The sequence below is a fragment of the Hansschlegelia sp. KR7-227 genome (assembly GCF_049446035.1).
In the GTDB taxonomy this organism is placed as follows: Bacteria; Pseudomonadota; Alphaproteobacteria; order Rhizobiales; family Methylopilaceae; genus Methylopila.
In genome coordinates this window covers 562,861-617,733 of record NZ_JBMSEA010000001.1, presented here as the reverse complement: position 1 = coordinate 617,733, position 54,873 = coordinate 562,861, and the positions used below count along the sequence as shown (strand labels likewise).

General features: G+C 66.6%; 54 protein-coding genes and 3 pseudogenes (1 of these 57 only partly in view). 20 read left to right on the top strand and 37 right to left on the bottom strand.

Going from position 1 to position 54,873, the window contains the following annotated elements; all coding sequences use genetic code 11:
- A protein-coding gene (locus ACO2RJ_RS02880; RefSeq protein ID WP_423266501.1) for a hypothetical protein crosses the window boundary here: on the top strand, positions 1–23 show its final stretch. Its footprint begins 136 nt before the window's first position; the window shows 23 of its 159 coding nt (coding positions 137–159); its start codon lies beyond the left edge, outside the window; its stop codon occupies positions 21–23.
- Between the two features lie 80 nt (positions 24–103).
- Here the strand turns inward: ACO2RJ_RS02880 and ACO2RJ_RS02875 are convergent, their stop codons facing one another.
- On the bottom strand, positions 104–994 hold the full coding sequence (locus ACO2RJ_RS02875; protein WP_423266500.1) for a LysR substrate-binding domain-containing protein: 891 nt from the start codon (positions 992–994) through the stop codon (positions 104–106).
- A 199-nt stretch (positions 995–1,193) separates the two neighbouring features.
- Here ACO2RJ_RS02875 and ACO2RJ_RS02870 point away from each other — a divergent pair, with 199 nt between their 5' ends.
- The 8 genes from ACO2RJ_RS02870 (at position 1,194) to ACO2RJ_RS02835 (ending at position 8,218) form a co-directional block, all read left to right on the top strand.
- Positions 1,194–1,970: an ABC transporter ATP-binding protein gene (locus ACO2RJ_RS02870; RefSeq protein ID WP_423266499.1), complete on the top strand. Its 777-nt coding sequence runs from the start codon at positions 1,194–1,196 to the stop codon at positions 1,968–1,970.
- Entirely contained in the window at positions 1,967–2,704 is a 738-nt protein-coding gene (locus ACO2RJ_RS02865; protein WP_423266498.1) for an ABC transporter ATP-binding protein, read from the top strand. Before ACO2RJ_RS02870 ends, ACO2RJ_RS02865 begins: the two co-directional genes overlap by 4 nt.
- 1 nt (position 2,705) lies before the next feature.
- On the top strand, positions 2,706–3,569 hold the full coding sequence (locus tag ACO2RJ_RS02860) for a branched-chain amino acid ABC transporter permease (RefSeq protein WP_423266497.1): 864 nt from the start codon (positions 2,706–2,708) through the stop codon (positions 3,567–3,569).
- Complete coding sequence (locus tag ACO2RJ_RS02855; protein ID WP_423266496.1) at positions 3,566–4,486, top strand: branched-chain amino acid ABC transporter permease; 921 nt, start codon at positions 3,566–3,568, stop codon at positions 4,484–4,486. Before ACO2RJ_RS02860 ends, ACO2RJ_RS02855 begins: the two co-directional genes overlap by 4 nt.
- Positions 4,486–5,055, top strand: a complete 570-nt coding sequence (locus ACO2RJ_RS02850) for a carboxymuconolactone decarboxylase family protein (RefSeq protein WP_423266495.1) — start codon at positions 4,486–4,488, stop codon at positions 5,053–5,055. The genes ACO2RJ_RS02855 and ACO2RJ_RS02850 overlap by 1 nt, the downstream gene beginning before the upstream one ends.
- Positions 5,048–6,277 (top strand): ABC transporter substrate-binding protein, encoded by a 1,230-nt coding sequence (locus tag ACO2RJ_RS02845; RefSeq protein WP_423266494.1) that lies wholly within the window; start codon positions 5,048–5,050, stop codon positions 6,275–6,277. Before ACO2RJ_RS02850 ends, ACO2RJ_RS02845 begins: the two co-directional genes overlap by 8 nt.
- A 103-nt stretch (positions 6,278–6,380) precedes the next feature.
- Positions 6,381–7,709 carry an LLM class flavin-dependent oxidoreductase gene (locus tag ACO2RJ_RS02840; RefSeq protein ID WP_423266493.1) on the top strand — a complete coding sequence of 443 codons (1,329 nt, stop codon included), beginning with the start codon at positions 6,381–6,383 and terminating at the stop codon, positions 7,707–7,709.
- Positions 7,706–8,218, top strand: coding sequence for a flavin reductase family protein (locus ACO2RJ_RS02835; RefSeq protein ID WP_423266492.1), 513 nt, complete (start codon positions 7,706–7,708; stop codon positions 8,216–8,218). Before ACO2RJ_RS02840 ends, ACO2RJ_RS02835 begins: the two co-directional genes overlap by 4 nt.
- Positions 8,219–8,234: 16 nt before the next feature.
- Here ACO2RJ_RS02835 and ACO2RJ_RS02830 read toward each other — a convergent pair whose 3' ends face one another.
- The 10 genes from ACO2RJ_RS02830 to ACO2RJ_RS02785 form a co-directional block, all read right to left on the bottom strand.
- Positions 8,235–9,665 (bottom strand): class I adenylate-forming enzyme family protein, encoded by a 1,431-nt coding sequence (locus ACO2RJ_RS02830; protein ID WP_423266491.1) that lies wholly within the window; start codon positions 9,663–9,665, stop codon positions 8,235–8,237.
- Complete coding sequence (locus ACO2RJ_RS02825) at positions 9,662–10,513, bottom strand: enoyl-CoA hydratase/isomerase family protein (RefSeq protein ID WP_423266490.1); 852 nt, start codon at positions 10,511–10,513, stop codon at positions 9,662–9,664. Before ACO2RJ_RS02825 ends, ACO2RJ_RS02830 begins: the two co-directional genes overlap by 4 nt.
- 96 nt (positions 10,514–10,609) lie before the next feature.
- Positions 10,610–11,578, bottom strand: a complete 969-nt coding sequence (locus ACO2RJ_RS02820) for a TRAP transporter substrate-binding protein (protein WP_423266489.1) — start codon at positions 11,576–11,578, stop codon at positions 10,610–10,612.
- A 94-nt stretch (positions 11,579–11,672) separates the two neighbouring features.
- On the bottom strand, positions 11,673–12,821 hold the full coding sequence (locus tag ACO2RJ_RS02815; protein WP_423266488.1) for a mandelate racemase/muconate lactonizing enzyme family protein: 1,149 nt from the start codon (positions 12,819–12,821) through the stop codon (positions 11,673–11,675).
- Positions 12,822–12,849: 28 nt separating this feature from the next.
- The gene (locus tag ACO2RJ_RS02810; RefSeq protein WP_423266487.1) at positions 12,850–14,136 is read right to left on the bottom strand and encodes a TRAP transporter large permease; all 1,287 of its coding nucleotides are present in this window, start codon (positions 14,134–14,136) and stop codon (positions 12,850–12,852) included.
- On the bottom strand, positions 14,133–14,693 hold the full coding sequence (locus tag ACO2RJ_RS02805; protein ID WP_423266486.1) for a TRAP transporter small permease: 561 nt from the start codon (positions 14,691–14,693) through the stop codon (positions 14,133–14,135). The genes ACO2RJ_RS02810 and ACO2RJ_RS02805 overlap by 4 nt, the downstream gene beginning before the upstream one ends.
- Positions 14,690–15,520, bottom strand: a complete 831-nt coding sequence (locus tag ACO2RJ_RS02800) for an alpha/beta fold hydrolase (protein ID WP_423266485.1) — start codon at positions 15,518–15,520, stop codon at positions 14,690–14,692. The genes ACO2RJ_RS02805 and ACO2RJ_RS02800 overlap by 4 nt, the downstream gene beginning before the upstream one ends.
- Entirely contained in the window at positions 15,517–16,587 is a 1,071-nt protein-coding gene (locus ACO2RJ_RS02795; RefSeq protein WP_423266484.1) for an ABC transporter substrate-binding protein, read from the bottom strand. The genes ACO2RJ_RS02800 and ACO2RJ_RS02795 overlap by 4 nt, the downstream gene beginning before the upstream one ends.
- A gap of 18 nt (positions 16,588–16,605) precedes the next feature.
- On the bottom strand, positions 16,606–17,427 hold the full coding sequence (locus ACO2RJ_RS02790; protein ID WP_423266483.1) for an ABC transporter permease: 822 nt from the start codon (positions 17,425–17,427) through the stop codon (positions 16,606–16,608).
- A 20-nt stretch (positions 17,428–17,447) separates the two neighbouring features.
- On the bottom strand, positions 17,448–18,230 hold the full coding sequence (locus ACO2RJ_RS02785; RefSeq protein WP_423266482.1) for an ABC transporter ATP-binding protein: 783 nt from the start codon (positions 18,228–18,230) through the stop codon (positions 17,448–17,450).
- Between the two features lie 283 nt (positions 18,231–18,513).
- Between ACO2RJ_RS02785 and ACO2RJ_RS02780 the strand changes: the two genes are divergently transcribed.
- A complete protein-coding gene (locus ACO2RJ_RS02780; RefSeq protein ID WP_423266481.1) occupies positions 18,514–19,230 on the top strand; it encodes a GntR family transcriptional regulator in 717 nt (238 codons plus the stop codon).
- A gap of 58 nt (positions 19,231–19,288) precedes the next feature.
- Here ACO2RJ_RS02780 and ACO2RJ_RS02775 read toward each other — a convergent pair whose 3' ends face one another.
- Positions 19,289–21,046 (bottom strand): response regulator, encoded by a 1,758-nt coding sequence (locus ACO2RJ_RS02775; protein ID WP_423266480.1) that lies wholly within the window; start codon positions 21,044–21,046, stop codon positions 19,289–19,291.
- Positions 21,033–22,538, bottom strand: coding sequence for an ATPase domain-containing protein (locus ACO2RJ_RS02770; protein ID WP_423266479.1), 1,506 nt, complete (start codon positions 22,536–22,538; stop codon positions 21,033–21,035). The genes ACO2RJ_RS02775 and ACO2RJ_RS02770 overlap by 14 nt, the downstream gene beginning before the upstream one ends.
- A gap of 574 nt (positions 22,539–23,112) precedes the next feature.
- On the opposite strand from ACO2RJ_RS02770, the gene ACO2RJ_RS02765 reads away from it, so the two are divergent.
- Positions 23,113–24,384, top strand: coding sequence for a glycerophosphodiester phosphodiesterase family protein (locus ACO2RJ_RS02765; RefSeq protein ID WP_423266478.1), 1,272 nt, complete (start codon positions 23,113–23,115; stop codon positions 24,382–24,384).
- A 371-nt stretch (positions 24,385–24,755) separates the two neighbouring features.
- Here ACO2RJ_RS02765 and ACO2RJ_RS02760 read toward each other — a convergent pair whose 3' ends face one another.
- The 7 genes from ACO2RJ_RS02760 to ACO2RJ_RS02730 form a co-directional block, all read right to left on the bottom strand.
- Positions 24,756–25,787, bottom strand: a complete 1,032-nt coding sequence (locus ACO2RJ_RS02760) for a tyrosine-type recombinase/integrase (RefSeq protein WP_423266477.1) — start codon at positions 25,785–25,787, stop codon at positions 24,756–24,758.
- A 62-nt stretch (positions 25,788–25,849) separates the two neighbouring features.
- Complete coding sequence (locus ACO2RJ_RS02755) at positions 25,850–26,212, bottom strand: hypothetical protein (RefSeq protein WP_423266476.1); 363 nt, start codon at positions 26,210–26,212, stop codon at positions 25,850–25,852.
- A gap of 434 nt (positions 26,213–26,646) precedes the next feature.
- Positions 26,647–26,943, bottom strand: coding sequence for a hypothetical protein (locus ACO2RJ_RS02750; protein ID WP_423266475.1), 297 nt, complete (start codon positions 26,941–26,943; stop codon positions 26,647–26,649).
- A gap of 55 nt (positions 26,944–26,998) precedes the next feature.
- Complete coding sequence (locus tag ACO2RJ_RS02745; protein ID WP_423266474.1) at positions 26,999–27,304, bottom strand: hypothetical protein; 306 nt, start codon at positions 27,302–27,304, stop codon at positions 26,999–27,001.
- Positions 27,304–27,480 carry a hypothetical protein gene (locus ACO2RJ_RS02740; protein WP_423266473.1) on the bottom strand — a complete coding sequence of 59 codons (177 nt, stop codon included), beginning with the start codon at positions 27,478–27,480 and terminating at the stop codon, positions 27,304–27,306. The genes ACO2RJ_RS02745 and ACO2RJ_RS02740 overlap by 1 nt, the downstream gene beginning before the upstream one ends.
- A gap of 722 nt (positions 27,481–28,202) precedes the next feature.
- Complete coding sequence (locus ACO2RJ_RS02735) at positions 28,203–28,580, bottom strand: hypothetical protein (protein ID WP_423266472.1); 378 nt, start codon at positions 28,578–28,580, stop codon at positions 28,203–28,205.
- Positions 28,580–29,086: a hypothetical protein gene (locus tag ACO2RJ_RS02730; RefSeq protein WP_423266471.1), complete on the bottom strand. Its 507-nt coding sequence runs from the start codon at positions 29,084–29,086 to the stop codon at positions 28,580–28,582. The genes ACO2RJ_RS02735 and ACO2RJ_RS02730 overlap by 1 nt, the downstream gene beginning before the upstream one ends.
- A gap of 368 nt (positions 29,087–29,454) precedes the next feature.
- Between ACO2RJ_RS02730 and ACO2RJ_RS02725 the strand changes: the two genes are divergently transcribed.
- On the top strand, positions 29,455–30,003 hold the full coding sequence (locus ACO2RJ_RS02725; protein WP_423266470.1) for a hypothetical protein: 549 nt from the start codon (positions 29,455–29,457) through the stop codon (positions 30,001–30,003).
- 2 nt (positions 30,004–30,005) lie between these two features.
- Here ACO2RJ_RS02725 and ACO2RJ_RS02720 read toward each other — a convergent pair whose 3' ends face one another.
- Positions 30,006–30,224 (bottom strand): hypothetical protein, encoded by a 219-nt coding sequence (locus ACO2RJ_RS02720; protein WP_423266469.1) that lies wholly within the window; start codon positions 30,222–30,224, stop codon positions 30,006–30,008.
- Positions 30,225–30,322: 98 nt separating this feature from the next.
- Positions 30,323–31,330, bottom strand: coding sequence for a hypothetical protein (locus ACO2RJ_RS02715; protein ID WP_423266468.1), 1,008 nt, complete (start codon positions 31,328–31,330; stop codon positions 30,323–30,325).
- A gap of 753 nt (positions 31,331–32,083) precedes the next feature.
- Between ACO2RJ_RS02715 and ACO2RJ_RS02710 the strand changes: the two genes are divergently transcribed.
- On the top strand, positions 32,084–32,497 hold the full coding sequence (locus ACO2RJ_RS02710; RefSeq protein WP_423266467.1) for a hypothetical protein: 414 nt from the start codon (positions 32,084–32,086) through the stop codon (positions 32,495–32,497).
- Between the two features lie 608 nt (positions 32,498–33,105).
- Here ACO2RJ_RS02710 and ACO2RJ_RS02705 read toward each other — a convergent pair.
- From ACO2RJ_RS02705 to ACO2RJ_RS02695, 3 genes and pseudogenes are all read right to left on the bottom strand, one after another.
- Positions 33,106–33,728 (bottom strand): annotated as a pseudogene (locus ACO2RJ_RS02705) (transposase); the annotation flags it as partial.
- A 350-nt stretch (positions 33,729–34,078) separates the two neighbouring features.
- Positions 34,079–35,215 carry an alpha/beta hydrolase gene (locus tag ACO2RJ_RS02700; protein WP_423266466.1) on the bottom strand — a complete coding sequence of 379 codons (1,137 nt, stop codon included), beginning with the start codon at positions 35,213–35,215 and terminating at the stop codon, positions 34,079–34,081.
- 5 nt (positions 35,216–35,220) lie between these two features.
- Positions 35,221–35,865 (bottom strand): TetR/AcrR family transcriptional regulator, encoded by a 645-nt coding sequence (locus ACO2RJ_RS02695; RefSeq protein WP_423266465.1) that lies wholly within the window; start codon positions 35,863–35,865, stop codon positions 35,221–35,223.
- A 92-nt stretch (positions 35,866–35,957) separates the two neighbouring features.
- Between ACO2RJ_RS02695 and ACO2RJ_RS02690 the strand changes: the two genes are divergently transcribed.
- The 3 genes from ACO2RJ_RS02690 to ACO2RJ_RS02680 are packed head-to-tail and all read left to right on the top strand — an operon-like array spanning position 35,958 to position 41,238.
- Entirely contained in the window at positions 35,958–37,082 is a 1,125-nt protein-coding gene (locus ACO2RJ_RS02690; protein WP_423266463.1) for an efflux RND transporter periplasmic adaptor subunit, read from the top strand.
- Entirely contained in the window at positions 37,082–38,164 is a 1,083-nt protein-coding gene (locus tag ACO2RJ_RS02685) for an efflux RND transporter periplasmic adaptor subunit (protein WP_423266462.1), read from the top strand. The genes ACO2RJ_RS02690 and ACO2RJ_RS02685 overlap by 1 nt, the downstream gene beginning before the upstream one ends.
- Positions 38,161–41,238, top strand: a complete 3,078-nt coding sequence (locus ACO2RJ_RS02680) for an efflux RND transporter permease subunit (RefSeq protein ID WP_423266461.1) — start codon at positions 38,161–38,163, stop codon at positions 41,236–41,238. The genes ACO2RJ_RS02685 and ACO2RJ_RS02680 overlap by 4 nt, the downstream gene beginning before the upstream one ends.
- A gap of 322 nt (positions 41,239–41,560) precedes the next feature.
- Here the strand turns inward: ACO2RJ_RS02680 and ACO2RJ_RS02675 are convergent.
- From ACO2RJ_RS02675 to ACO2RJ_RS02660, 4 genes and pseudogenes are all read right to left on the bottom strand, one after another.
- Positions 41,561–41,758, bottom strand: a pseudogene (locus ACO2RJ_RS02675) (hypothetical protein); the annotation flags it as partial.
- 231 nt (positions 41,759–41,989) lie between these two features.
- Positions 41,990–42,880: a dihydrodipicolinate synthase family protein gene (locus tag ACO2RJ_RS02670; RefSeq protein WP_423266460.1), complete on the bottom strand. Its 891-nt coding sequence runs from the start codon at positions 42,878–42,880 to the stop codon at positions 41,990–41,992.
- Between the two features lie 21 nt (positions 42,881–42,901).
- Positions 42,902–43,516, bottom strand: a complete 615-nt coding sequence (locus ACO2RJ_RS02665) for a LysE family translocator (protein WP_423268893.1) — start codon at positions 43,514–43,516, stop codon at positions 42,902–42,904.
- Positions 43,501–44,154, bottom strand: coding sequence for a LysE/ArgO family amino acid transporter (locus ACO2RJ_RS02660; RefSeq protein ID WP_423266459.1), 654 nt, complete (start codon positions 44,152–44,154; stop codon positions 43,501–43,503). Before ACO2RJ_RS02660 ends, ACO2RJ_RS02665 begins: the two co-directional genes overlap by 16 nt.
- A gap of 92 nt (positions 44,155–44,246) precedes the next feature.
- On the opposite strand from ACO2RJ_RS02660, the gene ACO2RJ_RS02655 reads away from it, so the two are divergent.
- Positions 44,247–44,603, top strand: coding sequence for a LysR family transcriptional regulator (locus ACO2RJ_RS02655; RefSeq protein WP_423266458.1), 357 nt, complete (start codon positions 44,247–44,249; stop codon positions 44,601–44,603).
- Complete coding sequence (locus ACO2RJ_RS02650) at positions 44,603–45,121, top strand: LysR substrate-binding domain-containing protein (protein ID WP_423266457.1); 519 nt, start codon at positions 44,603–44,605, stop codon at positions 45,119–45,121. The genes ACO2RJ_RS02655 and ACO2RJ_RS02650 overlap by 1 nt, the downstream gene beginning before the upstream one ends.
- A 201-nt stretch (positions 45,122–45,322) precedes the next feature.
- On the opposite strand, the gene ACO2RJ_RS02645 is transcribed toward ACO2RJ_RS02650, so the two are convergent.
- The gene (locus ACO2RJ_RS02645; protein WP_423266456.1) at positions 45,323–46,300 is read right to left on the bottom strand and encodes a quinone oxidoreductase family protein; all 978 of its coding nucleotides are present in this window, start codon (positions 46,298–46,300) and stop codon (positions 45,323–45,325) included.
- An 86-nt stretch (positions 46,301–46,386) separates the two neighbouring features.
- Between ACO2RJ_RS02645 and ACO2RJ_RS02640 the strand changes: the two genes are divergently transcribed.
- Complete coding sequence (locus ACO2RJ_RS02640) at positions 46,387–46,737, top strand: ArsR/SmtB family transcription factor (RefSeq protein WP_423266455.1); 351 nt, start codon at positions 46,387–46,389, stop codon at positions 46,735–46,737.
- A gap of 167 nt (positions 46,738–46,904) precedes the next feature.
- Here the strand turns inward: ACO2RJ_RS02640 and ACO2RJ_RS02635 are convergent, their stop codons facing one another.
- From ACO2RJ_RS02635 to ACO2RJ_RS02610, 6 genes and pseudogenes are all read right to left on the bottom strand, one after another.
- A complete protein-coding gene (locus tag ACO2RJ_RS02635) occupies positions 46,905–48,287 on the bottom strand; it encodes an IS1182 family transposase (RefSeq protein ID WP_423266454.1) in 1,383 nt (460 codons plus the stop codon).
- 323 nt (positions 48,288–48,610) lie between these two features.
- On the bottom strand, positions 48,611–49,498 hold the full coding sequence (locus ACO2RJ_RS02630; RefSeq protein ID WP_423266453.1) for an IS1 family transposase: 888 nt from the start codon (positions 49,496–49,498) through the stop codon (positions 48,611–48,613).
- A 236-nt stretch (positions 49,499–49,734) separates the two neighbouring features.
- Positions 49,735–51,009, bottom strand: coding sequence for a hypothetical protein (locus tag ACO2RJ_RS02625; RefSeq protein ID WP_423266452.1), 1,275 nt, complete (start codon positions 51,007–51,009; stop codon positions 49,735–49,737).
- A 547-nt stretch (positions 51,010–51,556) separates the two neighbouring features.
- Positions 51,557–52,227: pseudogene (locus ACO2RJ_RS02620) on the bottom strand (SOS response-associated peptidase).
- A 3-nt stretch (positions 52,228–52,230) separates the two neighbouring features.
- Positions 52,231–52,476, bottom strand: coding sequence for a hypothetical protein (locus tag ACO2RJ_RS02615; protein WP_423266451.1), 246 nt, complete (start codon positions 52,474–52,476; stop codon positions 52,231–52,233).
- Positions 52,476–52,694, bottom strand: coding sequence for a hypothetical protein (locus ACO2RJ_RS02610; RefSeq protein WP_423266450.1), 219 nt, complete (start codon positions 52,692–52,694; stop codon positions 52,476–52,478). The genes ACO2RJ_RS02615 and ACO2RJ_RS02610 overlap by 1 nt, the downstream gene beginning before the upstream one ends.
- Between ACO2RJ_RS02610 and ACO2RJ_RS02605 the strand changes: the two genes are divergently transcribed.
- Positions 52,693–53,013, top strand: coding sequence for a hypothetical protein (locus ACO2RJ_RS02605; protein WP_423266449.1), 321 nt, complete (start codon positions 52,693–52,695; stop codon positions 53,011–53,013). The two genes, ACO2RJ_RS02610 and ACO2RJ_RS02605, sit on opposite strands and share 2 nt — an antisense overlap.
- 367 nt (positions 53,014–53,380) lie before the next feature.
- On the opposite strand, the gene ACO2RJ_RS02600 is transcribed toward ACO2RJ_RS02605, so the two are convergent.
- A complete protein-coding gene (locus ACO2RJ_RS02600; protein ID WP_423266448.1) occupies positions 53,381–54,814 on the bottom strand; it encodes a sensor histidine kinase in 1,434 nt (477 codons plus the stop codon).
- Positions 54,815–54,873: the final 59 nt, after the last annotated feature.

Below are 54,873 nucleotides of genomic sequence, written 5' to 3'. Positions count from 1 at the left end.
TCCAGTTGCCGCCGCGGATGTGAGCCGGCCGCTTCAGCCGCTTCGACAAAGGCGCCGATCGCGGCGATAGGGTCCGCCGGCGCGCCCGACCGCGGCTGAGGCGTCAGGCCGCCTCTTTCGTCGCTGCGTTCCGGCCGACATGCTGCTCGATATGGCGGGCGAAATGCTCCGCCGCCTGCGACAGCCCCTGGATGCGCCGCCAGAGCATGATGTCGACGTCGGCGAGCGGCGGCAGTCCGGTCTCCGGCGCGAGCCGGACGAGACCCTTGGCGTCGACCGAGGCTGACAGCACGATGACGGCGGCGTCGGCGAGCGCCATCGCCTGAAGCCCGGCGATGCTCTCCGACACGCAGGCGATCCGCCATCCGCGGCCGGCCTCGTTCAGCGCCATCAAGGCGAGGTCCCGGTAGAGATTGCCTTCGGGCAGCATGGCGAGCGGCACCTGCGGCCGGCGATGGGCGTCGCCGCCCTCCGCGCCGAGCCACACCAGCTTCTCCGCCCGCAGCCGGCTCGCGTCGCCCGTCCGGGGCTGGACGCCCGGCATGCGGGTGGCGATGGCGACGTCGACGAGGCCTTCGTCCATGTCGGTCGCGATCTGCCGGGACAGGGCGCAGCGTACCGAGACTTCGACGCGGGGATAGGCCTGCCGGAAGCTCGCCAGGGTCTCCGGCAGCAGGAAGGCCGCGTAGAGGTCCGGGCAGCCGAGGGTGACGCGGCCTTCGATCTCTTCCGACGACAGCTTGAGCTGGGCCTCGTCATGCATGCGCAGCATGGCGCGGGCGTAAGGCAGCAGCGTCTCGCCGTGCGGCGTCAGGCGCAGCCGCCTGAGATCGGTCTCGAACAACGCCTGCCCCGCCGCCTCCTCCAGTCGCCGGATCTGCAGGCTGACTGCCGGCTGCGTGCGGTGAAGCTTCTGGGCGACGCGCGTGACGCTGCGCTGCTCGACAAGCATCACGAAGGTGCGCAGCAGCATGATCTCTAACGGTCGCGCCATGGAAGCTAAATATTATTTGGCTTTTCGCAAAGCAATATAAATTTGCGTCGCGCCGATGCTGATCTTTAGGATAGCGCCTGTTCCGAAATACTGGCGAGCGATCAGGCTGAATGCACGCACATAAAGCAGTCACAGCCTACGTATTGGGCAATTTTGGCCACCGTACAGCGCCGGAGGCGGGTCCGGCCGCGCGCGCCTCGTGACCGCCCACGGCGCTCCCCTCCTCGAAGTCCGCGACGTCGCCAAGCGCTATGGCGGGCTCGCCGCGCTCGACGGATGCAGCCTCACTTTGGAGCCCGGGCGCATCACCGGATTGATCGGCCCGAACGGCGCCGGCAAGACCACGCTTCTCAACGTCATGACCGGCATGGTCCGACCCGACGTGGGCGCCGTTCTCCTCTCGGGCCAGGACGTCACGCCGCTTGCGGCGCATCGCTTCGCGGCGCTCGGCGTGGCGCGCACCTTTCAGGTCGTTCGCGAACTCGGCAGCCTCACCGTGTTCGAGAACCTGCTGCTGGCGCCCCGCGGCCAGAGCGGCGAAGGCGTCGTCGCGAGCCTGTTCGGACGCCGAAAATGGTGGGCGCAGGAGAGCGCGAACGCGCTCAAGGCGAAGGCGCTTCTGGAGCGCGTCGGCCTGTTCAGGCTCGCCGACCAGCCGTCCGGCGGCCTGTCCGGCGGCCAGAAGAAGCTCCTCGATCTCGCGCGCGCCCTGCTGCTGGAGCCGAAGCTCATCCTTCTCGACGAACCCGGCGCCGGGGTCGCGCCGCCGCTCAAGTCCGAGATGATCCGGCTGGTGCGGGAGCTGAAGGCCGAGGGCGTCTCCTTCGGACTCGTCGAGCACGACATGCATCTGATCGGCGAGCTCTGCGACCATGTCCACGTGATGGCCGAGGGCAAGCGGCTGGTGTCCGGGTCCTTCGACGAGGTGGTGAAGGACCGCCGCGTCGTCGAAGCCTATCTCGGGGTCGCGGCGTGAGCGCGGCGGATGCGATCCCGGCTCTGTCGGTCCGGGACCTCCGGGCGGGCTACGGCCGCGGCGGCGACATCGTCCGCGGAATCGATCTCGACCAGGCGCCGGAGACGATCCTCGCCGTGATCGGCCCGAACGGATCGGGCAAGTCGAGCTTCGTGAAGACGCTCGCCGGGCTGCTCGACGTCCGCTCCGGCCATGTGAAGGTCACAGGACACGACGTCACGGCGGAGACGCCCGCCAAGCGCGTCGCCGCGGGCCTCGCTTACGTGCCGCAGGAAGCGAACGTCTTTCCGAGCCTCACCATCGGCGAGAACCTGAAGCTCGCCACCGAGTTCCTGCGCGGACGCGCCGGGGTCGGGGCCGAGCAGCGGGCGCGGGTGCTGGAGCTCTTCCCGGAGATCGCGGCGCGGCTCAGGGCGCGCGCCGGCGATCTGTCCGGCGGCCAGCGCCAGATGCTCGCTTTCGCAAGCGCGCTGCTCGCGAACCCCGAGGTGCTGCTGCTCGACGAACCGTCGGCCGGCCTTAGCCCGAAGATCGTCGGCCAGACCATGGAGGCGATCGTCCGCGTCCGCGAGGCCGGCGTCACCGTGCTGCTGGTCGAGCAGAATGTCGGGGCCGCGCTCGGGATCGCCGATGAGGCGGTGGTGCTGGTGGCGGGCCAGGTGAGCCTTCGGGCGTCGGCGAAGGAGGTCGGCGCCGCCGATCTCGGCGAGCTGTTCTTCGCGAAGGTCGCCTGAGATGGCGGCGCAGCTGTTCCTCAACGGCCTCGTCACCGGCCTCCTCCTCGCCTTGCCGGCGCTCGCGCTGACGCTGATCTTCGGCGTGCTGAAATTCGCCAATTTCGCGGTCGGCGCGATGCTCACCCTCGGCGCCTACGCCGCCTGGGTCGCGAACGTCCAGCTCGGCCTGCCGCTGACCGCCTCCGCCGCGATCGCGGCCGTCACCGTCGCGCTCGCCGGGCTGCTCGCCGACCAGCTCGCCTTCGAACGGCTGCGCCCGCGCGGCTCGATCGGGCTGCTGGTCGCCTCGATGGGCGTGTCGCTGGTCATCGAGAACGTGTGCCGCTTCGTCTTCGGCAACGCCAGCCGGGGCTTCGACGCTCCCCCATCGCGGCCGATGCGGTGGGAGGGCCTGCGCATCAACCAGGAGCAGATCACGACGGCGGTCACCGTGATCGTCTGTCTGCTGCTGGTCGACGCGCTTCTGCGCTTCTCGCCGCTCGGCCGCGCGATGCGGGCGGTCGCCGACAACGCGTCGCTCGCGGCGGTCCGCGGCGTCGAGCGCCGCACCATCGCGCGGCTGACCTGGGTGCTGGTCGGCGCGCTGCTCGGCCTCGCCGGGGTGCTCGCCGGCCTCGACCGCGCAATCGATCCGCTGATCGGCTGGAACTACCAGATCCCGATCTTCGCGGCCGCGATCCTCGGCGGCCTGGGCTCGCCGCTCGGCGCGGTCGCCGGCGCGCTGGTGATCGGCGTCGCCGAGGAGATGTCGGCGCTGGTGATCCCGACCAACTACCGGCAGGTGGTGAGCTTCGCGGTGATCCTCGCGCTGCTGCTGTTCCGGTCCAACGGCCTGTTCGGGGCGAAGGCGGCGCGCAAATGATCGCTTATCTCATCACCATCGCCATCCTGGTCTGCATCGCGGGGCTGGTGGGGCTCGCGCTGAATCTGCAATGGGGCCTCGCAGGCCTCGTGAACTTCGGCGTCGTCGGCTTCGTCGCGATCGGCGCCTATGTCACGGCGCTGCTCGCCCCGCATGTCGGCTGGCTGCCGGCCATGATCGCGGCCGCCGCGCTGTCGGCTTTGCTCAGCGGCGGGCTCGCGCTGCTCGCGATCCGGCTCGAGGAGAACTACCTCGCGATCGTCACCATCGGCTTCGGCGAGGTCGTGCGGCTCGTCATTCTGAACGAGGACTGGCTGACGCGCGGCGCGCTCGGCATCGCCGACATCCCGCGGCCCTTCGCCAATCTCGGCGAGACGTTCGGCGGCGACGCCGTGTTCATCGTCTTCGCGGTCGCCCTGGTCGCGCTCGTCTTCCTCATTCTGGAGGGCATGGCGCGTTCGCCCTTCGGCCGGGCGCTGCGCGCGATCCGCGACGACGCGACGGTGACGGCGGCGCTCGGCAAGAACGTGTTCGCCCTGCGGGTCCGGGCCTTCGCGGTCGGGGGCGCGGTGATGGGGATCGCGGGCGCGCTCCACGCCTTCTACCTCACCTATATCGACCCCGGGCAGTTCACGCCGATCGTGACGGCCTACGCTTTCATGGCGGTGATCGCGGGCGGCCGCGGCTCGAATGTCGGGCTGCTGGTCGGCGCGGGCTCGATCATGGCGCTGCTCGAAGGCACGCGCTTCCTCAAGGATTTCATCACGGTGATCGACGGCGTGCAGCTTTCGGCGCTCCGCCTCGGGCTGATCGGCGCCGGCATCGTGCTGCTGCTGATCCTGCGACCGCAGGGCCTGGTGCCCGAACCCCGCCGGCGCGCCGCGGACGCGCTGCCCCGCGAAACCGGAGCCTCGTGATGCCGCGCGTCGCGCCCCTGCCCTCCTCCGTCCTGCCGCCGCATCAGCGCGAGCTCTACGAGCTGTTCGCGAACGGCTACGCCGACTTCCGCGGACAGGCGGCCGCGCTCGCGCATGTCCCGGTCGCGCTCGAAAGCCTCTACGGCATGCTGCTCGAGCTCAGGCGCGCCGCGAACCTGCCGCTGCGCTATGTCGAGCTCGCGGTGGTCACGGTGTCGAAGCTCAACGCCTGCCCCTATTGCGTGGCGCATCATGAGCCCCTGCTCGCGATCGAAGGCGTCCCGGCGGACGCGATCGCGGCGCTGCCGGCGTCCGACCATCCCGCCTTCGACGAGACCGACCGGCTCGTGATCGAATATGCGCGCCTCGTCACCGAACGGTCGTGGGGCCTGCGCGACAGCCTGTTCGATCGCCTCCGCGCCCGCTTCACAGAGAGCCAGATCGTGGAGCTGACGCTTCGCGTCGCGCTCGCCGGCTTCTTCAACCGCTTCAACGACGCCCTGCAGGTCGACGACGGCCTGGCGGCGGCCGCCCTCGATCCTCAAGAGAAGGACCACCCGCATGACTGACAGCAGCTTCGTGGTGAACCGCCGGGCCGTCGTCGCCGGACTCGGCGCCTTGCCGCTTTCGGCCGCGCTCGGCCGGCCGGCGTTGGCGCAGTCCGGCGACGTGCCGCTCGGCATGGTGCTGCCCTTCTCGGGCGCGACCGGCGCCTATGGGCCGGCGATGAAGCAGGCCGCGGAGCTCGCGGTCTCCAAGGTCAACGCCGCCGGCGGCATTCTCGGCGGCCGGCAGGTGAAGCTGTTCATCGAGGACAGCGAGACCAGCGCGACCGCAAGCGTCGCGGCGAGCAAGAAGCTGCTCGAGGTCAACAAGGTGGAGCTCGTCGGCGGCTTCTGGGGCAGCCCGGAGGCTCTGGCGGCGAAGCCGATCATCCTCGCCGCCAACAAGGTGCAGATGCTGTCCTGCGCCGCGAACGCCGTGACGGAGGGCGAGACCAAGGGGCTGATCTACCGCCTTCAGGCGAAGAGCAGCCAGTGGGGGCCGGCCGGCGCCAAGGTGATGCAGAAGATCGGGGCCAAGAAGGTCACCGTGCTCGCCCAGCAGAACCCGTTCATCGTCGCGATGGTCGAGCCCTTCAAGGCCGAAATGGCCAAGATCGGCGGCCAGGTGATGGACGTCATCATGTACAATCCCGACCAGGCCTCCTACCGCGCCGAGGTCGAGAAGGCGTTCGGGCCGGAGCCGGACGCGGTGTTCGTGCTGCCGCTACTCACCGACATGGTGTCGATCTCGAAGGAGATCTTCCGCGGCGGCTTCACCTCGAAGGTGGTGTCGCTCGGCACCGGCGCGGACGCGGAAGGCAAGTTCATCCAGGCGGTCGGCCCCGAGGTCTCCGAGGGCATCTATCACCTGCAGCCGTCGCCGCCGATCGACAGCCCGTCCTACGCCAGATTCGTCGAGGAGATGGGCGCGCCGAAGGGCACCGTCTTCCTGTTCGCCGGCAACGCCTGGGACCAGGTCTGCATCACCATGCTGGCCATGGAGCACGCCAAGACCCAGGAGGCGGCCGTGTGGACGAAGTCCGTCCGCGAGGTCTGCAACCCTCCCGGCGAGAATGTCGACGACCTCGTCGAGGCGTTGAAGATGATCCGGGACGGGAAGAAGATCAATTTCAACGGCGCCGGCTGCACCTGCGACTTCGACGACAAGGGCGACTCGATCAACCGCTCCTTCTACGTCCAGCTGATCAAGGACGGGAAGAACACCCCGGTCGGCGTCGTCGCCTGACCGGAACCAACGACTGAAGCAGCGAAAAGAAACCTATAGCGCGCGGCGACTCCGCCGCGCGCCCAGGGAGGCGCGCGCCGAAAGCGGCCCGCGAAGGACAGACATGACCCAGCCGAAACAGATTCACTTCTGCGGCTTCCTCGTCGCCGGGCCGGTGGCGCACAGCCATGCGATCTGGCGCAACCCGGCGCATGAGACGCCGTTTCTCAGCCTCGCGCACTACGCCGGCATCGCGCGGACGCTCGAGCGCGGACTGTTCGACTTCGTGTTCTTCGCCGACCGGCTCGCGATCGCCGACCGCTACGGCGACAGCCACGAGATGGGCATCCGGCTCGGCGACCAGGACGCCACCCGCATGGATCCGCTGCCGATCCTCGGCGCCATGGCGGCCGTCACCACCCGGCTGGGCCTGGGCGCGACCCGCTCCACGACCTATGACGCGCCGTTCAACATCGCCCGCGAGTTCGCGACGCTCGACCACCTCTCCGCCGGCCGCGCGGCCTGGAACGTCGTCACCTCCATGAACGACGGCGAGGCGCTCAATTTCGGCGACGTGCCCCATCTCAGCCATGACGAGCGCTACGACCGGGCCGACGAGTTCATGGAGGTCGCCTTCAAGCTCTGGGACAGCTGGGACGAGGACGCGCTGGTGCTCGACCGGGCGGGCGGCGTCTACGCCGACCCGAGCAAGGTGCGTTACGCCAACCATCGGGGAAAGTGGTTCCAGGCGCGCGGCCCCTTGAACATTCCGCGCAGCCCCCAGGGCCGTCCCGTCATCATCCAGGCCGGCTCCTCCGGCCGCGGCAAGGCCTTCGCGGCCCGCTGGTCGGAGGTGATCTTCGCGCTGCAGCCGAACATGACGCGGATGCAGGCCTTCGCGAAGGACGTCCGCTCGGCGCTCGAGGCCGCCGGCCGCGCGCCCGACGCCGCGAAGGTGCTGATGGCGGTCATGCCCTTCATCGGCGAGACGCGGGCCGAGGCCGAAGCCAAGCGCGACCTGCACGACAGCCTGATCGACCCGCGCGTCGGCCTCTCGACGCTCGCAGCTCACGCCAACGCCGATTTCGGCGCGCTGCCGCTCGACGCCACGATCGACGAGATCGCCGACACCGGCAGCCAGGGCAACATGGCGGCGCTGCGCTCGATCGCCGGCGACGGCTCCATGACCATCGCGGAGGCCGGCAAGATCTACGGCCGCGGCGTGATGTGCCCGCGTCTGGTCGGAACCGCCGAGGACGTCGCCGACGAGCTGATCGCGATCGTCGACAGCGGCGCGGCCGACGGCTTCGTCGTGTCCCCGGCCTTCCTGCCAGACACGTTCGAGGACTTCGTCGACAAGGTCATGCCGATCCTTCAGGCGCGCGGACGGGCGCGGACAGCCTATGCCGACGGCTCGCTGCGCGACCGCCTTCGCGCGGGGGGCGCGGCGTGAGCGCGGTCGTGGCGGCCCGGCGCGATCCGCTCCCCAACGCGACGGCGGCCGATTTCAAGGCGGCGATGCGCCGGCTCGCCGGCGGCGTGACCGTCATCACCAGCCGGCACGGAACGTCCGCGAACGGCATGACGGCGACCGCGGTCTGCAGCGTGAGCGCGGATCCTCCGCTGGTGCTCGTCGTGGTGAACCGGAGCAGCGCGTCGCACCCGCTCATCGCCAAGGGCGGCGCCTTCGCGATCAACGTCCTCGCCGAAGACCAGACGGAGCTTGCCCGTTACTTCGCCGGCGGCGACGCCAAGACGTTCGACGGCGCGCCGCACGACATTGGTCCGACCGGCTGCCCTCTGCTCTCGGGCTGCGTCGCGTGGTTCGAATGCGTGCTGGAGAACGCGCATGACGCGGGAAGCCACACCATCTTCGTCGGCAGGGCGATTCAGGCGTCGTCCGAGGAGCGCAGGCCCCTCGCCTATCACGACGCGGCGTTCCACGCGCTGCGGCCGCTCTGAAGCGCCCGAGTTCGGCTCAGGGCGCGGTCTCCAGCGCCTCCGCGCGTTCGCGAAGGGCGATGTCGCGGAGCGCGGCGCGGCTCGCCTTGCCCGTCGATCCGAGCGGAAGCGCGTCGACGATCGAGAGGAAATCGGGAACCTTGTAGCGCTCCAGCCGCTCGCCGAGCCAGGCCCGCAGCTCCGGCACGCCGACCGAGGCTTCAGGCTTCAGCACCGCGACGGCGTAGATCCGCTCGCCGAACTGCGCGTCCGGCGTCCCTGCGCAGAGGGCTGCGGCGACGTCGGGATGGGCGTGCAGAGCGGTCTCGATCTCGGCGGGATAGATCTTGTTGCCCGCGCGCGAGATCACCTCCTTGATGCGCCCGATGAGGGCGAGCCGTCGGTCGGCCCCCTCGACCGCGAGGTCGCCGGTCCGGAAATGCCCGTCTGAGAACGACCGCGCGGTCAGCTCGGGATCGCCGAGATAGCCGGCCATGCCGTGTTCGGTGCGGATCTGGAGCTCGCCGGGCGCGCCGGCCGGCGCCGGCGATCCGTCGTCTTGCACGATGCGGTAGCTGACGCCGGCGGTCGGACGGCCGATCCAGGCGCCGGCAGGAAAATCGGCGGTCGAGATCGAGCAGAAGTCGGCGGCGCCGGTCTCGGTCAGGCCGTACATGTCGAAGATCGACGCGTCCGGCCAGAGCGCGAGCGTCGCCTCCGAGAGCGGCCCGCCGAGCGGCTCGCCGCCGCTGATGATCGTCCTGAGGCGCTCGAAGGGCCGAGGCCCCTGTGCGAGAGCCCGCAGCGTCGACGGCACCGCCCCGAGCGCCGTCACGCCTGAGATCGGCGTCGAAGCGCAGACCGCCGGCGCGAGCTTCGACATGAGGACCACGCTGCCGCCTGCCCGCAGCGCCAGGAACGTGACCCACTGGCCGAAGATGAAGGTCAGCTGCAGTGGAACCGCCGTGAGGTCGTCGCGGGTCAGCCGGATCACCCGGTCGAGCGCCTCGAGCTTCCCGACGAAGCCCTGGTGACGAATGATCACGCCCTTCGGCGCGCCCGTGGTGCCGGAGGTGAACACGATGACGGCGGCCCCGGCGAGCTCGGCCCGCTGCGCCGGCGCGGGCCGATCCTCGAAGCTGGCCGCCGCTCCGTCGAGAACGACACGGGCGCCGAGGGCGACGCGCACCGCCCGCCATGTCGTGGTCGAGGCCGAGGCGTGGACGGGCGCGGCGACGCCGCCCGCCATCCAGACGCCGAGCATGTTGGCGAGATCGGCTGCGCGCGCGCCGATCACGACGAAGACCGGCTCGTCCGGCCGGAGATCCTGCGCCTTCAGACTCCGCGCGACGTCGGCGGCCATGTCGAGCAGGCGCGCCGCCGGGACGCGCCCGCCGGCCGCGTCGAAGACATAGCCCGAGCTGGGCGCCAGTCGTTCCTCGAGCAGGCGGCCGAGCGCGCCCGTCATCGCCCGGGATCCTCGAAGCGGGCGTCGCGCCATGCGAGAGCAGCCTTCAGGCCGTGCTCGCGGGCGACGTCCATGAAGCGCCTCTTGTCGTCGGATCCCTGGCCCTCGATGCCAAGATCGATGTCGAGGGCGGCTTCGAGCGCCTCCAGCATGCCGCGCGCCTCGATCTGACGGTTGAGGGCCCGCTTGGTTTCGCGCACGACCATCGGATCGACGACCGCGATCCGGCGCGCGAGCGCCATCGCGGCGGCGTCGAGGTCTTCGGCCCGCACGACCCGGTTGACCATGCCGATCTCGCGAGCGCGCTGCGCGGAGATCCGATCCTCGCCCGTCAGGATGATCTCCTTGGCGATCTTCGGGCCGACGATCCACGGCAGCAGCATCACCACGATTCCCGCCCCGAACTTGAGCTCCGGCTCGCCGAAATAGGCGTCCTCCGAGGCGATCGTCATGTCGCAGGCGAGCGCGAGCTCGCAGGCGCCGGCCATGCAGGCGCCGCGCACGGCCGCGATCGTCGGCTTCGGGCAGCGCCAGAAGCGCATCGGCACGTCGAAATCCTTGCGCAGGATCGGCCGCCACTCCGCGACGCCGGTCGGGCGGCGCTCCATCTGGTCCTTGAGGTCGAAACCCGAGGAGAACGCGGCGCCTGCGCCCCGCACCACGACCACGCGCGCCGCGTCGTCCGCTTCGACCGCGTCCATCGCAGCCGCGAGCTCGTCGAGCATTTCAGCGCTGATGGCGTTGGCGCGCTCCGGCCGGTTCAGCGTGATCCGCGCGACGGCGTCGAGCCTTTCAAGGGTGATCGTCCGGTACGTCATCGCGATCCACCGCATTTCGGCGCCGGTCATAAGAAGTTCGCCGTCCACACGGGGCGAGCGCGTGGACGGCGCCCCTGTCGCACGCCGCCGGCCGAAGCCCGCGCCGGCGACAAGCTCTCCGCGCCGTCAGTCGACGGCGCGTATGGCGTCCAGGCGCTCCTGGCCGAAACGCTTGGCGAAGGCGACGTAAGCCGGCGCCAGCTTCTCGACGAAGGGCTTGGGGTCGATCGTGTCGTCGATCTGCATGCCGGCCTCCTTCAGCTTGGCGAGGCCGGTGCGTTCATATTCGTCGACTGCGGCGCGCTGGGCCGCGACGGCCTTCTCGACGCCCTTCGCGACGATCGCCTTGTCCGCGTCGCTGAGCTTCGCCCACGCCGTCGGCGACATCATGATCACGGTCGGCGCGAAGACGTGCCGGGTGAGCGAGCCATATTTCTGGACCTGAAAGAACTTCGCCGACACGACGTTCGAGATCGGATTGTCCTGGCCGTCGACGACGCCCTGCTGGAGCGCGGCGAACAGTTCCGGCCAGGCGATCGGGGTCGGGCGGGCGCCGAGCTCCTTGAAGGCTGCGATGTGGATCTCGTTCTCCATCACGCGCACCGTCATGCCGTTGAGGTCGGCCGGCGTCGCCACGGGATGCTTGTTGTTCGTCAGCATCTTGAAGCCGTTCTCGCCATAGCCCAGCCCGACGAGGTCCTTGTCGGCGAACTTGGCGAGGATCTCCTTGCCGATCGCCCCGTCGAGCACGTCGCGGGCCTGCTTGGTGTCGCGGAACAGGAAGGGCACGTCGTAGATCAGGACGTCGGGCACGAAGTTGCCGACGACCGACGTGCCGGTCATCGCCATGTCGACGGCGCCGAGTTGCAGGCTCTCGACGATCTCGCGCTCGCCGCCCAGCGCGCCGGCCGGAAAGATGTCGATCTTGATGCGGCCGCCGGATTCCGCCTCGACGGAGTCCTTGAAGGCGGTCGCGGCGGTCCCGAAGTGGCTGCTCATCGGGTTGACGAAGGCGTATTTCAGGGTCGTGGTCTGGGCCGCGGCGGGGGCCGCGAACGCCAGCAGGGCCGCTGCTGCGATGTGAAGGGCTCTCATCTGCGATCTCCGAAGTCGGCGAAGGAGGGTCTTGAGACGCGCTTCCCGTGACAGGCCGCGGAGTTGCTCCCCGCTGGCCGCGTGTTGGTTGAGTTCAGGCGACGCGAAACCGCTCCACGATCGCCATGTCCGGTTCGAAGCCGAGCCCTGCGCCTCGCGGCACCGCGAGCCTGCCGCCGCGCGGCAGCGTGGCGCCGGCGTAGAGATCCGCCTCGAAATCGATGTACAGCCGCTCGAGCAGCGGGACCGACCGCTGCGCCGCGTTGATGTGGAGGGTCGCCAGCAGGCCCGGGCCGAAGATCGCGCAGTGCGGCACGAACTCGATCGCGCTCGCCTCGCAGAAGGCGGAGATCTTGAGCAGCTCGGTGACGCCGCCGGTCTTGGCGACGTCGGGCTGGGCGATGTCGATCGCGCCTGCGTCCGCCATCGCCACGAAGTCGCGCAGCGAGCCGGCGTTTTCCCCGGCGGCGATCCGGTTGTTGCCCGTCGCGCGGACGCGGGCGAGGCCGCGATAGTCGTCCGGCGGGAAGATCGGCTCCTCGAGCCATTTCAGCTTGAGCCCTGCGATCCGGGCGTCCATCGCGAGCGCCTCCGGGACCGACCAGGGGCAGTTGACGTCGAGCATGATTGCGGCCTCGTCGCCGGCCTCCTCGACCGCCGCCGCGATCTCCTCGTATCGGATGTCGTGCAGCTTGACGTAGCGGTAGCCTTCGTCGATCGCGCGCCGCGTGGCCTTGACGACGCCGTCCACGGAGCCGTAGCGCAGCAGGCTGGCGTAGACCTCGACCTCCGGCGCGAACGGGCCGCCGATCAGGTCGACGAGCGGCCGCCGGGCGGCCTTCGCCGCGATGTCCCAGAGCGCGATGTCGACCGCGGAGATCGCGTACATCGTCGGCCCGACGCGGCCGAAGTTCTGCAGGCCGAATTCGAGCTTGTGCTTGATGCGCGAGATCGCGTTGGCCTCCTCGCCGATCACGATCGGAAGGATGCGCGTCTCGATCAGGCTCCTGAGCGAGACATCCTCGGCCCGCGAAAACGCCTCGCCCCAGCCCACGAGGCCGGTGTCGGTCTCGAGCCGGACCAGCATGACGTCGAAGGCGTTCTTCGGGTCGCTCGTGAAGCTCCACACCGGCAGACCGGCGCTGTCGAAGGGCATCGAAACCAGGATGCATTCGGCTTTCGCGATGCGGCCGGCGGCCGATGCGACGCCGAGATCCGCGCGGGTGCGCTGCGCCACGTTCACTCGGGATCTCCGGAGGTGCGGGGCGCTGTCATTTCGCGCCCATCAGGTCGGGAAGGCCGGTGCTGAGCGCCGGGACGAAGGTCAGCAGCGCCAGGACGACGAGCTGGATCGCGAGCATCGGGTAGATCTCGCGGTTGAGATCGGCCATCCGCACCTTGGCGATCATGCCGGTGACCGCGAGCAGGCTCGCGACCGGCGGGGTGATCATGCCGAGGTTCAGATTGACGATGACGACGATCGCGAAATGGGTGGGGTCGATGTTCAGAGCCGCCGCCATCGGCGCGAGGATAGGGGCGACGACCAGCACGCCAGGCAGCGGCTCGATGAAGATTCCGAAGGCGAGCAGAAACACGTTGACCACGAGCAGGAAGGCGATGGGCGACAGGCCGAGCCCCTGGATCCAGCCCGACAGCAACTGCGGGGTCTGCGTGAAGGTCAGCATCCAGGCAAAAGCCGAGGAGACCGCAATGATCAGCAGGATGGCCGCGCTCATGAAGGCGGTCCGGGCGATCAGCTGCGGCAGCATCGCCCAGGTCAGGGTGCGGTAGACCACCATGCCGCAGAACAGCGCGTAGAACACCGCGATGACGGAGGCCTCGGTCGGCGTGAAGGCGCCGCTATGGACGCCGACGACGATGAGCGCCGGCAGCAGCAGCGCCGGGATCGCGCGCCACGTGGCGCGCAGGATCTCCGGGCCGGTCGGGGCGCGGCCTTCGACGCGGAAGTCGCGGCGACGGCTCGCCCACATGTTGTAGCCGATCATCGCGCCCGAGATCATGAGGCCGGGAACCACGCCGGCGACGAACAGGCGCAGCACCGACACGCCCTCGTCCTGCAGCGCATAGAGGATCATGACGATCGAGGGCGGGATGATCGGCCCGACGATCGAGGCCGCGGCGGTGAGCGCCGCCGCATAGGCCGGCGGGTAGCCGGACTTGCGCATCATCCGGATCAGCAGCGCGCCGGGTCCGGCCGCGTCGGCCAGCGCCGAGCCGCTGATGCCGGAGAAGAAGGTGATGGTCAGGATGTTGGTGTAGCCGAGGCCGCCGCGCTTGTGGCCGACGAACATCGAGGCGAAACGCAGAAGGACTTCCGCAAGCGCGCCGCTCGTCATCAGCTCAGCCGCGAGCAGGAAGAACGGGATCGCCATCAGCGGGAAGCTGTCGAGCCCCGCCACCAGCTTCTGGGTCACGATGATCGGATTGAGGCCGGCGCTGACCGCCGCGACCAGCGTCGCGATGCCGAGCGCGAAGGCGATGGGAGCGCCGATCGCCAGAAAGGCCACCAGCCCGCCGAAGAGAACGCCCGCCGTCATGCCGCCGCGGCCTCTTCGGGCTCGAGGTCGTCCGACTGCTCGAACCGTCCATCCCTGACATAGGGCGCGAGGATCATCGCCAGATGCCAGACGCTGAGGCCGAACCCGACGGGAACCGCCATCGCGACATAAGCGAAGGGGATGTGCAGCACGGGGGTCGTCTGACGCCAGGACCGGGCGACGAAGCCGAGGCCGGCATAGGTCATGTAGACGGCGAAGCCGGCGACGAGCGCGACGACGACCGTCCGCAGGATCAGGGGCGCCGGCGGCGGCAGGGCGTGATGGAGGTTGTCGACCGCGACATGGCCGCCGAGCCGCAGCACCGGCCCGACCCCGAGGAAGGTCAGCCACACCATCAAATAGCGGCTGAGCTCCTCCGCCCACAGGATCGCGTCGTCGGTGAGGTAGCGCAGCGCGACGCTGACGAAGACCATGACCGCCATCAGCGCGAGCGCCGCGATCATGAAGGCCCGGTTGACGGCGAGCAGCGCGCCGTCAAACGTCCGGAGCGCATGCCCCAGACGTCCGGGGATCGCCGCCTGCGGCCGAACGCTCATCCGCCCGCCGGGACAGGCGATGCGGCGTGGCGGCGCATGAAGGCCTCCACGAGCGTGGCGAGATAGATCGGCGTCTCCTGCATCGGGCAGTGCCCGCAATTGCGGATGACGACGAGTTCGGCGTTCGGGTGCCAGGCCATGAAGGTCGCCTTCATGTCGTCTTCGAGGAAGCTCTTCTGGTCCCACTCGCCCGCCACCACCAGCAGCGGCGTCTCGGGCCGGGCCGCCGCCATCTCCGCGGAGAAGTCGTCGAGCGTCCACATGTCGAGATATTCGCGGACGGCGGCGTGGTCGCGGGTCGTGCGCGCCAGCATCAGCTTGTGCTCGGACCACTCCTTGGTGAGCCTGTGGTCGGTGATCCGGGCCGCGAGCTCGCGGACCGCGTCGTCGTCGACCAGCGTCTTCTCGAAGAAGGCGCGCCGCTCGGGCTCCATCTTGACCGCCGCGGCCGAGACCGGTCCGACCGCGATCTCGGACTTGATGCGCGCCGGATCGATCAGGACCATCCGCTCCACGACCATGCCGGTCATGGAGAAGCCGATGATGTGGAAGCGCTCCCAGCCGAGATGGTCCGCCACCGCGAACGCGTCGAGCGCGGCCTGCGTCGAGGTGTGGGCGCCCGGGATGTCGATCGAGCGTCCGTAGCCCCTGATGTCCACGAAGGCGTAGGTGAACGCCTCCTTGTCCAGGTAGAGATGCATCGGCTTCCAGCTGGTGCAGTCGGCCAGCCAGTCGTTGAAGACGATCACGCCTTCCGGCCCCGAGCCGACGAGCTCATAGCCCAGCACCACGCGTTCGGCCTCCGCAGCCGTCGACGCGCCGTTCACGGGGTCACCACCTTGATCTTGGCGAGATCGGGAAAATCGCCGGCGGCGATCTCGGCCTGCGCCTTACGGGCCGGTCCCATGTCGAAGTAGGACTTCGCGTCGATCTTCGCGTTCAGCAGCTTGTTGGCGAGCAGGAAGTCCATCACGCCCTGCGTGCTCGCGATATCGCTGTCGGTCAGAGTGAGGTCGACCGTCTTGATGTCGGCGATCGGCTTGGCGAGGTGGCGGTCGAAGTCCGACGCGATTTTCAGGATGTCCGGCGGAAGGCGCGAGGTCTTGCCGAACCATTCATGCGCCTGGTCGATGTTGTTGGACGTCCACCAGGTCGCCATGATCCAGGCCTTGAGGAAGCGGACCGCGCCGGCCTCGCCGTACTTCTCCAGCCATTTGCCGGTGAAGCCCTGCATGCCCATGTTCTCGCCGCGGGGCGCCATCCAGATCGGCTTGGCGAGCTTCTGCTGGATCAGCCGCTCCAGCGTCGGGTCCCAGGTGGTCACCCCGTCGACGAGCTTGCCCTGGATCGCGGAGGTCTGCTCCGCGACGTCCTGGTTGACCAGCGTCATGTCCTGGAAGGGCTTCTCGACGCCGGCTGCGATGATCGCCTTCATGGCGCGCGGGAACGTCGTCGTGCCGAACGGCGCCGAGAGCGTCTTGCCGCGGAGATCGGCGAGGCCGCCCTCGAAGTCCGGCCGTACGAGAATCCCGAAACGGGCGTCATGCGTGAACTGCAGCACCTTCGAGCCGGGCAACCGCGCCATCGCGCGCAGCACCGGAGCGTCGGCCGCGAACACGTTGTCGATGTCGCCGGCCACCGCCGCCTCGGCGAGCGGACCGCCGAAGGTGAAGGTCCGGAACTCGGCCTCGATGCCGTTAAGCTCGAGGATGTTGGTGTGGCGCAGCGTCTCGGCGATCTCGCCGCCCGCGGCGTAGAGCGACTGATAGCCGATCCGCACCTTGATGGGCTCGTCGGCGGCGGCCGCCGGAAGGCTCAGGCCAAGGCCCGCCGCAAGCCCGAGGGCTGCGCCGAGCAGCGACCGTCTCGTCCCGTAAGTCGTCGTCCAGGCCATGCGCTTGGCTCCTTCACGTCAGCGGGGCTGAGCCCACGGGATTAACTTGCGTTCGACCCAGAGCATCGCGGCGTTCATGGCGAAGCCGACCACGCCGATGACGAGCATTCCGGCCATCACCTTCTCGGTCTCGATCATCGTGCGGGCGAGCTGGATCATGTAGCCGAGGCCCGACGTCGCAGCGATCAGCTCCGCCGCGATGACGCAGGTCCAGCCGACGCCGAGGCCGACCCGCAAGCCGGCGACGATGTACGGCAGCGAGGACGGGAACAGCACCTGGCGGACGAACAGCCAGCGCCCCGCGCCGAAGCTCTGGGCCACGCGGACATGGATCTCGGCGACCGATCGGGCGCCGAGATAGGTGTTGGTGAAGATCGGAAAGAACGAGCCGAGGAAGATGATGAACCAGGCCGACTTGTCGCCGAGTCCGAACCACAGGATCGCGAGCGGGATCCAGGCGAGCACCGAGATCGGCCGGATCAGCTCGATCAGCGGATTGACGTAGGCTGCGGCGCGCGTCCAGACGCCGAAGGCGAGGCCGAGCGTGATGGCGGCGGCGGCGGCGAGCGAGAAGCCCACGGTGACGCGCAGCACGCTTGCCCAGACGTCGCGCCACAGCAGACCGGCGTCCGACATGTCAACGAGCGCGGCGAGGATCGAGGACGGCGCCGGCGCCATCGCGCCGTCGATCCATCCCGCCCGCACGCCGAACTCCCAGACGAGCAGAAGGACCGGAATCAGCACGTAATGGCGGAGACCCGCCAGCGCCGGCAGGAGGTCCGGCCTCCAGCGCGCCGCGGCCGCGGTCGGCGCCGGCATGGCGTGAGCCGCCTTGTCCATGACCTTGTCCCCCGCCTCCTTCAAGCCGCGGCCAGGGAGACTTCGGCGCGCAGATGCGCCGAAAGCTCGTCCTTGATCGCGAGGAAACGCGGGTCGTGAGTCCTGACCGCCGGGTCGCGCGGACGCGGGATGTCGACGTCGAGCACGGCCTTCACCCGGCCCGGGCGCGCCGTCATGACCATCACGCGGTCGCCGAGGAAGATCGCCTCGTCGACATTGTGGGTGATCAGCACGAAGGTCTGGCGGGTCACGCCCCAGATCCTGAGGATCTCCTCCTGCAGGACGTCGCGGGTGAGCGAGTCGAGCGCGGCGAACGGCTCGTCCATCAGCACGACGGCGGGTTCCGGAGCGAGCGCCCGGGCGATGCTGACGCGCTGCTTCATGCCGCCCGAGATCTCGTGCGGATAGCGGTCTTCGAATCCGTTCAGCCGCACGAGATTGATGAAGTGGCGGACGATCTCGCCGCGCCGTCGCGCGTTCAGCCCCTTCGCCCTCAGGCCGAACTCGACGTTTTGCGCGACGGTCATCCAAGGGTACAGGCCGTATTCTTGGAAGATCACGATGCGGTCCGGGCCCGGGCCCGAGATGGCGCGACCGTCGATCAGCGCCTGCCCCCGGGAGGGACGCTCGAAGCCGGCGATGGTGTGCAGCAACGTGGTCTTGCCGCAGCCGGACGGGCCGATGATGCAGAGAAACTGTCCCGTCGGAATCTCGATGGACACGTCGTCGAGCGCGAGAACCCGGGACGCCGGATCGGCGCCGCCGAAGAATTTCGCCACCCTGGAGACGCTGATGTCGCCCACCGCACGGCCACCTTTCCCGATGATTGTCGACAATCAGACGATCTCAGGGTGGGCGGACGGTCAAGCTCAAATCAGCGTCAGTGACGGCCTAATGCCGCGCCATTTGCGTTCAAAATCCAGACGTTCCAGACTGCACGGGATCAGATAAGCGTGGCCGATTCCTTTCCTGCGACTAACGCCGAGCGGCATGTGCGCCGTTGATTGTCGACAATATCCGGCGATGTCGTGTAGGCAGCTGGTGCGTGTCGCTCAGCGCGGCGGCCTTGATAGTGGCGATGGCTAAATGACGGGAATATCGGCGCTCGAGCCGCCCAAACGGCAGAGCCTGGACCGCGCGGCGGCGGAAAGCCTGCGCCGCGCGATCGTGAGCGGCGCGCTCGAGCAGGGAACGCGCCTCACCGAAGCGAGCCTCGCCGAGCAGTTCTCGCTGTCGCGGGGCACGGTGCGGTCCGCGCTGCAGCGGCTGGCCTCCGAGGGACTGATCGTCCAGCGCCCCTACAGCGGGTGGGACGTCGTCGCGCTGAGCGCGAAGGACGCCTGGGAGATTTCGACCTTGCGCGCGAGCCTCGAGGCGCTCGCGGCGCAGCTCGCCGCCGAACGCATGGACGATTCCGGCCGCGCCGCCATCGGGCACGCTTTCGCCGCCCTGAAGGCCGCGGCCGACGACGAGCGCGTCGAGGACCTCATCGGCGCCGATCTGGCGCTGCACCGCACGCTCGTGCAGCTCTCCGGCAACACGCGGCTGACGGAGCACTACGATCTGATCGCCAATCAGATCCGGCTCTACATCGCCTCGTCGAACATGGTCATCGAGCAGATGGCGACCGTCGTCGGGCGTCACGCCGAGCTCATCGCCCCCCTTCTGGCGGGCGATGCGGCCGCGGCCGAGGCGGCGGCGCGCGCGCACAGCATGCGGAGCAGCCGGGAGATCCTGGCCTACTGGAACGACGCGCGAACGGCCGAAGAGGCGCCGGCGGGCAAGGCCCGGAGGGGCGCGTAGCCGGCTCAATGAATGGCGGGCGCTCCCGATCCGACGCGCCAAGAGCGCCTCTCTTCGCTCAGGCGAGAGTCGTGTTTGGTCCGGAAGCCGTCTGGCCTTGCACGTCGCGCAATATGTCGCGGACCTTCTCCGCCACCAGTTCGAGCGTGAAGGGCTTGGTGATCAGGGACATGTTCGGCCCGAGGAAGCCTGGCCTGAGCGCTGCGTTCTCCGCGTAGCCCGTCACGAACAGGATCGGAAGCTCGGGCCGCCTGCGTCTCGCCTCTTCGGCGAGCTGACGTCCGTTCATGCCGGGAAGGCCGACGTCGGACACCATCAGGTCGAACGGGGTTCCGCGTGACAGGAGGCGCAGGGCCGAGGGACCGTCAGGGGCCTCCTCGGTCTGGTAGCCGAGCTCGCCCAGGGCCTCGCGGAGCACCTGCCGCACGGCGTGTTCGTCGTCGACGATCAGCACGCGCTCGCCGCCGCCATGCGGGACGGTTTCGACCGGCGGGCGGGGGTGAGGCTCCGGCGAGACGGGGACGTCCGCCGCGGGCAAATAGAGGCTGACCGTCGCGCCTTCGCCGAGCCGGCTCGAGATCCTCACCTGCCCGCCGCTCTGCTTGGCGAATCCGTAGACCATCGACAGGCCGAGTCCCGTGCCCTGCCCGATCGGCTTCGTCGTGAAAAACGGGTCGAACGCCTTGCGGACGGTCTCCGCCGACATCCCGAGCCCGGTGTCCACGATCGATATGACGACGTAGCGGCCCTCCGGAAGCTCCCCTTTGACGGCCTTGCCGCCGCGCGTCTCCGCGGCCTCGGTCCTGATCGTCAGGGCGCCGCCGTCCGGCATCGCGTCGCGGGCGTTGATGGCCAGGTTGAGGATCGCGCTCTCGAGCTGGTTGGCGTCGGCGATCGCGGGAGCGACGGTGGGCGACAGCTCGAGCCTTAGCTCGATGTTCTCGCCCATCGTGCGGATCAGCAGATCTTCGAGCGAGGTCACCAGCGCGTTGACGTCGATCGCGCGGGGATCGAGCGACTGGCGGCGCGAGAAGGCGAGCAGCCGCTGAGTCAGATTGGCGGCCCGCTGCGCCGACGTCGCCGCAGCCTCCATGAAGCGGTCGAGGTCGTCGAGCTTCCCCGACGCGATCCGACGGTTGATGATGTCGAGCGACCCCATGACGCCGGTCAGCATGTTGTTGAAATCGTGGGCGATGCCGCCGGTGAGCTGCCCGACCGCCTCCATCTTGTGAGCCTGCCGCAGCTGCTCTTCGGCCCGTTCGCGCTCCGCGATCTCCGCTCGAAGACGCTCCAGCGTCTCCTCGAGGTCCTTGGTTCTCTCCTTCACCAGCAGGTCGAGATCGTCGGCCGCTCGCCTCTGGGCCGCGATGCTGTCCCGGATCTCATACTGCTTGGCCCGCGCGCGCAGCGCGGAAGCGACCGCGCTGACCAGCGGAACGGCGCCGAGCGGGCGCTCGAGGACCGTGACGTTGGTCGCGCTCGCCGGCAGATGGACGCGCGCCCGCTCCTGGGGCCAGGTCACCGATCCTGACCGCGGCGCGGCGAGAAGCAGAACCGGCAGATCCGACCAGGCCTCCTGCGCCTCGAGCGCCGCGGCCAGGCGCTGCGTGCGCGCGCCTGCCGTCAGCGCCTCTTCGGTCAGAAGCAGGGCGCCCACCCGGTCGTCGAAGCGCGTTCCGAGCTCCGACAGGTCCCTGAGGACTTCGGCGACGTAGCCGGCCTTCCGCAGCAAGGCGGCCGCGGTTTCGGCGTCGGAGCCGAACGGCGCGCAGATCAGTACGCGTATGTCGTCGGGCGCGTCCTCAGCGTCCGGCACCGCGGTCCTCCATCAGAGGCGCGCGGGGGCCGACATATTGCGGCGTGCCGGTCAGCACCCCGCGAAATTCCGATAAGGGAGCCCCCACCCGCACGCCGCGGGAGTCGATGCGCAGCTCCCGGATGACGTCCTCGTGCTCGCCGCTTCGGTTCTTCAGGATCGAGATCGCCTTGCGAATGCGCCCTTCCGCTTCGAAGAAGCGGATCAGGATCACGGCGTCCGACACATAGGAGATGTTGATCGTGCCGGTCGTCATGCTGCCGACGAGACCGGACTGCGGATTGATCAGCAACGTCGTCACGCCGCGCTGGTTCAGATAGGACAGCAGCTCATGGACCTGCAGGACGAGCTGCTGCTCCTGCGGCATGGCCGCCATGTAGCCGTTGAGGCTGTCGATCAGCACGAGCCGGGCGCCTTGGGTCTCCACCTCCCGCCGGACCCTCCAGGCGAACTCGCCGGGAGATATCTCCGCCGGATGGATCTGCTGAATGGCCAGCCGGCCGGCCTCGATGTGGCGCGCGAGGTCGAGGCCCATCGCCTTCGAGCGCGAAAGCATCGTTCCGATGCGCTCGTCGAACTCGTAGATCGCGCACCTTTCGCCGCGTTCGCACGCGGCGAATATGTACTGCAGCGAGATCGTCGTCTTGCCGGCGCCGGCGGGTCCGGAGACCAATGTGGTGGTCCCGCGTCGGGGGCCGCCGCCCATGAGCTCGTCGAGCTCCGTGACGCCGCTCTGCACGGGGTCGCCGATAAACGGCTCCTCATGGTCGGACGCGATCAGGCGGGGGTAAATCTCAAGCCCGCCCTTGCGGATGACGAAATCATGATAGCCGCCGATGAAGTCGACGCCGCGGAGCTTCTGCACTTCGAGCCTCCGACGGGCGGCGCCGAACTCCAAAGTGAGCCGCTGCAACGTAATGACGCCATGGCAGAGGCTGTGGAGATGCGCGTCGCGCTGGCCGACCTCCTCGCCGGTCAGATCGTCGACGATGAAGACCGTGACGTCCAGCGGCGCGAAGAACTGCTTCAGCGCGAGCACCTGGCGACGGTAGCGCAGCGGATCCTGCGCAAGCAGACGCATTTCCGAGAGGCTGTCGAACACGACGCGGCGCGGCTTGATACGCTGGACTTGATCCTTGATCAGCTTGATCGTGCCGCCGAGCTCGTTCTCCCAGGGGTGGAGGATGGACTGCTGGCGCTCGGCGCCGAAAGCCTCCTCGGCGGCGGCGAGCTCGAAGATCGAGATCTTGTCGAGCGACCAACCGTGCGCGGCGGCGACGCCCCGCAGCTCCTCGTCGGTCTCCGACAGCGTCACGTAGAGCCCGGGCTCGCCGCGGTCGGCGCCGTCGAGCAGGAACTGCAGGGCCAGCGTCGTCTTGCCGGACCCCGGAGAGCCTTCGAGCAGGTAGAGCCGGTTGGCGACGAGCCCCCCTCGGAGCACCCCGTCGAGACCTTCATTTCCGGAAGAAGTCCGTCCGTCCGTTCCGGCCATTGCAGCACTCCGCATCGTGCAGGCTCGGTACCATCAAATTGCGGCCGCGGGGCAAAAATTGCGTCAGCCAGATACCTTTGATCGGACATCGCAGCGCGGTTCCGGCCCCTGGCGAGCGCTGGCCCACACCCCACGACTGCGGGGCGCGGGACCTCCGCGCACAAGGGTCGGCGGCGCGCCGCAAGGCCCGGCGTGTTGAACGCGGTCTCCCGCGCCGCCGTTCCGCTCAGAGCCCGAGCCGAAGCGGCCACGAACCGGTCCAGTGGCGCGGCCAGGCCGTCCTGCGCCTCGCGCCACGGCTCGTCCCGGAGACGACGAGCCGCATCGAGTACCTGCTGGTCGCGGCCAGGGATGCGGCGGGCACTCTTGCGCCGACTATTCTCCGGGTCGCCGCGGCTGGCGCTTGCGACGTCACCGGAGGCGATCCGACGCCTCGGATGAAGCTGCGAGACCCGTCGCGCGGCGTGGAAGGTCCGCGACCAGCGCTGAAACGTCACCTCCTTGTCAGCACCCGCCGATACGGTCTCGGCGAGAATGAAACCAACCCCTTCCGCCTCGCACCATCAGGATCGTCATGCGCAAGCAGATCGCTACTTTCGGCCTTGCCGCCGCCATTGGCGCGTCGATGAGCGCCGTCGCGGACAAGGCGGCAGCCTTCGAGGAAAGCGCAAGAGAAGGCAGGCCAGAGATCAACGTGCAGCTCGGGCCGCGCCCCTTCTTTCTGATCAACGACATGGCCGACAGCCCGCTGAAGCGTAAGCTGCAGCAGTGCGAGAACAGGAAGTTCAAGCCCAGCGGTTTCTCGATCGGCCATCGCGGCGCGCCGCTGCAGTTCCCCGAGCACACCCGTGAGTCGTATGAGGCGGGAGCGCGCATGGGCGCCGGCGTCCTCGAATGCGACGTCGCGTTCACCAAGGACCTCCAACTGGTCTGCCGCCATGCGCAGAACGATCTGCACACGACGACGAACATTCTGCTCACGCCGCTCGCCGAAAAATGCACCAAGCCGTTCACGCCGGCGGTGATCGGCGCGGGCGGCGAGATCGTCACCCCGGCCAGCGCCGAATGCCGCACCAGCGACATCACCCTCGCCGAATTCAAGACGCTGCGCGGCAAGATGGACGCCTCCGATCGGCGCGCGACGACCGTGGAGCAATATGTCGGCGGCACGCCGGATTTCCGCACCGACCTCTATTCCGGGCCGACCAGCGGCCATCTCATGACGCATCGGGAAAGCATCGAGCTGTTCAAGCGGCTCGGCGTGAAGATGACGCCGGAGCTCAAGAGCCCGGTCGTCCCGATGCCGTTCCGCGGCTTCACGCAAGCCGAGTACGCGCAGAAGATGATCGACGAGTACAAGGCCGCGCGGGTGAAGCCGAGCGACGTTTTCCCGCAATCCTTCGACAAGAGGGACGTGCTGTACTGGATCCGGAACGAGCCGGCCTTCGGCCGTCAGGCCGTGTATCTGGACGATGCGAACACCGTGGCCGACCTGCCGAACGCAAGCGAGCTCGCGAGCTATCGTGAGCAGGGCATCCGGATCTGGGCGCCCCCGACCTTCGCGCTGCTCGCCGTGAAGGGGAAGAACAAGATCGTCCCGTCACAGGCGGCCAAGGACGCCAAGGCCGCACGCCTCGACATCATCGCCTGGTCGCTCGAGCGGTCGGGCGTCCTCGCGAACCTCGACGGCGATTTCTACTATCAGACCGTCGAGGACGCGATCGACCGAGAGGGCGATCTGATGCGCGTCATCGACGTGCTGGCGCGAGACGTCGGCGTGCGCGCCATCTTCTCCGACTGGCCGGCTCCGGTCACCTACTACGCCAACTGCATGAACATCCGGTAGGGCGCCACGCTGCCGAGGATGCGAAGAGGCCGATGCTCGGGGGGAAGCGATCCGCCCAAGCATCGGCTCAGCGCGTGACGGACTCGGCCTGTGGTCGGTGAAGTCGTGACGCGCGAGCAGGCGCGCGTTGCCGCTCGCCATCACCGGCCACAAGAGCCCGGAGGAGGTCGAGCGCTACGCCCGCGCCACAGGCCAGAGGGGGCTTGCGCGCGGCCGGAACCGGCTGGAGGAACATGGCGGGGACAACGGTTCCCGATCCTCACGTCCCAACCAGAACGGAATAGCAATCAATCCCAGTACTTAAGCCAGAAAATGGCGACCCCGGCTGGATTCGAACCAGCGACCATCAGCTTAGAAGGCCGTCGGTAGAACTACTTTTTACCATTGCTCTTCAGTCGCTTATCCGGCCTACTCTGATCCACCGTAGGGGCTGACGTAGGGGTTTTTGCAGCGGCCTTGGCCTCATGATCGGCGCGGCGGCGAGCGGTGTCGGCAGCGCGAGCGGTCATTGCGGCGCGGATATCGTCATCATCGACGTGGGCGTACTTCATGGTCGTCGTGATCGATTTGTGGCCCAGGACCTTCTGCACGATCTTGAGGTTGCCCCCTCCCCCTCTCAGCAGCCGGGTCGCCGCGGTGTGGCGCTCATCGTGGATCTTGAAGTCGACGACGCCGGCGCGCTTGCAGACCCGACTGTGCTCGGTTGACCAGCCCTCCTCGGTGATCGGGTAGCGATCTCCGCGCTTGTAGACGTTGCCGCTCTTCGGGCACCGGCGGGTCTTCTGGGCGGTGTAGGTGAAGACGTGCGTTTCGTGGCGGTCGGCCGCGGTATAGAGCGGCCACAGGATCTCGATGATGTCGGGCGTCACCGGCATCTCGCGCCACTCGTCGACCTTCGCCTCGAAAATGCGGATGACGCCGTTCGCCCAATCGACCTGGGGCCAGGTGATCAGGGCGTCGCCGCGGCGCAGGCCGGTCGCCTGAGCGAACAGCCGCAGCGCCGTGTAACCGGGGCGCTCCCACTTCTCGAGGCGGATCTCCTCGTCATGACCGAGCTCGCGGACGCGCTCCTTGGGCTCAGCGAGCGTGAGCTTGCCCCACGGCAACTCCTTGATCGGCTGGTCCCACACCGTCCGGGCGCGCGTCAGGATCCGGCGCACGATCATCGTGAAGCTGCGGTTGACCGTCGACGCGGTCACCAGCCCGAGCTTGGGATCGCCGCGGCGGTACTCCGCCCGCCGGCGAGCGATGAGCCGAGACATCAGATCGCTGGTGACGTCGGTCAGCTCGGTCTCTGCGCCAATCCAGTCGACGATACGCTCGAGGTTGCCCCAAAGATCCGGCGTGGCGCCGTGTTGGCCGACCTCATCCCAGTAGCGTCCGACGGCGACGTCGACGGTCATGGTGGCGGCCGGCTTGGCCTTCTCGGCCCGCGCTTCGGCCTTGAGGCGCTCCTTCTCAGTCTTTACCCAACGGCGCGCTGCTCGCTCTTCCGTTTCGCCCGTAGAGCACTGAATGCGATGACCGTTGACGGTGAAGTCGCACCAGTAGAACGGGGAGTCCTTGCGCGGGTAGACTGACACTGCTGAGCGCTCTGTAGGCTGCGGGCTTCCACGAATTCGGCCACGTCGGCAAGCGAGAACATCCGCCTGGGCTTCTCGACACCCATGCCAATGTTGACAGACCGGATGTTCCCCGCCTTGGCGTGCGCCCGCAACTGCTTTTCCGACATGTTGAGCAGCAGGGCGACGAACCGCAGCGGGGCCAGCGGGCGAGAGCCGAAGGCCTTGGCGAGGTGGTCGAGACGAATCTGAGATATCGCGATCATGTAGAAAACGGTCGCACAAAACCGAATCAGCGCAAGCCAAAAAGCGTTCTAGGTTAACGGTTTAGGAGGTTCACCCAGTTTGAGACGAAGTTCACCCAGCAGTTCACCCACTCGCGGCCAAATCGGTGGGTGAACTTCGCAATAATTGTGGGGGACTGGCAGCTCGCTAACCCTCAATCGGGCTCGAGCAGACCCTCAAAAAGGATCATATCCGAGACTTTTTGTCGGATTTGGGTCGAAAAGGATCAGATACGATGCGTCAGCGGGCCGGCCGAAGGCCCGTCAGCGCCCGAAATCGGCGTGCAAACTGTTTCCGCCACAACATCCAAGGTTGCGCCTGAGAGTGAGTCAGCCCGTCGCAGGCGAATGAGTTTGTGTGTTGCTGCGCGAGTTATCGGCGCGTCACAGACGACCCGCTGGCGCACCCCCGCGGGTTATGCGTCCGTCGCGACGACGCTGCGGGCGGCCTTGCGGCGAGCCTGACTGATCGCGGACGTGCTCACGCCATAGCGCGCCGCGACCGCGCCCTGGCCGTCGGCGTCGATCTCAGCCGCAAGCTGCGACCAGGCCGGCAGCTTGCGGCCGCGCGCCGAGCGAATGCCATGCAGCGCGCAAAACGCGGCGACCCGCCACTCCGGCTGGCCGAGAGCGGCGGCGATGGCATGGTGTGTCATGCCGGCGTCGACCATGCGGCGGACGGTGGGAATCGCGGCGGCGTCGAGCGGGGTCATCAGTCGCTACCCGTGGGCTTTGGCGAGATCGCGGGCGGTGGCGATGGGGAGGCGCTTAGGCATCGGTGGAGGCCCCCGGCGCCCCGATGGGCACGATCCTGTAGCCGTGTTCGCCGAGGCGCTCGATGTAGCTGCTCGTTTCGAAGGTGTTTCCGAAGTCGGTGACGGCATAGGACCCGGCGCTCTCGACTGCGTCCGCGAGCGAGATCGGCTCGGGTACAGGCTGGGGGATCATGGCCGGCTCGCGGAACTTGAGCGTAACCGTGCCGTCCTCGATGCCTTTACGGAGCTCATCGAGATCGAGGCCGACATCAGCGGCGAATGCAGCAATGGCGGACATGTGGGCGAAGGGATGGGCCATCAACGCAGATCCGCCCTCTCGACCTCGACGGCCGTGAGGCGAATCTCGATCGTATTCAGGCGATCGAGGACTTCATCGACTACGCTGGGAGCCGGATCTTCCCCCACGTCCGCCAGCCGCGCCTCGACCAGCGCGAACGCCCGGTCGAGCTCGAGCTGATCCGTCAGCGAGAACATCGTGCGAGGTCACTACAAAGCCGACGCGCCCTACAACCGTTATGCACGTTAGGCCGGCGATATTCGGAGCATCCCGACGCTTCTGCGGACGGGCATCCGCAGGTGCATCGGCGGGATGAAGCTGATCTCCAGAGCCCCAGCACCTGTTGCAGACGTCCTCGGTCATCATGCAGCCAGCAAGGCCACCAAACGACCGATACGTTGCCGTGTTGGGATAGGTGAACCGACCGGATCCACCGCACTTCGAGCAGGTCACGACCGCTTCTCCTTCGGCGGCTTCGGGCACCGCGAGAAATCGACATGCACTCGCAGGTCGCGCATCCCGCCTACCGGCAGCTTGAACGCCGGCTCCGGCGGCAGCGGGTGGAGCGACAGTACTGCGGCGACGCGCTCCCGAGGGTGGGCAGCTCCAGGGCGTCCGAGAGCTCGTCGCCGATTTCGGCTCGGCGCTCAGTGGTTATACGGGTCACTGGAACCGCCCCGCCCGAATTCGCTGGATCGAGGCCTTCAGCCAGTGCTCGCTGACGCCGAGCGCCTCGGCCGCCTGCCATGCCGGCCCTTGCGCGTAGTCACGGCGGTGATCCGGATGGCGCAGTACCCCACGGGCCGCGTGACATTGGAGGGGATGGCGGACACAGTTGATAGCGATGAGATGTGGTCGCGCGCCATGCGCATCGGCTCGTGGCCGGCCGGCCAGATATCGGTGATGACGAGGTCAATTTTCATGCCGGCACCTGGTTTTCAGCCGGCGACGTCATCAGGCACGAGAGGCTGCGCGCCTTGCGGGCGAGCTCGGTTTCGCCGTCAGCGTCCATCAGCTGCGACGCCCACCCGAGCTCGGCGACGACCTGACCAGCCTCGTCGGACACCGGCGTCTTGATCATCTTACGGAGCGCGACCAGACGATCGATTTTGGTCTGCGCCACCTCCACGACCCGGGCGATCATCTCGTCGATTTCGAGCTCGCCGCCGGGCAGTCGAGCCAGCGCCGCGCCCCGGCGATCACCAGCCTCGGCGGCGAGACCCTGGGCGATCAGATCGTCGAGATAATCAGCGATGTACTGCTCGTCGAAGGACAGAGCGTTGAGGGTCGGGTGCATCAGCGCGGCCTCCGGCGCTTGAGGGCGTCGATGCGGCGCTGGGCCTCGAGCTGGGCGTGGATCTCAGCGCCGGTCAGCGGCGCGGGAGCGGGCTCCTCGGCGTCCGGCAGCGAGTACGGGTCGGCGTCATAATCGATGACGACAGGCCCGACGACCGGAGAAGCATTATCGGGAGGGCCGGCGTTGAGCTCGGGCAAAAGCGCAGCCTTGGCCATCATCGCCAGCGCTTCGCGCGTCGCGGCGTCTGCAAGCAGGACGAATGCGGCGCCCATCCCGCGCTTGATGCCGTCGGCGAGCGCCTCTCCGCCCGCCTTGCGGTGCTCGACCGGCAGTCGCCGTAAGTCGTCGATCAGCTCCTCGAGGTAGCCCTCGGCCGTCGAGCGGATCTGCTCGATCAGATAGTCGGCCCGCTCCGGCAGCATGCCGAGGTCATCCCGCGCGGCCTCAGGAGCCAGCGACTGCGCAGCCGCCTGCGCGACCGGCGGGGTCGGCTTGGTTGTGGGCACTCCAGGCCTGCGGGGAACCATCGTGGGCAAATCCTGATCGACAGATGACACTCAACGATAATTCGGCAGGTCGCGGCCGACGTCAACGATTATCCCGTGTCAACATTGGAAAAGATTCATGCCAACAAGACGAGGTCTTGTATTAGACGCCAATTTCGGCACCAAGGCGATGCAATCAGCGTCCCGCTCCATGTGTCTGGCAACCCATCTTCGCAAGTGCTGTCAACACTACCTTTGATGGATAGCGATTAGGGATAGCAATACGCCAATCCAGCAAACGGCCCGCGTTAGTTGCTTGCGGTCGCTGGCGATAGGATGAGGCCTCGATCCGGCGCACAGGGCGCCTGGGCGTCTCAGGAGAGGTCAAAATGGGTAGGTTCGCATCGATGCTCGCTGCAGCAATTCGGGCTGTCAGCGCGGCTCTAATTGGCTCGTGGGTTCTGGTCCGCGAGCTGGGTAAATCGGTTTTGAGGTGGGTGCCGGGCCGTCCGGAGCCTTTACCGCCGCTGCCGGCCGCGGTTGCGGAGGAGCCGGCCCCCGCGCCGGCCGACATGGGCCTCGCGATGCGGGACTGGGCGGCGGAGCGGCTCAAGGGCGGCATCCCGCGGCTGCCGCGTGGCGTTGATCCTCGCCAGGCAGAGTGGGCCGCACGCCTGCTGAGCGACGAACTCGCGATCGTCGCGCGGTCGTCACCGGCGGCCGTCGGAGCTCACATTTCGGGTGGCACCCGACTGCGGGGCGTGCGGGACCTGATGTCGACCTCTGAACGGGAGGCCGCGGCCTCGGCGGCGCAGCGTGATCAGGAGAAGCAGGCGCGGCGGTCCGAGATCCGCGCGGCCCTGAGGCGCACCAGCGAGGCGCATCAGCGGCGCACCGCCGCCTGGGGCCAGCCGGAGCCGGCCACGCTGGCTATCTGAGGTCAGCCCTCGCGGATAATCGCCTCCAGATCGGCGATGTAGGCCTCGAGCTGGCGGACGCGGATCTCGGACTGCTGAAGGACCGTCAGCGCACTGCGCTTGGCGGCCCTTTCGTTTGAAAGGTGCACCCGCAGCGTTGCGATCGAATGGTCAGCATGACGCTCGAGATCGGCGATCCGGTTGTTGGCGGTGGCCAGGATCACGGCCTCGGTCTCGGTCAACACGGTGTCTCTCCATAGGGCCGGAATCTCGGCCGACTCCCCAATCTATCCCGCCAGCTATTACGTCGCAGTTGCAGAAGTCGTCGGCATTTTAGCCATCAGCGCTTTTTGAAGACGCCGGGATAGGTCGCCATCGCGTCATTCCTGGGCGAGGCAGGCACCCTCTGCGGCGCGGCGGTCTGGCGCTTCAGAGCCTCGAGCTTCTCAGTCGCCTCGGCGATTTCGGCCCGCAAGCGCGCCTCCTGCACCATCGCGAGCTTCACCTCGGCCAGCTTCTCGGCGCTGCGCTGGTCACGCAGCCAGGAGCGCTGGACCGCCCGGCTGGATGTCTTCGCGGCTTTGATGGGCGAGCCCTTCCGCATGGTCATAGGGGAGATGGCCTTCTTGCGGTCGGTCAGGTCACCGATCAGGCCACGCTCGCTCAGCGTCAAGGTCAGCTCCGCGACCGCCTCAATGGTGTCCGAGCCGCGCCCAAGTGAAACGACGTCGTGGCGCATGAACGACCGGAAGCCCTCCATCCGCACCGGCTCAGCCTTAGCCGAGGCCCTCACGACGCCATTCAACTGATCGATGGCGGGCAATAAGTGGTCGTGCTTGAACCGGATCAAGGGCAGCTCGGCGATCGCCCCGCCGAACATCTTGATGGTCTGGGCATTGATAGCGAAGCGGCTGGTGCCGATGTTGGACAGCGGCGTCCCGTGGGCGACGCCTGCGAGCTCCGCGGCGTGCCAGATCAACAAAGTAAAGGCGACCTGGCGGTTGGCCGCGAACCACGCCGGCCCCCGGATCGAGAAGAGGTCCGACTTCGATTCCAGGATCTTGAACTCCGAGGTCAGGTCGACCGCGACCCGGCCCGGCAGGCCCTCCCCGCGCTTCAAAATCGGCTTCTGGTAGTCCACGAAGCTAAACAGCGGCCGCCCGTTCAGCCGCGCGTCGTCTGACCAGACCACAGCAGCGTTCACGAGCGCCTGGAGGTCGCGGCCGACGTTCTTGAGCTGATGGCCGCTCTTCGCGATCAGCTCCTCCTTGTCGAAGACGACGGCGCTGCGGCGGACGCCATCCACCATCACTGTCGTCCGCACACCCGAGTTGATCAGCGACACCATGGACCACGCCAGGCGCTGTTGCGCCCCGCTCAGCGTCGGCAGCGCGATCCGCCTCCCCGCCGGTCCAGGGAGCGTCATGATCGCATCTGACGTCAGGCCCACGCGAGGAGACGAACCCATCACAAGCCCTCCAGAGGCCGCGGAAACACCGTCACATCATATACAAAAACCTGAAAACGGCAGACTGTTCATTCCTGACGCGTTTCCGTCCGTTCTGCGCGCCAGGTTTGGCAATACGCGGCCCATATCTATCAAGATAACTCTTAGAGGTGGGACTGGTTGCCGGCGCTACCGCGGTTTCGAGGCTCGACGCATGGGTTATCGCACCGCCCTCCGGGCGGAACATCGGGGTTGCGCGACAGGGCCTCAGATAGGTGGCTGGACCGCCTGGCGGCGGATACAGGGCTGGCAGGAAGAACGGCCCTCCGCTGCCGCTCCCGGGCCTATTCGATTGGGGTGCTGACCCCTGGAATCGGGGCTGCTGACGCCTCAGAATTGTTTTTGGGATGCTAAGACGGCGGCCCTCCCTTCGGTCGGGAAAGAGCTCCTCTGCTGACCTAAAGAGGCTTGGAAGCGCCACCGATCAAGGTGCAGCAAAGCTGACCCCTTGCCCGCCTCGATAGCATTTCCGCGCGCGCAGCAATCCCCGCCACACCGCCGTTTGCCAGCGTTTCCGCGCGCTCCGAATGCGGATGCGCTCACGTCGCCGCATCCACGTTTGTTCATTTCATAACCGCGCCGCAGACTCCCCGAATGACCGAAGAGATCCTCACCCCCGCCGCAAAATGGAAGGCCCGCCAGCAGCGCGACAGAGAGCGCAGCCAGGCCTACCGCGATGTCGCCAAGACCGTCGGCCGCCCGCTGCCGTCGGCCGTGGACCGCGCGATCGCGACCGCGGTCGGCGAGGTCTGGCGCACCAAGATCGCCGGCATCGTCGGCCTCGACCGTGACGCCCAGTCGGCTGCGTCGGCCGAACCGATCAGCCTGCACCGCGTCGCCGAACGCGCCGTCGCCATTCTCGTCGCGAAACAGGGCCGCAAGCAGGGCGTCACCGTCGACCCCAAGGTCATCGGCCGCGCCGTCATGCAGCGTCTCCGCCCGCGCCTGTCGGACCGCTATTTCCGCTCCAAGGCCAAGGGGATCGAGGTTGAGATTCACCAGATGTAACGCCGCGAATGCGGATGCGCTCACATGGCGACTGAACGTGAGAACAACTGTCGGAGTAACGGGGGACGTCGCCAATGCGCCCCACACGAAAACAGCGCCAAAGGCCCTCGAAACCGGCGCGCTGACTCTTGTCGCAGGCGAGGCGTTGGCGTAGAATACACGGCGTCGGACATAGATAGCCTGACAAAGAAGCCCCGCGGTCGCCAGCCGTGGGCAATCGCCCCGCCGGTGAAAGCCGCGCGGGGCTTCTTCTTTTCTAGCCCTGTTGCAGGGTGCAAAACGCCGTGAGTCCATCTCCCGATGGATTTCCGCGCCTCGACTCCAAAGGCCCAGATCGACCGCTTTATCGCCACCCGTCCCACGGCCACGTCGTCCCACGTGCTATCCAGCGCGCCTGAGCGGTGTCGCGCTTCAGGCCCGCCACAGCCGGACGTCCAGATCTTAATCGATTGCAGCCGTTCGTTCTGCGGCCTCTAGCATTCGGACACGCTCAGCGCCGCCAAACCAACCTCGTCGGACAGCGCTACCGCCACGCGATGGACGCCATCGCAGAGCGGTTTTGGGGCGTGGGGTGTAGGTCAGCAGATTGCCCTATCCGGGGGCCGCGGCGCGGCCGGATTGGACCGCGACACGAATTTCGGCGCCGTCGGGCTCGCCGCGCCCCTAGCCGCATCGTCGAGCGTGTCGAGGTACTCGCGGACAGAAGGGCGCGAAGTCGCCAACTCTTCCCAGCCGACGTCCTCCGCGCCGTCCGCCGAGCGCTGTCGGTTGGCGTCGGCCCGGACCAGGCTGGCGTCGACCGCGAAGCCGTCGCCGCCCACGAGCCCTCCGCCATGCAACGCCGGATAACCGTCTGGAACAGCTTGCGCAGCAGGTCACTGTCGTGAAAGCGGCCGTGGCGGTTCTTCGAGAAGGTCGAATGGTCCGGCACGTCGCCATATAGGCCGAGCCGGCAGAACCAGCGATAGGCGAGGTTCAGGTTAACCTCCTCGCAAAGTCGCCGCTCAGACAGGACGCCGCAGCAGTAGCCCACCAGAAGCATCCGGATCAGAAACTCCGGATCGATAGAAGGCCGACCCATCGGGCTGTAGAACGGAGCCAGATCCCGCCGCACCTCGGACAGGTCGACGACGCGATCAATCGCCGTCAGCAGGTGATCCCGCGGCACATGCCCCTCAAGCGAGAACTTATAGAACAGAGCCGCCTGGTCGACCCGCCGCTCGCCCATCATCGCCTCAGCCCTCCACCCGCACAGCTGAATCAGCGACGGCGCCGCGCCCAATGACCGAGTTTTTTAACGCAGTCGGCGCGAAGCGGCGGCGGCTTGCGGCCGCTCGGCGCCAACAGCAGACATTATCTCTCCGTCAGCAAGCGGACCTCCGGCGCAATATCGGATAGCGAATAGCTGCTCCCCTGCGTCGCACTCCGTGAAGATCCGGCATACGTCACGTCGGGAGACGTCGTGCCGATCGGCGAGGCCGCCCGCGACCTCACGAGACGCCACCGGCTCGATCTCGCCGATGCGCCAGACATCGTCGGCGTACTGGCCGCGCTTGGGCAACGGGTGCGCCGACCTCGCGATCACTGCCGCCCGCGGAGCGCCTGCCCCGCAATGCGGAACGGGCTCGAGATCGTGGACGCCGCGGCGTCAAGGATGAAGACGCCGGCCCGCGACACTCCCGCGCTCGATCCGCCGGCGAGTTGCGACTGCAGTTTCGGATAGATGGCCGCGAGGGCGGTGTACCGATCGTGATCGGAGCCGTTCTCGGACGCGAGCTGCGAAATGTCGACTACGCGGACGCCCTCGGCGCGGGCGGCCTCGTGAATCGCCGGATCGTCGACGTCGAGAGCCCCGACCCGTCCCCGGTCGCCCGACAGTAGTCGCGACGCGGCCAAGGCCTTGTCGTCCTTCGACACGAGCAGGGTAATCGGGCGCTGGAGCCGGCCGATCACCCGCAGCTGCTGGCGAAAGACGTCAACGTCGATGTCCGGGGCGGCGAGGACGACGTCGTTCAGCTTCCGCACGGCGTCGTCGCTCCGCTGAAGGCGGAGTTGCCGGATCGCCTCCATGGTCAGCCAGCCGCCCATGCTGTGGCCGACGAGCGTGACGCCGCCGGAGCCGGGAGCTTCGGTCAAGAGCGTCACGACGCGGGAGAGGCCGTCCCGCGAGAAGGTGACGGACTCCTTGTCGGCGACATAGCCGGCCAACGCGGCCTTCGAGGGCCACGCGAACACGACCGCGGCCCCGCCGACGTCCGCGTCGGCCTCCATCTGGGCGAGCCGGAACAGTGATTCCTGGAAGTTGTAGTTGTAGCCGTGCACGAAGAGCGCCACGTCGCGGCGCGGACCTCGCGCACGCGCCGCCGCCGCGGTCGTCTCCGCTACGAAGCGCGCCTCCGACAGAGGCGTGGACGCAATGACAGCGAAGCTCGTGGCCGGGTCCGCCTTCGCCTTCGGCCACTCGATCGACCCGGCCCTGTGGCCCGGCGGTATCGATATGACATAGCGCGCGTAGCTCACGGCGCTCGACCGGCCGTCGGTGAAGGCGGTCGGCCGGCCCGACTCCGGCGTCCGCGTCGAGGCGGCGTAGATCGTGCGGAGCTTCAGGCCGGCCACAGGAGCGACGGGATCCAGCACGTCCGCGGAGGGGCGCCCAGCGCAGCCGCCGAGGATAAGTGTCGCGGCGGCTGCGACGAGGAAGGTCCGGAATGAGGCCATGCCGGCTACGCCCTTCCGTAAGCTGCGAGAAAAACCTCGACGGCGGCCTCGACCGCCTGATCGAGCTCGACGTCCGAGTGTCGAGGCCTTGAAAGCAGCGCTTCGACATCGAAGTCGCAGCGGGCAAGGCTCAGGAACTGCCGCGCGGCCAGCGTCGGGTCGGAGACGTGGAGGCGGCCGTCGTCGTTCGCCGTTGCGAGGAAGGCGGCGATCGTCGCCGTCATCCTCAGTGGCCCCGCTTCGTGGACGATCCGGCCGACATCCGGAAAGCGCGGCACCGACCCGACGACCGCCCTGTACAGGGCGACTGTGCGGTCGTCGGTCAGCAGAACGAGGAATTTCTTAGCCATTTTCCTAAGAACGACGTCGATTTCTCCAAGATCATCTATCTCGGCGGAGACGCCGTCGATCAGCCTCCGCGCCTCGTCCTCAACGATTGCGGAGAACAGTTCCTCCTTGCTCTTGAAGTAGACGTAGAGCGTGGCTTTCGACACGCCGGATCTTGCGGCCACCATGTCCATGGTGACGACGTCAAAGCCGTGCTCCAGGAACAGGTCAGCGGCGGCCGGAAGGATCTGGGCGACCTTCTTAGGCTGCGGCGCGACGGCCGCGGGGGGGCGGGTCGCCGTCGCCGGATCCAGTTTCGCCATCGCGCGCCTCCATTAAACCGTCGAGTTCAGTCACGCTTGACAGAGACCCGCCGGCCCTTGTTAAACTGAACAGTACAGTTAGTGAGCGCGATATGCCATACCGCCGGTCTCAAAAATCGTCGCTCCTGCGGGTGGGCGCTCTGACTATCCTGATGCTCGTCCTGTCGGGATGCGACGAGCCGCCCCCGGCGGCTCCTCCCTCGCCGTCGGGGGTCCGCGTGCAGTCGACCTCTCTGAAGCGGGTGACGGACGTGGTCACCCTGACCGGTGCGATCGAGGCCCGGGTTCAGAGCGACCTGTCCTTCCGGTTCACCGGCCGGATAGCGGCGCGCCTCGTCGACGTCGGAGACCACGTCGAAGCGGGCCAGGTCCTCGCCCGGCTCGAGACGTCCGAACGGGACGCCGACGTCGCTTCGGCGGAGGCGGCGGTCGCCTCGGCTGAAGCGACGCTCAAGCAGGCGGCCACGACGTTCGAGCGCCAGAAGACGCTGCTTGAGCAGGGCTTTACCACCCGGACCAGCTACGACAACGCCAACCAGGCTCTCCAAGCCGCGCAGGCCGGGCTTCTCGGCGCCAAGTCAGCCCTCGGCGTCGCGCAGGATGCGCTCGCCAACACTGAACTGCGCGCCGACGCGGCGGGGGTCGTCACGGGCCGGAACGGCGAGGCGGGGCAGGTGGTGGACGTTGCGCAGAGCGTGTTCACCGTGGCCCGGGACGGACCGCGCGACGCCGTCTTCGAGGTACAGGAATCCCTGGTCGCGCGACCACCGGCCGAAGCGACGGTCGAGATCGCCCTCCTGGCGGATCCGGCCGTGAAGACGACCGGCAAGGTGCGCGAGGTGGCGCCTGCGGTGAATCCGGCGAGCGGCACGGTCCGCGTCAAGATCGGTATCGACCAGCCGCCGCCGGCCATGAGCCTCAGATCGGCGGTGTCGGGCGCTGGAGCCTTCCATCCGCGGGAGGTCGTGACGCTGCCGTGGACGGCCTTCTTCGTGAAGGACGGCAAGGCCGCCGTGTGGGTGGTCGACCCGAAGACCAACGTCGTTTCGCCGAAGCCGGTCGAAGTCGACAGCTATCGCACAGGCGAGCTGCTGCTGCGCTCCGGGCTCGACCCGAACGACCTTGTGGTGACTGCAGGAGGCCAGTTGCTGCGGCCCGGCCAGGTGGTGGCGCCGACCGCCGAGCCCGCTTCAGCCGACAGCGGGATTTTCAAGTGATGCGCCTTGCAGCCTTCGCGTTCGGCGCAACCGTGCTGAGCTTCATGACCGGTTGCTCCGAGGACGGCGCTGAGAAGCAGCCGCCTGCGAGGCGTCCGGTGCTTTCCATCGTCGTCCAGCCCGCGACGGAACATCAGATCGGGTTCGCCGGGACGATCCAGCCGCGCTACCAGACCGACCGAGGTTTCCAGGTTCTTGGACGGATCGTCGCCCGTCACGTCGATGTCGGCGATCTGGTGAAAGCGGGGCAGAAGCTCGCGGAGAACGATCCGCTCGTCTATCAGCTCGCCGTGCGCTCGGGCGAGGCCGAGCTCGCCCGCGCCAGGTCCGAGCTCGACCGGGCCGCCGCCAAGCGCGAGCGGACCGCGAGCCTCGTCGCGCAAAGGATCTCGAGCCAGGCCGATCTCGACTCCGCCGATCAGGCGCGAGACGCGGCCGCGGCCAGCGTCCGCCAAGCCGAGGCCAGCCTGGTGAAGTCGCGCGAGGAGTTGCGGTACACCACCCTTATCGCCGACGCGGACGGCGTGGTCACCAGCGTCGACGCCCAGGTCGGGCAGATGGCGTCGGCGGGCACGAAGGTTATGACGATCGCGCGCACCGACGTTCGGGAGGCCGTGGTCGACCTGCCCGAGGGCGTGGCGCGCGCGCTGTCCGCCGGCTCCCCGTTCGAGATCGCGCTGCAGGCGGATGCGACGATCAGGGTCGGCGGCGAGGTGCGGGAGATCGCGCCGCAGGCCGACGCCGCGACCCGCACCCGGCGCGTCAGGATCACCCTGGACCGCTCCGCCGATCCGTTCCGTCTTGGTTCGACCATATACGCCAGGGCGCTCGCCGCCGCAGGTTCCTCAGCGATCGAGATTCCCGCCACGTCGATCCTCGAACGCGACGGGGCCACGCTCGTCTGGGTCGTCGACCCTGCGTCCAGATCCGTCCGCGCCATCGCCGTCGAGGTCGCCGAACGGCTGGACGGTGACGTCCGGATCGCAAAGGGCCTCGAGGTCGGCGCGCGCGTCGTGGTCGCCGGGGTCCACAGCCTCGTCGACGGGCAGGCGGTCGCGTTCGACGAGGGAGCGGTCAAGTGAGCGGCAGCGAGAACGCCTTCAACCTGTCCGACTGGGCGCTGCGCCGCCGGTCGCTGATCTGGTACTTCATGATCGTCTCGGCCCTCGCCGGGCTGTTCTCATACTTCAACCTCGGCCGGGCCGAGGATCCCGACTTCACGATCAAGACGATGATCATCGACGCGACCTGGCCCGGGGCCACCGTCGAGGACACGATCAACCAGGTGACAGACCGGATCGAGAAGAAGCTCGAGGAGGTCGAGAATTTCGACTACGCCAAGAGCCTGACGACGCCGGGACGGACGACCGTCTACGTCAACCTGAGGGATACGACGAAGAAAGCCGCCGTCCCGATCGCCTGGCTCCGCATCCGCAACCTCATGAACGACATCAAGGGCGAGCTGCCGAGCGGCGTCCAAGGACCGTTCTTCAATGACGATTTCGGCGACGTGTTCGGCAACGTCTACGCCTTCACCGCGGACGGGCTGACCAAGCGGCAGTTGCGCGACTATGTCGAGGATGTGCGCAAGAAGGTCCTGACCGTGCCGGACGCCGGCAAGGTCAACCTGATCGGCGCGCAGGACGAGGTGATCTATCTCGAGTTCTCGACGCGAGAGATCGCCGCTCTCGGGATCACCCAGAAGCTCGTTGTGGACACCCTGACGGCGCAAAACGCGATCACGCCGTCCGGCGTCATCGAGGCGAACGGCGAGCGGGTCAGCGTGCGCGTCAGCGGCCCGTTCACGTCCGAAGAGAGCCTGCGGTCGTTGAACCTCAGGATCAACGACCGCTTCTTTCGGCTCGGCGACGTCGCGACCATCCGCCGAGGCTATGTCGATCCGCCGACCATGCTGTTCCGCTACAAGGGCGAGCCCGCTATCGGCCTCGCCATCGGCATGAAGCCGAACGCCAACCTCACCGTCTTCGGCGAGGCGCTGAAGGCCGAGATGGCCCGCGTCGAGGGCGAGCTTCCGATCGGCGTGGGCGTGCACCAGGTCTCCGACCAGCCGGCGATCGTCGAGGAGGCCGTCGGCGGCTTCATCAAGGCGCTGATCGAGGCCGTCGTCATCGTGCTCGTGGTGAGCTTCATCAGCCTCGGCTTTCGGGCGGGCCTGGTCGTCGCCGTCACGATCCCTCTGGTGCTCGCAATGACCTTCCTAGTGATGGAGGTCTATGGCGTCTCCCTGCAGCGCATCTCGCTCGGCGCGCTGATCATCGCGCTCGGTCTGCTGGTCGATGACGCCATGATCGCGGTCGAGATGATGATCGCCCGTCTCGAGCTCGGCGAGCCGCTCACCAAGGCGGCGACCTACGTCTACACCCACACCGCGTTCCCGATGCTCACGGGCACGCTGGTGACGATCGTCAGCTTCTTCCCCGTCGCCTTCAACAACGGCAGCGCGGGCGAGTTCACCTTCACCCTGTTCGTCGTCATCGCCGCGGCCCTGATCATCTCATGGGTGGTGGCGGTCCTGTTCGTGCCGCTTATCGGCGTCACGCTGCTGCCTAAGCAGCTCAAGAGCCACGCTCATGAGAAGGGCTGGTTCGGCCGCGCCTTCGAGCGACTTCTCCGGATCTGCGTCGCCTGGAAGTGGCTGACGATCGTCGCGACGGTCGCGCTGTTTGGCTTGTCAATCTTCGGGATGAGGTTCGTCCAGCAGCAGTTCTTCCCGTCGTCCGACCGGCGAGAGCTGATCGTCGACTGGACGCTTCCGCAGAACGCCTCGATCACAGAGACGCGGGCGCAGATGGACCGGTTCGAGAAAGCGGCCCTCGCCGGCGACCCCGACGTCGAGCACTGGTCGTCCTATGTCGGCCAGGGCGCGGTGCGCTTCATGCTGTCCTATGACGTCCAGCCGGCGAGCCCGAACTTCGGCCAGATCGTCATCGTCACCACGGATCTCGAGGCCAGGAACCGGCTGCGTTCCAAGCTCGAGACGATCGTGAAGCGGGACTTCGTCGGGACGGACGCCTTCGTCCACCTGCTCGACATCGGACCGCCTGTCGGGCGCGCCGTCCAGTACCGGATCAGCGGGCCGGACCTGCAGGGCGTCCGTGAGCAGGCGCAGAAGTTCGCCGCTGTGATAGGCAAGAACCCTAACCTTGGCCAAGTCGTCTACGACTGGAACGAGCCCGGCCGGGTGGTGAAGGTCGATGTGCTGCAGGACAAGGCCGCCCAGCTCGGCGTGACGTCGGAATCGATCGCCGCCACGCTCAACAGCGTTGTGGGCGGCTCCACGGCGACCCAGGTGCGCGACAGCATCTATCTCGTTGACGTGATGGGACGGGCGCGCGACGCGGACCGCTCGTCGATCGAGACGCTGCAGAACCTGCAGATTCCGACCAGCGACGGCTCGTCCGTGGTTCCGCTCGCGGCGATCGCAAACCTGCGCTACGAGGCCGAACAGCCTCTCGTGTGGCGTCGGAGCCGCCTTCCGACCATCACCATCAAGGCAAGCGTAGAGACCGACGTCCAGCCCGCGACGGTGGTCGCGCAGCTTGATCCCGATATCAAGCGGCTGATCGGAGACCTGCCGAATCGCTACCATGTGGCGGTCGGCGGGTCCGTGGAGGAGAGCGCGAAGGGCCAGGGACCGATCATCGCTGTGATCCCCATGATGCTGCTCGTCATGGCGACGATCCTCATGATCCAGCTGCAGAGCTTCCAGAGGCTGTTCCTGGTGGTCGTGGTGGCGCCGCTCGGGCTGATCGGCGTCGTCGCCGCGCTTGTCCCGAGCGGAGCCCCTCTGGGCTTCGTCGCCATCCTCGGCGTACTGGCGCTGATCGGCATCCTGATCCGCAACTCCGTCATCCTCGTCATGCAGATCGAGGAACTGCGGGCCGAGGGGCTCGACGGCTGGAGCGCGGTGATCGAGGCGACGGAGCATCGCATGAGGCCGATCCTGTTGACCGCGGCCGCGGCGAGCCTCGCGCTCATCCCCATCGCCTTCGAAGTGTTCTGGGGCCCGATGGCCTTCGCGATGATGGGCGGCATCATCATCGGCACGGTGCTTACGCTGCTGTTCCTTCCCGCCCTCTACATCGCGTGGTTCCGACTGAAGGAGCCGAGCGAAACGAAGCCTGCAGGTCTTTGACGAGACGCCTGGCTGCTGCGGAGGAAACCAGCGTCAGAGCGGGTTACAGCGGATCAGGTCTCACGCTGAACTGACTCCGCGGCCTGACCGCCGGAGCCTGGAGAACTCCCTGAGGGGCGGCGCGATGGGCGCGTCGCCCCTCATTGGTCAGTTCGCGCGGGCGACCTCCACCAGGTTGTCCGAGAACGTCGGTGAGTGCCCCATGTCGCCGAACTGGTGCTAGGAGATCGAGTTCACCGTGCCCTCGTTGAGCTGCCCCAGTAGCCCAGCGTCGCCACCACGATCCGGGGGTTCACGTCGTCGGTGATGCGGGCGACGCCCTTCCGAGGGTGTAGTCGACATAGTCCTGGTCGACGAGGCCCTGTTCGATGATCGCGTTGATCAACGCCATGGCGAACGCGCGTTCGGTCCCCGGCGTCGGCGCGATGTGCCAGTCGGCGGCCTTCGCGGTGCGCGAGGCGTAATTGTCGATCACGACGACCTTCGCGCCGTTCATCTGCGCGTCCTTCACGATCGCCCACGCTGTCGAGCGGAGCGGCGTTCGACTTCAACGTGGAGGCGGCGGACGACATCTTGGTGCTCGGGTATTCGTCACTCGACGAACGCCAGAACGCCGAGGCGGTCTGGAAGCAGGCTTATTCTGCCTCCGAGCGTGGCCTTCGGACCCGATGATGAACTGGGGCGAGGCGTCGTCAGACGCTGACCTCACGGCAACCCTCGCCGCGCCAAAGGTCCCACGTCGCGAGAACCGTCAGCGATCGAGAAGCGGCTCGACCGCCGACGCCACCCGCCGCCGCGCATCCAGCCCCAGCGGCAGGATCGGCCGTGGCGGCACCGCCTTTCCGAGACCGAGAATGTCGAGAAGCGCGTACATGACGCGCAGGCTGCCGTAGGTCTTGAACGTGTCCCAGAGCGGCCCCAGCGCGTCGTCGATGCGTCGCGCGCCTTCGGGGTCGCCTGACTGCGCCGCCCGGACCAGAGCGACGGTCGGCCGTGGAAGCATGCCTCCGAGAACGCTGTAGAAGGCGTCGGCCCCGGCCAGCATGGCGTCCGCCATGCCCCAGTCGCCGCTGTAGCCGATGGAGAGCCCCGTGCGGGCGCGAAGCGCGGCGATCTCCCCGGCGAAGTCGCCGCCCGCCGGCAGGGGCATCTTCACCGCCCGGATCGTCTCGATCTTCGAAAGCCGCGCCAGAAGCTCCGCGCCGAAGGTGAAATGGGTCGTACCCGGATTGTTGTAGATGCAGAGCGGAAGGCCCGAGACCGATGCGACGGCGCGAAAGTGCTCGTAGGCCTCGTCTTGCGTCAGCGGCGTGTAGGAGACCGGGGCCATTAGAAGCGCATCGGCTCCGGCGGCCTCCGCGTCGCGCGCGAGCGCCTGCGCCTGGTCGGTGCGCAGCGCCCCGACCCCGACGACCAGCGGCGTCCGCCCGCCGACGCATTCCGCCGCCGCCGTGACGGCGCGCCGCCGCTCGTCCCGCGTCAGGTAGGCGTAGACGCCCGTCGAGCCGAGGAGACCGATCGAATCGACGCCGGCCTCGCACAGTCGCTCAAGCAAGCGGGCGAGCGTCCCAGCGTCGACGCGGCCCTGCTCGTCGGCTGGGGTGAGCGGGAAGGCCGACAGGCCGCAGAAGGGATCCGGCATCGACTTCGTCCTTGGGCAGGGTCATCGGGACAGGAGGAGACGGACGCCAGCGCCCGCAAAGAAGACCGCAAGCCCGGCTTCGATCCAGCGCCGCGCCCGCGCATACGCGCGCACCATTGGCGCCGTGGAGAACAGCAGGGCGTAGCCCGAGAAGATCAGGACGCCGAGCAGCACGCAGCCGCCGAAGGCAACCGTCACGGTTTCCGGCGGAGCGCCCGGCTTCAGGCCGAGCGACATGATCGCGACCCAGGCGAGGACCGCCTTTGGGTTCCCGGCATGCATGAGGAGGCCCCGGCGGTAGAGGCCCCAGCCTCCCGGCGACGTGGCGGCCGGCGCTTCAGCCGTCCTGTCCGGAGCCGCCGCGGATCGGGCTGCCCGCCATGCGAGCCAGAGGAGGTAGACGCCGCCGCCCAGTTTGAGGATGACCAGCGCCTGGGCATAGGTCGCGAGCACGGTCGAGATGCCGCTCGCCGCGATCAACCCCCAGCAGGTCGACATGGTGACGACGCCGGAGGCCAGCGCCAGCGCAGGCCGGCGGCCATATCGCATGGCCGCATTCATGATCGCTAGGTTGCTCGGGCCAGGACTTCCGGCCGCGACGACGTAGGCGGCGTAGACGATCAGAAGATCCTGCAGGTGCATTGGTGGTGGCCTGTCTGAAGAACGCCCGCGATCAGGGAGCTCGCCAGCGCCAGCATAACGAGGGCGACGAGAGCATCCAGCACCCGCCATGCGGTCGGGCGCGTGAACAAGGGCTGCAGGATTCGTGCGCCGTAGCCCAGAGCGGCGAACCAGGCGAAGCTCGCGGTCGCCGCGCCCAGCACGAAGAACAGCCGCGTGGCCTCAGGCTGCGCCGACCCCGCCGCGCCCATGAGGAGCACGGTGTCGAGATAGACGTGCGGGTTCAAGAAGGTGAAGGCTGCACAGGCCGCCATGGCGCGCCCGAGCGTCATGCCCTCCGCCGTGGCGACCGCCGCCGCCCCGGGCGCGGCCATGCGGCGCAGCGCGGCGACCCCATACCAGCCGAGGAAGACCGCGCCGCCGAGCGAAAGCAGCGTCGTCAGTCGCGGCGCGGCGGCCAGGAAGGCGCCGACGCCCGCGACGCCCGTAAGGATCAACACGGCGTCGGCACATCCGCAGAACAGGACGATCGGCCCGACATGCTCGCGTCGCAGCCCTTGGCGCAGAACGAAGACGTTCTGCGCGCCGATCGCCATGATGAGCGCCGCGGACAGGACGAAGCCGGTGAGAAACGGCGCGAGAGGGTTTGCCATGACGGCGCTCTTCGCGCCGCCCACGTGATAAGGAAAGCTTGTATTTCTAACGTAGATGAAGGGTTGCTTCATCCATGATGGATTACGCCTCCTTGGCCGCCGTCGGCGCCGTGATCCGCGAGGGCAGCTTCGAGCGTGCGGCCAACGTGCTGCGGATCACGCCTTCGGCGATCTCGCAGCGCGTGCGTGGGCTCGAGGAACGGCTCGGGGCGATCCTGATCGTCCGGGGGCAGCCCTGTTCGCCTACCGAGCTCGGGCGCATCCTTTGCGCGCATCTCGACCGCGTCGCGTTGCTGGAGGCGGACGTCGCGCCGGCCTTGTCCCGTGCGGGCGAAGTTGCGGGTCTGCCTCTCGCGTTGAAAGTGGCCGTGAACGCCGACAGCCTCGCGACGTGGTTCCCACAGGCTGCGGCCGACTTCGGACGGAGCGCCGGCGCCTCGCTGACCTGATGCTCGACGATGAGGGTCACACCGCCGACCGGCTTCGCTCGGGCGAGGTCCTGGCCGCTGTGACGGCTGATCCTCAGCCCGTGCAGGGATGCAGGACGATTGCGCTCGGCGCGCTGCGCTACGTCGCGTGCGCCAGCCCCGACTTCGCGGCCCGCCATTTCGGAGAAGGCGTGAACGCCGCAACCCTGTCAAAGGCTCCGCTCCTGCGCTTCGACAGGCGCGACGGTGTTCAGGCCCGTTGGGCCTCCGAGGCGCATGGCGTCGTTCTTGAGGGACCGACGCACTGGATCCCTTCCACTTACGGCTTTCTCGACCTTGCACGCGCCGGGCTGGCATGGGGGATGCAGCCTCTCACACTCGCTGAAGCCCACATCGTCGCTGGCCGATTGATCGAATTGCCTCCGGCGCGACGTGTGGACGTAAAGCTCTATTGGACGATAGCCCGGCTTCCTTCCGCGATGGTGCGCCGGCTGACCGACGCCGTTCGAACCGCGGCGGCGCGACACCTCGCACAGTGAGTGGCTGAGCAGGGGCTTGGCGGCGCTGGCGCAGAATCGAAGCCCAAGGCGCGCTCTTCGTCCTCCGCTCAAAATCGCGATTGAGTGGCCCTCCACCTCATGAAGCCTTGTAGACAAAACACGAGATCGCCGACGAAGACCGCATGTCAGCGGAGCGGAGAGAAGGCGGGGGAACCAACCAGTTGATAGTGAGCTACCCTATCAAGGCGTGATCAGGATCGTTCCCTTCACCCGGCGTTCCTCGGCGGCGCGGTGGGCCTCTGCGATGTCGTCGAGCGCAAATCGGGCTCCGATATCGGCCTTCACATGGCCCTGCGCGATGGCGTCAAAGAGATCGGCTGCGTTGGCGCGGAAGGTCGCCGGGTCCGCGTTGTGAGGGAACACGGAAGGCCGCGTCAGGAAAAGGCAGCCCTTCTTGTTCAGCAACTCGGGGTCGATGGCCGGCGCCTTGCCCGAAGAGGCGCCATAGCTCACCACGAGGCCGAACGGCGCGGCGCAATCGAGCGAGCGCAGCAGCGTGGCCCTGCCAATAGCGTCGTAGACGACGCGAGCCTTCGTTCCGGAGGCCGCGAGAAAAGCTTCCGGCCACTGCGGATCATCGAGGTCGAGCACCTCCTTGCATCCGGCCGCGAGCGCGGTCTCGCGCTTTTCCGGCGAGCCGGTGCTGCCGAAAACGATCGCTCCCAGCGCCGTGGCCCAGCGCGTCAGAATCTGACCGACGCCGCCGGCGGCCGAATGGACGAATAGCACGTCTCCGGGGTCGACCTTATGGGTCCGGCGCAAGAGATATTGCGCGGTCATGCCCTTGAACAGCAATGTCGCCGCCATCTCGTCGCTGACGCTCTCAGGGAGCTTAACCAGTTTATCGGCGGGGACATTGCGCCGATCGGAATAGGCTCCCACACCCGCGTTCATATAGGCGACGCGCTCGCCGACCGCATGATCCGAGACGCCCGGGCCGACGGCCTCGACGACGCCCGCGGCCTCGAAGCCGAGGCCCGTGGGCAGCGGCAGCGGATAGACGCCCTTGCGCTGATAGATGTCGATGAAGTTGAATCCGATCGCCTTATGACGGATCTGGACCTCGCCGGCGGCGGGCGGCGGAACGTCCCGTCGCACCAACTTCAGGACGTCTGGATCTCCGAATTCGACCAGTTCGACTTTGCGGCTCGCCGTCATGCTCGATGACCTCCCCAGGATCCGGACATCTGATACACAGGCATAGGTACGATGCAAATCGTACCTATGCGACCATAGAGCGACCAATGCCCGACGAGAGCGGTCACCCCGACGTCGACGAGATGGAGATCGGCGCTATCTTCGCCGCACTCGCCGATCCGATACGCCGGAAGGTCGTGCTGGCGCTGGCCGCCGATCGCGACTGCGTCCGCCATTGCAGCGCATTCGATCTGCCGGTCGCGAAGGCAACGCGAACCCATCATTTCCGCGTCCTGCGCGAATCCGGGCTCATTCGGCAGGTCGATCTCGGCAACAGCCGCACTAACCAGCTGCGCTGGCAGGATCTCGAAAGGCGCTTCCCCGACCTACTGCGCCTGCTCGCCTCAGAAGCCGACGATAGAGCAAGAACGAACGGCAAGATGGCGCGAGGTGAATAACATCGCAGCCTTGGGCGGGAGCCTCCGCGTTAATGGGTAAATGCCTGGAGTGAACGCTCCCGACACTTCCGCAACGGGTCGATTGTGTTGAAGAAGTCCGCTGTTGGACGGCATGACCCACGCCCCGAACTAATCGCCGGGCGGGGCGAGCGAAGCCTTTGGGGCTTTCAGACTTGGATCGGGCTCGGCGTCGGGACGAGCTTCGCCAGTTTCCTGAGGTTTTGGGCGGTGGCGGCGAGCAGGAACTCGTCGCGGGCGCCGCAAGGCCCTCTGAGGCGGAGGCGGTCGAGCCGCAGGATGCGCTTCAGGTGCGCAAACAGCATCTCGACCTTCTTCCGCTCCCGCCGCGAGATGACGTAGGCGTCGGTCCTGGCGATGTCGCGCGCCATATCGCGAGCGCCCTCATGGATCGAGCGCGGGATCTTGCGGGCCGGCGTGTTCGGGCAGCACTGCGGCTTCAGGGAGCAGGCGTCGCAGTCGAGCTTGCTCGCGCGGTAGCGGATCATGCCATCGTCGTCGATGAGCGGAGCCGAGGTCCGGTACACCCTCTGGCGGGGTTTCAGCTCCTTCCCGGCCGGGCAGGTGTAAAGGTCGCGGGCGTGGTCATACGGGAACTCGGAGCGGCTGAACGTGCCGTCGGTCCGGGCGCTCTTATCGAACACAGGGATGTGCGGCTCGATCCCGCCTTCATGGACCAGCCAGGCGAGCATCTCGGCAGATCCATAGGCGCTGTCGGCGGCGAGCCGCTCGGGCCACAGCCCGAAGCGCTCCTGCGTCCGCTCAATCATCGTGCGAGCTGAGCCGATCTCGGCCTGACGGATCGCGCGGGTGGCCTCCACGTCGACGATCACTGCATGGTCGAGGTCGATCAGGTAGTTGGTGGCGTAGGCGAAGAAGGCGTGGCCCTTGTGCGCGCCGGTCCATTGCGCCGCCGGATCCGACCGCGAGACGAACTTCGGCGTCGTCGGGCTCGCCGCGCCCCAGGCCGCCTCGTCGAGCGTGTCGAGGTACTCGCGGACCGAACGCCGCGTCGCCGCCAGCACGTCCCAGTCAACGTCTTCCGCGCCGTCCGCCGAACGCTGCCGGTTGGCGTCGGCCCGGATCAGGCTGGCGTCGACCGCAAAGCCGTCGCCGCCGACGAGCCCTTCCGCCATGCAGCGCCGGACCGCCGCCTCGAACAGCTTCCGCAGGAGGTCGCTGTCGCGGAAGCGACCGTGGCGGTTCTTCGAGAAGGTCGAGTGGTCCGGCACGTCTCCGTCGAGCCCGAGCCGACAGAACCAGCGATAGGCGAGGTTCAGGTGAACTTCCTCGCACAGCCGCCGCTCCGAGCGGACGCCAAAGCAGTAGCCGACCAGCAGCATCCGGATCAGGAGTTCGGGATCAATCGAAGGACGGCCAGTCGCGCTGTAGAACCGGGCTAGCTCCCGCCGAACCTCCGACAGGTCGACGAAGCGGTCGATCGCCCTCAGCAGGTGATCCTGCGGCACGTGCCGATCGAGAGAGAACTCATAGAACAGCGACGCCTGGTCGACCTGCCGCTCGCCCATCATCGCCGCCGCCCCCCGCCCGCATGACGAAGTGAATCAGCGATGGCGCATTGCTTCAACGTCGGAGTTTTTCAACATAATCGCTCATTAGCTAACGTTCCTAATGCTCGGTAGTGGGTCAGTTTGAATTTCCGGGATAGATTTTTCGGCACAAGCCATAGGAGTCGCTTTTCTCGTTAGGGGGCTGCCCAATGGCGCACACCTCGACTGTGCCTTTCCATCGGTCATGAACTGCTACCCAGCCGTCCCCCGTACCGGCAGTCTCAAACCGGAAAATCACAACTACCGCGATTCCAAAAAGCGCTAACACCGCCGCTATTGCGCAGTTACCCAATCGCCTGCTCCCGCTTCTTGTATGCACCGCGCTTCTTCGGCTGAACGTCGGCGGCCTCGACCAGCTTCACGATGTCTCCGATTTCCCAGAGCCGGTCGGTCACGCCCGCCGCCATCGCAGGCGTCACTTTAAGCGACCGATGGATGCGGACGAAGTTGTAATACATCATGTGGAGCGCAACCGCGTAGGCGTGGTTCTCGACCTTCTTTGAAAAGGCGTTCGTCAGGCGGGTGAAGCGGCGCATATGCATCCGCATCGTGAGGTTCGCACGCTCCGCGTAGGACGTGCTCACGTGCGCCTTGTCGGGGCTGCCTTCGATCCGGGTGTTGCGGGTGCCGATGCACTCCGCCGGGCTGTAGCGGCCCTTAGCGGCCTCAGGAGCCGTGCCGTAGAGCTTCACGAGCATGGCATAATCGACGTCCGCGCCAAACGCGCCCTCGACCGCCTCAAGATACGCCTTGTGCCCGTCTGACGTAAGCTGCACGCGGTTGGACAGGCGCGAAGCCAGATCGTCCATGAACCACATGGCGTATTCGCTATCGCGACCGCCAACGAGGTAGGACGCGATCAGCTTCGTATCGGCATCGATCGCGGTCCACGTCCACACATCGCCGGCGGCCTCCGGAGCGGCAGTAGCGGCGGCGACGTTCTTCTGCTTGGCGTAGATGAAGCTCCAGATTTCATCGACCTGGATGCGCTTCGAGGTCAGACCGCGCACGTGCTGGTCATGGTAGGCGGCGCAGGCTCTACCGGCATCAATGAGCAGCTTGGCGACGGTGTTCTTGCTGGCGCCCGTCACCCGCGTGATCGCGCGGATCGAAGAGCCCTCGCAGAGAAGGTGGAGGATGCGCGCGCGATCTGCGGAAGAGAGCTTGTTCATAGCTCTCTATATAATGACCCTTATGCTTGAGCGTCAAGCAGGAACGGTCAGTTTCGAGAGCGCTTTTTTGAACCCGTCTGAATGTCGCTCTACAAGCTCATGCCGGTCTCTCGCCGCCGCTTCTTTCGGAGGCAAGAGTCTCCGAGACGACATCGTGCGACTAACCGAATCGATTTGAGAGACCTCGTTTGCGCGAGGCGTATTTTCTGTCTGCTGTCGCCGCATCATAGCCTCCTTCATTCTCCGAAGTGCCGAACGAAAAATCTCCGGTTTAGTTCCTGCGGGAAGTAATGCTTACGCTTAACCCAGACAAAGCCGTCGAATTTTGATATTATAGCAACATCGACCTCGCCGCCAACCGTTTCTTGAGCGCGCGTAACTTTTCTTTTTAATGAAGTTATTTCGATAAGAGATGAAGCTAGGGTAGCAAGCTCCTGTTTGGGCATCGACCTTATCATCTGCCTGATAGGATCAGAGGCCTTGTCTTTGATGTATTCAGTCACTTTTTGCTTTGCATCTTGCGCAAGTGTATCAAGCTGCGCCTTAAGGGCCTGATTAGCTTGCGTCACCTGCGCTTGATTATTGTAGACCGCGTTGAATATCATGTTAGCCGTATCTTTAATGCCGCCTTCGATCATTTCATCTATATATTTATGGATCTTCGGATCGATGCCGTTCAAGAAACTCTTCATCATATCGTCTTGTGCAAATCCGATAATGTCTGCATGCGGGCCAGATCGACCAATGTCGATGTAAGGCATATCTACGTACTTAAGCTTGCCGTCGATAATTCCATCGACTTCAAATTGAGATAAGCTAGGGCAAGTTTCCTTAGTACCAAAACCAGAAATTACTATCCCAGTACGCCCATCAGATAAAATCTTCTTGCTCAGAAAAAGACCTGCAAAATCTTGCAATAACTTTTTTGTCCCTTGATTTGGTCGGTTATTGTCAAACGCATTTGATATAAGAGCGTCCACATACGGGACATACTTTGCAGGAACGGCCTTGGTAGTGAAGCCATCTGCAAACTGAAGGTTCTTAAGTTCTGAGATCTTTGTTTTAATATATTTTTGGGCTATCCCATTAACTTTACTTTTCTTATATGCACCTTGTGCAATGATATCATCCAATATCAGCTTATCGATTTCGCGATTTATATCTTTAAGCTCATCTATCAGCACAAAAATTAGATTGTCTATATCATCGCTATTAGAGAAAGAGATGGATTTTGAAAGGTATTTTTTAAACTTCTCGGCGTATTCGGCCACAGTATGAAATGAACTTCTACCCATTTCCGATCTAAATTGCTTTATTAATGTTTCTAAAGGCAGGCCCATAAAGTTGAGGCCGCCATATATCATTATGCCAATAGGCTGATGCTTTGATAGCTCGAAGATTTTATTGACAGTATTGTATATTTTAATATTGGGCTCACGCCCGATGGTGACCGCACTATCTGCAGCCAATGCAACAGCAGTCTTGTTCAGAACCGCGATTTCAGCCGTCATTCTTCCGCCACCGCGCTGCGGCGGCGCGTTGGGCTATCTCGGACCGCTGTTCTGAGGACAGCTTGTCAGCCCGAGCACGACCACCCTTTAGCCCGCCGCTCCTCCCAAGAGCTGCCATATCAGACGTGGCTGATTCGGCTTTCTCGGGAAGATGCCCGGTTGCAATATCAACTACGACTTTCGCCAACTGGTTGGCGTCGCGTGGGCGCTTGGGGGTCTTGGTGGTCATGATATCGCGTTCGGGTGTCTGGACTTGTGGCCCGAAAATGTGCGCGGCTTGAGCGAGCAACCGTCATGAGCCTGGGCGTGCTCAAAGTGGGCTCGCTGACCGGTGGCGCCCTCCTTGTGCGCATGGACCTGTCCATGACACTCGGGGCAGCGCTTCAGATAGTCGGGGTTCAAACCTAGGGCTTGATCGACATGGATAATCGACCAAACACCCTCACGAACCCTCATTTCGCAGATATCGTTTTCCATTCCCCCAATATGGCATGCCCGCGGCCCGGCTTCCACGCCCGTCAATCCGGCTCGATTTTAAACTGACCCACTACCTAATGCTCCCGACGTTTGCCTTGTCCTCCTTCGCCCCCCGCGCCACCACCATCAGCCGATTGTCAGCCAGCGGCCGCTGCAGCGCCGCCGCCTCGCTCCAGTCGGCGCGCAACCAGACGTCGATCTCCTCCGCCGTCGTCAGCACCACCGGCATCGCGTTCGGATGAATCGGCGCGACGACGGCGTTCGGTTCGGCGGTCAGGAAGCCGTAGGAGTCGACGGTGACCGCGCCCTCGGCCTTCTTTCGGACAGACGTCCAACTCGTCCACAGCCCGGCGAAGACGGCGAGCGGGCGGCTCTCGTCGAGCGCGAACCACACCACCTCCTTCCTGCCGTCCGGCAGCGTGTCGTACTCGCTGAAGCTTGAGAACGGCACGACGCAGCGGTTCGCGGGCCCCAGCCAACGCCGCCAGTGCGGCGACGCGACGTTGCGGATGTCGTGACGCCGGGATCGGTCGAGCGGCCCTTCAGCGCGAACACAGGCGACGGCATGCCCCAACGCGCGAGCGCGAGCTCACGGCCGGAGGCGCCCTCGCGGACGATCGGCGCGGGATAATCCGGGAAGATGCCGGGCATCGGCGACAGATTGCCCGTGCGGTCGACCATCGCGCGCGTCAGCTCGAGGATCGCCGCTTGGCCCTTGGTGAGCGAATAGAGGTTGCACATCGGTCAGACGTCCTGGACCGGCGCCGACCGATCGGCGGCTCGGTACGGAGGATACCGCAGGATCACACGCGCGCCATGGCGCAGGGTGATCTCGTCGCCGGGGTGCAGCGTGGCGCTGCGCGCGTCGACCGCGCCCCAATACGCCGCCCGCGCGACGCTGACGCCGCCAGCGGTCGCGATCACCTCGAAGCCGGGCATGCCCTTGCGCGAGTGCTCGACCTGATAGAGGTGCTCGACCTTCCCGCCCATCAGGGCAGACGTCGCAGCGGCTGGCGGCGCCGGGCGTAGCCGACCGACGTCCGCGCTCGCTCGTCGGCCAGTGCCGCCGACATCTCGCCCAGCTCGACGAGCAGCGCCGCGACCGCCTGGCGCGCGTCGCCGCCTGCGGCCCGAATCGCGGCGTCGACGTCCGCCTCGGCCGCCGCTACCGTCTCGTCTTCAAAGGGCAGTTCCGCGGCGTCCGGCATGGGCGATCCCGTTTCTCAGGACATCGATTCCATGAGAACAAAACAAGAACAGGGGCCGCCGCCAGGACCCGTGTCCGAGGGCGAGCTCGAAGCCCGGTACGAGGACCTCCACCGCGCGGTGCTCGCAGAAGAGGAGGCGCAGGAGCGGCGAGAGGACGCCTATCGCGGCGTTGCGGAGCGGGAGCGGGCGGCAGGTCCCGAAGCGCCAAAGCGCACGGGAGCGCGGAGCGCCCTCCCCCACTGGGCCATCTGTCTCATCGTCGCGCTCGCCGTGGCGTGCGGGATATGGGCAGGCTGGGCGGCTTACCGGGTGGGTTGAACGCCACAGCCGTCGGACATCGAAGCCTGATCGCTGCAGGCCACCTTCGAGAAATGAAAGCTCAGGGCGAAAATACTTTGACGAATGCCGGGGCCGAACGCGTTTACCGACTGGCGACCCCGCCCGTAGGAGCCCATTAAGTGACCGCTTTGAAAGCCGGGTACTTTCTGTCGAAGGCTAAGGAATGTCGCGCCCGCTCCAGCGGCCCTATTCCCGCGATGGATCAAGCCTCATGGCTGTTTACAGCGGACGTATGGGAGCGCTTGGCCGTTCATGCCCACGATCCGGTGCCGATGCGACTGCCTTTGCTGCCGCCTCCAGCTGTGACCGGGCGGCGGTAAGTTACGAATTATAGAATGGCGGTAGCTCACTGGCGTGCGAGAGTAAGCACCAGTAGGCGTTTCACGATGGCCTTCTGTACCAGTTCTGAGATAATACTTCCGTGCTCTTCTTTAAAGAAACTAATTTGTAAGAGCCTAAGCGCCTTTGTTTGCGTCTTCGCATCTGCAGCGTAGCCCGTAAGAAATCTCGAGATCGCTGCTTGTCCAATTCGGATCCCTTCTGGCCGGAGTTCTAGAAGAGAGCGCAGACAGGTCTCCAACGTCGATACGCCAGACACCAAGTTTTCAATAACGTCCGCGCGTCGACCAGTATCTTGCTGGACACAGGGGAGACCTGGGCGATCTAGGTCTGTCAAAACTTCGAAGCTCTTGTTCTCTAACGTGTGCTCGGCGTGCTCGGCTGCGCGGCCCTCGACGTCCGGGATGGCCGCTAAGGTCGCTGGTTTCGGCGCTTCGATGAGGGGAAGCAGGAGTTCGATCGGCAATCCGCCGAGACGGTCCGGCGCCATCGCCTCGGGGTCGGCATCGATCAGGGGCACGATAAGCTCGATCGGCAAGAGCGCCAGGGTGGCCTGCGGCGTAACATCCCCCTCGACCAGAGGCATCAGCAACTCCGCCGGCAGAGAGCTCCCCTCGACAGCGACCGGGACCACGAAGTTCACCGAGAAGCACGTCCCCGGGTTCGCGTTCGCGGTCTCCAGGCGTGCGCCGAGCTTTTTCGCGTGCGCTTCGACGATGCTCGAGCCCAGGCCAGCCTTGGCGCCGTTGCGCCCTACTGGAAGCCCGACGCCGTCGTCGAGGACCGAAAGAGACCAGCCCAGACCCTCGGATCGGTATTCGATCCGGACGGCGCCTTTGCGGCCTTCAGGAAAGGCGTGCTTCAGGGCGTTGATGATCAACTCGGTGACGATCAGTCCCAGGCTCAGCATGGCGTCGCCATCGACGAGGCTGTCATCGGCGATCACATCGAGGGTGATTGCGTCGTCGCGGATCAGGGACGCGCTAATGCTCCTGCAAAGCTGAGCGAGATAAGACCGCACCTCCACCGCGCCGTCTGACGACCAAGACAGCTGCTGCTGAACCGCCGCGATCGATATTATGCGGCTACTGGCAGCGTATAGATGTCCTTGGGTTTCTTCCGATAGAGACTGCGCGGCGGTCTGTAGAAGCATGCTGGAGACGATCTGAAGGCTATTTCCGATTCGATGGTGAACCTCGCGGAGCATAATCTCCTGCTCAACGAGCAAGGCCTCCTTATGCCGCAGTATCTCGTCGCGAACCCTCTCGGCTAAGCGGGTCTCCGTGACATCCTCTGCCGTCAGAAGGAGGCGAACCTTCCCGTCGCGGGCGTAGTCCAGCAATCGTCCATTGACGATGAGGCGACGGCTCTCTCGGCCCGTGCGGATCAGATCCATCTCGAGGGACTTGGCCGAGCCGCCTCCGACGACGGCGTCCAGCATGCGGCCCAGCTGCGGAACGTTCCACTCTCCCGATCCGAGTTGAAGAAGAGGCTGTCCCG

Bases quoted from the DNA above. Each gene is read 5' to 3' on its own strand.
- ACO2RJ_RS02875 (WP_423266500.1), bottom strand. From the start codon at position 994: ATGGCGCGACCGTTAGAGATCATGCTGCTGCGCACCTTCGTGATGCTT.
- ACO2RJ_RS02860 (WP_423266497.1), top strand. From the start codon at position 2,706: ATGGCGGCGCAGCTGTTCCTCAACGGCCTCGTCACCGGCCTCCTCCTC.
- ACO2RJ_RS02855 (WP_423266496.1), top strand. From the start codon at position 3,566: ATGATCGCTTATCTCATCACCATCGCCATCCTGGTCTGCATCGCGGGG.
- ACO2RJ_RS02850 (WP_423266495.1), top strand. From the start codon at position 4,486: ATGCCGCGCGTCGCGCCCCTGCCCTCCTCCGTCCTGCCGCCGCATCAG.
- ACO2RJ_RS02845 (WP_423266494.1), top strand. From the start codon at position 5,048: ATGACTGACAGCAGCTTCGTGGTGAACCGCCGGGCCGTCGTCGCCGGA.
- ACO2RJ_RS02840 (WP_423266493.1), top strand. From the start codon at position 6,381: ATGACCCAGCCGAAACAGATTCACTTCTGCGGCTTCCTCGTCGCCGGG.
- ACO2RJ_RS02830 (WP_423266491.1), bottom strand. From the start codon at position 9,665: ATGACGGGCGCGCTCGGCCGCCTGCTCGAGGAACGACTGGCGCCCAGC.
- ACO2RJ_RS02825 (WP_423266490.1), bottom strand. From the start codon at position 10,513: ATGACCGGCGCCGAAATGCGGTGGATCGCGATGACGTACCGGACGATC.
- ACO2RJ_RS02820 (WP_423266489.1), bottom strand. From the start codon at position 11,578: ATGAGAGCCCTTCACATCGCAGCAGCGGCCCTGCTGGCGTTCGCGGCC.
- ACO2RJ_RS02810 (WP_423266487.1), bottom strand. From the start codon at position 14,136: ATGACGGCGGGCGTTCTCTTCGGCGGGCTGGTGGCCTTTCTGGCGATC.
- ACO2RJ_RS02805 (WP_423266486.1), bottom strand. From the start codon at position 14,693: ATGAGCGTTCGGCCGCAGGCGGCGATCCCCGGACGTCTGGGGCATGCG.
- ACO2RJ_RS02795 (WP_423266484.1), bottom strand. From the start codon at position 16,587: ATGGCCTGGACGACGACTTACGGGACGAGACGGTCGCTGCTCGGCGCA.
- ACO2RJ_RS02790 (WP_423266483.1), bottom strand. From the start codon at position 17,427: ATGGACAAGGCGGCTCACGCCATGCCGGCGCCGACCGCGGCCGCGGCG.
- ACO2RJ_RS02780 (WP_423266481.1), top strand. From the start codon at position 18,514: ATGACGGGAATATCGGCGCTCGAGCCGCCCAAACGGCAGAGCCTGGAC.
- ACO2RJ_RS02770 (WP_423266479.1), bottom strand. From the start codon at position 22,538: ATGGCCGGAACGGACGGACGGACTTCTTCCGGAAATGAAGGTCTCGAC.
- ACO2RJ_RS02765 (WP_423266478.1), top strand. From the start codon at position 23,113: ATGCGCAAGCAGATCGCTACTTTCGGCCTTGCCGCCGCCATTGGCGCG.
- ACO2RJ_RS02760 (WP_423266477.1), bottom strand. From the start codon at position 25,787: ATGACCGTCGACGTCGCCGTCGGACGCTACTGGGATGAGGTCGGCCAA.
- ACO2RJ_RS02755 (WP_423266476.1), bottom strand. From the start codon at position 26,212: ATGATCGCGATATCTCAGATTCGTCTCGACCACCTCGCCAAGGCCTTC.
- ACO2RJ_RS02750 (WP_423266475.1), bottom strand. From the start codon at position 26,943: ATGACCCCGCTCGACGCCGCCGCGATTCCCACCGTCCGCCGCATGGTC.
- ACO2RJ_RS02745 (WP_423266474.1), bottom strand. From the start codon at position 27,304: ATGGCCCATCCCTTCGCCCACATGTCCGCCATTGCTGCATTCGCCGCT.
- ACO2RJ_RS02740 (WP_423266473.1), bottom strand. From the start codon at position 27,480: ATGTTCTCGCTGACGGATCAGCTCGAGCTCGACCGGGCGTTCGCGCTG.
- ACO2RJ_RS02735 (WP_423266472.1), bottom strand. From the start codon at position 28,580: ATGCACCCGACCCTCAACGCTCTGTCCTTCGACGAGCAGTACATCGCT.
- ACO2RJ_RS02725 (WP_423266470.1), top strand. From the start codon at position 29,455: ATGGGTAGGTTCGCATCGATGCTCGCTGCAGCAATTCGGGCTGTCAGC.
- ACO2RJ_RS02715 (WP_423266468.1), bottom strand. From the start codon at position 31,330: ATGGTGTCGCTGATCAACTCGGGTGTGCGGACGACAGTGATGGTGGAT.
- ACO2RJ_RS02710 (WP_423266467.1), top strand. From the start codon at position 32,084: ATGACCGAAGAGATCCTCACCCCCGCCGCAAAATGGAAGGCCCGCCAG.
- ACO2RJ_RS02700 (WP_423266466.1), bottom strand. From the start codon at position 35,215: ATGGCCTCATTCCGGACCTTCCTCGTCGCAGCCGCCGCGACACTTATC.
- ACO2RJ_RS02695 (WP_423266465.1), bottom strand. From the start codon at position 35,865: ATGGCGAAACTGGATCCGGCGACGGCGACCCGCCCCCCCGCGGCCGTC.
- ACO2RJ_RS02690 (WP_423266463.1), top strand. From the start codon at position 35,958: ATGCCATACCGCCGGTCTCAAAAATCGTCGCTCCTGCGGGTGGGCGCT.
- ACO2RJ_RS02685 (WP_423266462.1), top strand. From the start codon at position 37,082: ATGCGCCTTGCAGCCTTCGCGTTCGGCGCAACCGTGCTGAGCTTCATG.
- ACO2RJ_RS02670 (WP_423266460.1), bottom strand. From the start codon at position 42,880: ATGCCGGATCCCTTCTGCGGCCTGTCGGCCTTCCCGCTCACCCCAGCC.
- ACO2RJ_RS02660 (WP_423266459.1), bottom strand. From the start codon at position 44,154: ATGGCAAACCCTCTCGCGCCGTTTCTCACCGGCTTCGTCCTGTCCGCG.
- ACO2RJ_RS02650 (WP_423266457.1), top strand. From the start codon at position 44,603: ATGCTCGACGATGAGGGTCACACCGCCGACCGGCTTCGCTCGGGCGAG.
- ACO2RJ_RS02645 (WP_423266456.1), bottom strand. From the start codon at position 46,300: ATGACGGCGAGCCGCAAAGTCGAACTGGTCGAATTCGGAGATCCAGAC.
- ACO2RJ_RS02640 (WP_423266455.1), top strand. From the start codon at position 46,387: ATGCCCGACGAGAGCGGTCACCCCGACGTCGACGAGATGGAGATCGGC.
- ACO2RJ_RS02635 (WP_423266454.1), bottom strand. From the start codon at position 48,287: ATGATGGGCGAGCGGCAGGTCGACCAGGCGTCGCTGTTCTATGAGTTC.
- ACO2RJ_RS02630 (WP_423266453.1), bottom strand. From the start codon at position 49,498: ATGAACAAGCTCTCTTCCGCAGATCGCGCGCGCATCCTCCACCTTCTC.
- ACO2RJ_RS02625 (WP_423266452.1), bottom strand. From the start codon at position 51,009: ATGACGGCTGAAATCGCGGTTCTGAACAAGACTGCTGTTGCATTGGCT.
- ACO2RJ_RS02615 (WP_423266451.1), bottom strand. From the start codon at position 52,476: ATGGGCGGGAAGGTCGAGCACCTCTATCAGGTCGAGCACTCGCGCAAG.
- ACO2RJ_RS02605 (WP_423266449.1), top strand. From the start codon at position 52,693: ATGGGCGATCCCGTTTCTCAGGACATCGATTCCATGAGAACAAAACAA.
- ACO2RJ_RS02610 (WP_423266450.1), bottom strand. From the start codon at position 52,694: ATGCCGGACGCCGCGGAACTGCCCTTTGAAGACGAGACGGTAGCGGCG.
- ACO2RJ_RS02600 (WP_423266448.1), bottom strand. From the start codon at position 54,814: ATGCTGGACGCCGTCGTCGGAGGCGGCTCGGCCAAGTCCCTCGAGATG.